Source organism: Mycobacterium sp. ENV421, from assembly GCF_002887815.1.
Taxonomy (GTDB): Bacteria; Actinomycetota; Actinomycetes; order Mycobacteriales; family Mycobacteriaceae; genus Mycobacterium.
In genome coordinates, this window is sequence record NZ_PDHO01000034.1 from 1 (window position 1) to 45,128 (window position 45,128).

Annotated in this window: 43 protein-coding genes and 1 riboswitch; of the genes, 20 read left to right on the forward strand and 23 right to left on the reverse strand. The window is 67.0% G+C overall.

What is annotated here, in order from left to right; genetic code table 11:
- From CRM90_RS25490 to CRM90_RS25500, 3 genes are all read right to left on the reverse strand, one after another.
- Nucleotides 1-651: amidohydrolase family protein (locus CRM90_RS25490; RefSeq protein ID WP_502693321.1), on the reverse strand; the 651-nt coding region annotated here is incomplete at its 3' end.
- Nucleotides 648-1,970: a thymidine phosphorylase gene (locus tag CRM90_RS25495; RefSeq protein WP_102809691.1), complete on the reverse strand. Its 1,323-nt coding sequence runs from the start codon at nt 1,968-1,970 to the stop codon at nt 648-650. The genes CRM90_RS25495 and CRM90_RS25490, both read right to left, overlap by 4 nt.
- Nucleotides 1,967-2,380, reverse strand: a complete 414-nt coding sequence (locus CRM90_RS25500) for a cytidine deaminase (protein ID WP_199190054.1) — start codon at nt 2,378-2,380, stop codon at nt 1,967-1,969. The genes CRM90_RS25495 and CRM90_RS25500 overlap by 4 nt, the downstream gene beginning before the upstream one ends.
- A 173-nt stretch (nt 2,381-2,553) precedes the next feature.
- Between CRM90_RS25500 and sdhC the strand changes: the two genes are divergently transcribed.
- From sdhC to CRM90_RS25525, 5 genes are all read left to right on the forward strand, one after another.
- On the forward strand, nt 2,554-2,976 hold the full coding sequence (gene sdhC / locus CRM90_RS25505; protein ID WP_081845012.1) for a succinate dehydrogenase, cytochrome b556 subunit: 423 nt from the start codon (nt 2,554-2,556) through the stop codon (nt 2,974-2,976).
- 17 nt (nt 2,977-2,993) lie between these two features.
- The gene (locus CRM90_RS25510; protein ID WP_199190056.1) at nt 2,994-3,434 is read left to right on the forward strand and encodes a succinate dehydrogenase hydrophobic membrane anchor subunit; all 441 of its coding nucleotides are present in this window, start codon (nt 2,994-2,996) and stop codon (nt 3,432-3,434) included.
- 18 nt (nt 3,435-3,452) lie between these two features.
- On the forward strand, nt 3,453-5,207 hold the full coding sequence (sdhA, locus tag CRM90_RS25515; RefSeq protein ID WP_102809693.1) for a succinate dehydrogenase flavoprotein subunit: 1,755 nt from the start codon (nt 3,453-3,455) through the stop codon (nt 5,205-5,207).
- The gene (locus CRM90_RS25520) at nt 5,207-5,977 is read left to right on the forward strand and encodes a succinate dehydrogenase iron-sulfur subunit (protein WP_102809694.1); all 771 of its coding nucleotides are present in this window, start codon (nt 5,207-5,209) and stop codon (nt 5,975-5,977) included. Before sdhA ends, CRM90_RS25520 begins: the two co-directional genes overlap by 1 nt.
- Nucleotides 5,978-6,055: 78 nt before the next feature.
- Entirely contained in the window at nt 6,056-8,143 is a 2,088-nt protein-coding gene (locus tag CRM90_RS25525; RefSeq protein WP_102809695.1) for a cellulase family glycosylhydrolase, read from the forward strand.
- Here CRM90_RS25525 and fadD1 read toward each other — a convergent pair.
- From fadD1 to CRM90_RS25560, 7 genes are read right to left on the reverse strand one after another with little or no spacing between them, the layout of a single operon-like run.
- The gene (fadD1, locus tag CRM90_RS25530; RefSeq protein WP_102809696.1) at nt 8,140-9,714 is read right to left on the reverse strand and encodes a fatty-acid--CoA ligase FadD1; all 1,575 of its coding nucleotides are present in this window, start codon (nt 9,712-9,714) and stop codon (nt 8,140-8,142) included. The genes CRM90_RS25525 and fadD1 overlap by 4 nt on opposite strands.
- The gene (locus CRM90_RS25535; RefSeq protein ID WP_102809697.1) at nt 9,711-10,124 is read right to left on the reverse strand and encodes a Zn-ribbon domain-containing OB-fold protein; all 414 of its coding nucleotides are present in this window, start codon (nt 10,122-10,124) and stop codon (nt 9,711-9,713) included. Before CRM90_RS25535 ends, fadD1 begins: the two co-directional genes overlap by 4 nt.
- Nucleotides 10,124-11,323 (reverse strand): thiolase family protein, encoded by a 1,200-nt coding sequence (locus CRM90_RS25540; RefSeq protein WP_102809698.1) that lies wholly within the window; start codon nt 11,321-11,323, stop codon nt 10,124-10,126. Before CRM90_RS25540 ends, CRM90_RS25535 begins: the two co-directional genes overlap by 1 nt.
- Nucleotides 11,323-11,760: a hotdog family protein gene (locus CRM90_RS25545; protein WP_102809699.1), complete on the reverse strand. Its 438-nt coding sequence runs from the start codon at nt 11,758-11,760 to the stop codon at nt 11,323-11,325. The genes CRM90_RS25540 and CRM90_RS25545 overlap by 1 nt, the downstream gene beginning before the upstream one ends.
- Nucleotides 11,757-12,254 carry a MaoC family dehydratase gene (locus CRM90_RS25550; protein WP_102809700.1) on the reverse strand — a complete coding sequence of 166 codons (498 nt, stop codon included), beginning with the start codon at nt 12,252-12,254 and terminating at the stop codon, nt 11,757-11,759. Before CRM90_RS25550 ends, CRM90_RS25545 begins: the two co-directional genes overlap by 4 nt.
- The gene (locus CRM90_RS25555; RefSeq protein ID WP_102809701.1) at nt 12,251-13,357 is read right to left on the reverse strand and encodes an acyl-CoA dehydrogenase family protein; all 1,107 of its coding nucleotides are present in this window, start codon (nt 13,355-13,357) and stop codon (nt 12,251-12,253) included. Before CRM90_RS25555 ends, CRM90_RS25550 begins: the two co-directional genes overlap by 4 nt.
- A 1-nt stretch (nt 13,358) precedes the next feature.
- Nucleotides 13,359-14,537, reverse strand: a complete 1,179-nt coding sequence (locus CRM90_RS25560) for an acyl-CoA dehydrogenase family protein (protein WP_102809702.1) — start codon at nt 14,535-14,537, stop codon at nt 13,359-13,361.
- A 93-nt stretch (nt 14,538-14,630) separates the two neighbouring features.
- Between CRM90_RS25560 and CRM90_RS25565 the strand changes: the two genes are divergently transcribed.
- Together CRM90_RS25565 and CRM90_RS25570 are read left to right on the forward strand one after the other, a co-directional pair.
- A complete protein-coding gene (locus CRM90_RS25565; RefSeq protein WP_102809703.1) occupies nt 14,631-15,206 on the forward strand; it encodes a carboxymuconolactone decarboxylase family protein in 576 nt (191 codons plus the stop codon).
- Nucleotides 15,207-15,331: 125 nt separating this feature from the next.
- Nucleotides 15,332-17,071, forward strand: coding sequence for an APC family permease (locus CRM90_RS25570; protein ID WP_102809704.1), 1,740 nt, complete (start codon nt 15,332-15,334; stop codon nt 17,069-17,071).
- On the opposite strand, the gene CRM90_RS25575 is transcribed toward CRM90_RS25570, so the two are convergent.
- The 7 genes from CRM90_RS25575 to CRM90_RS25605 form a co-directional block, all read right to left on the reverse strand.
- Nucleotides 17,068-17,748 carry a YoaK family protein gene (locus CRM90_RS25575; protein ID WP_233209501.1) on the reverse strand — a complete coding sequence of 227 codons (681 nt, stop codon included), beginning with the start codon at nt 17,746-17,748 and terminating at the stop codon, nt 17,068-17,070. The genes CRM90_RS25570 and CRM90_RS25575 overlap by 4 nt on opposite strands.
- Nucleotides 17,745-19,277 (reverse strand): gamma-glutamyltransferase family protein, encoded by a 1,533-nt coding sequence (locus CRM90_RS25580; RefSeq protein WP_102809705.1) that lies wholly within the window; start codon nt 19,275-19,277, stop codon nt 17,745-17,747. The genes CRM90_RS25575 and CRM90_RS25580 overlap by 4 nt, the downstream gene beginning before the upstream one ends.
- Nucleotides 19,278-19,322: 45 nt before the next feature.
- Nucleotides 19,323-20,099, reverse strand: a complete 777-nt coding sequence (locus CRM90_RS25585) for an amino acid ABC transporter ATP-binding protein (protein ID WP_102809706.1) — start codon at nt 20,097-20,099, stop codon at nt 19,323-19,325.
- Nucleotides 20,100-20,106: 7 nt separating this feature from the next.
- Nucleotides 20,107-20,889 (reverse strand): amino acid ABC transporter permease, encoded by a 783-nt coding sequence (locus CRM90_RS25590; RefSeq protein WP_102809707.1) that lies wholly within the window; start codon nt 20,887-20,889, stop codon nt 20,107-20,109.
- Nucleotides 20,890-20,904: 15 nt separating this feature from the next.
- On the reverse strand, nt 20,905-21,768 hold the full coding sequence (locus tag CRM90_RS25595) for an ABC transporter substrate-binding protein (protein ID WP_233209502.1): 864 nt from the start codon (nt 21,766-21,768) through the stop codon (nt 20,905-20,907).
- Between the two features lie 132 nt (nt 21,769-21,900).
- Complete coding sequence (locus CRM90_RS25600) at nt 21,901-22,575, reverse strand: TetR/AcrR family transcriptional regulator (protein WP_102809708.1); 675 nt, start codon at nt 22,573-22,575, stop codon at nt 21,901-21,903.
- Between the two features lie 44 nt (nt 22,576-22,619).
- Nucleotides 22,620-24,122: a gamma-aminobutyraldehyde dehydrogenase gene (locus tag CRM90_RS25605; protein ID WP_102809709.1), complete on the reverse strand. Its 1,503-nt coding sequence runs from the start codon at nt 24,120-24,122 to the stop codon at nt 22,620-22,622.
- 167 nt (nt 24,123-24,289) lie between these two features.
- Between CRM90_RS25605 and CRM90_RS25610 the strand changes: the two genes are divergently transcribed.
- From CRM90_RS25610 to CRM90_RS25625, 4 genes are all read left to right on the forward strand, one after another.
- A complete protein-coding gene (locus CRM90_RS25610; protein ID WP_502693322.1) occupies nt 24,290-24,760 on the forward strand; it encodes an Lrp/AsnC family transcriptional regulator in 471 nt (156 codons plus the stop codon).
- Nucleotides 24,757-26,136: an aspartate aminotransferase family protein gene (locus tag CRM90_RS25615; protein WP_102809710.1), complete on the forward strand. Its 1,380-nt coding sequence runs from the start codon at nt 24,757-24,759 to the stop codon at nt 26,134-26,136. The genes CRM90_RS25610 and CRM90_RS25615 overlap by 4 nt, the downstream gene beginning before the upstream one ends.
- Entirely contained in the window at nt 26,133-27,125 is a 993-nt protein-coding gene (locus tag CRM90_RS25620) for an SMP-30/gluconolactonase/LRE family protein (RefSeq protein ID WP_102809711.1), read from the forward strand. Before CRM90_RS25615 ends, CRM90_RS25620 begins: the two co-directional genes overlap by 4 nt.
- A 67-nt stretch (nt 27,126-27,192) precedes the next feature.
- Nucleotides 27,193-28,428, forward strand: a complete 1,236-nt coding sequence (locus CRM90_RS25625) for a D-alanyl-D-alanine carboxypeptidase family protein (protein WP_102809712.1) — start codon at nt 27,193-27,195, stop codon at nt 28,426-28,428.
- 92 nt (nt 28,429-28,520) lie between these two features.
- Here the strand turns inward: CRM90_RS25625 and yhjD are convergent, their stop codons facing one another.
- Both yhjD and trpS read right to left on the reverse strand, forming a co-directional pair.
- A complete protein-coding gene (gene yhjD / locus CRM90_RS25630; RefSeq protein WP_102809713.1) occupies nt 28,521-29,561 on the reverse strand; it encodes an inner membrane protein YhjD in 1,041 nt (346 codons plus the stop codon).
- Nucleotides 29,562-29,579: 18 nt separating this feature from the next.
- The gene (trpS, locus tag CRM90_RS25635) at nt 29,580-30,596 is read right to left on the reverse strand and encodes a tryptophan--tRNA ligase (RefSeq protein WP_102809714.1); all 1,017 of its coding nucleotides are present in this window, start codon (nt 30,594-30,596) and stop codon (nt 29,580-29,582) included.
- Between the two features lie 62 nt (nt 30,597-30,658).
- Between trpS and CRM90_RS25640 the strand changes: the two genes are divergently transcribed.
- From CRM90_RS25640 to CRM90_RS25650, 3 genes are all read left to right on the forward strand, one after another.
- Entirely contained in the window at nt 30,659-31,720 is a 1,062-nt protein-coding gene (locus tag CRM90_RS25640) for an alpha/beta hydrolase (RefSeq protein ID WP_353616995.1), read from the forward strand.
- Entirely contained in the window at nt 31,720-32,745 is a 1,026-nt protein-coding gene (locus CRM90_RS25645) for an esterase/lipase family protein (protein WP_102809715.1), read from the forward strand. The genes CRM90_RS25640 and CRM90_RS25645 overlap by 1 nt, the downstream gene beginning before the upstream one ends.
- An 86-nt stretch (nt 32,746-32,831) precedes the next feature.
- Nucleotides 32,832-33,062: a hypothetical protein gene (locus tag CRM90_RS25650; protein WP_102809716.1), complete on the forward strand. Its 231-nt coding sequence runs from the start codon at nt 32,832-32,834 to the stop codon at nt 33,060-33,062.
- A 62-nt stretch (nt 33,063-33,124) separates the two neighbouring features.
- Here CRM90_RS25650 and CRM90_RS25655 read toward each other — a convergent pair whose 3' ends face one another.
- Nucleotides 33,125-34,372, reverse strand: a complete 1,248-nt coding sequence (locus CRM90_RS25655; protein ID WP_102809717.1) for a metal-dependent hydrolase family protein — start codon at nt 34,370-34,372, stop codon at nt 33,125-33,127.
- A complete protein-coding gene (locus CRM90_RS25660; RefSeq protein ID WP_102809718.1) occupies nt 34,369-35,175 on the reverse strand; it encodes an exodeoxyribonuclease III in 807 nt (268 codons plus the stop codon). The genes CRM90_RS25655 and CRM90_RS25660 overlap by 4 nt, the downstream gene beginning before the upstream one ends.
- Nucleotides 35,176-35,226: 51 nt before the next feature.
- On the opposite strand from CRM90_RS25660, the gene ephH reads away from it, so the two are divergent.
- A complete protein-coding gene (gene ephH, locus CRM90_RS25665; protein ID WP_102809730.1) occupies nt 35,227-36,066 on the forward strand; it encodes an epoxide hydrolase EphH in 840 nt (279 codons plus the stop codon).
- A 6-nt stretch (nt 36,067-36,072) separates the two neighbouring features.
- On the opposite strand, the gene CRM90_RS25670 is transcribed toward ephH, so the two are convergent.
- Nucleotides 36,073-38,298 carry an NADP-dependent isocitrate dehydrogenase gene (locus tag CRM90_RS25670; RefSeq protein WP_102809719.1) on the reverse strand — a complete coding sequence of 742 codons (2,226 nt, stop codon included), beginning with the start codon at nt 38,296-38,298 and terminating at the stop codon, nt 36,073-36,075.
- Between the two features lie 176 nt (nt 38,299-38,474).
- Nucleotides 38,475-38,594: riboswitch (SAM riboswitch) on the forward strand.
- A gap of 44 nt (nt 38,595-38,638) precedes the next feature.
- Between CRM90_RS25670 and CRM90_RS25675 the strand changes: the two genes are divergently transcribed.
- From CRM90_RS25675 to CRM90_RS25695, 5 genes are all read left to right on the forward strand, one after another.
- Nucleotides 38,639-40,003, forward strand: coding sequence for a bifunctional o-acetylhomoserine/o-acetylserine sulfhydrylase (locus tag CRM90_RS25675; RefSeq protein WP_102809720.1), 1,365 nt, complete (start codon nt 38,639-38,641; stop codon nt 40,001-40,003).
- An 11-nt stretch (nt 40,004-40,014) separates the two neighbouring features.
- The gene (gene metX, locus CRM90_RS25680; protein WP_102809721.1) at nt 40,015-41,154 is read left to right on the forward strand and encodes a homoserine O-acetyltransferase MetX; all 1,140 of its coding nucleotides are present in this window, start codon (nt 40,015-40,017) and stop codon (nt 41,152-41,154) included.
- Entirely contained in the window at nt 41,151-41,885 is a 735-nt protein-coding gene (locus CRM90_RS25685) for a class I SAM-dependent methyltransferase (RefSeq protein ID WP_102809722.1), read from the forward strand. The genes metX and CRM90_RS25685 overlap by 4 nt, the downstream gene beginning before the upstream one ends.
- Nucleotides 41,886-42,219: 334 nt before the next feature.
- Nucleotides 42,220-43,077: a sensor domain-containing diguanylate cyclase gene (locus CRM90_RS25690; protein WP_233209503.1), complete on the forward strand. Its 858-nt coding sequence runs from the start codon at nt 42,220-42,222 to the stop codon at nt 43,075-43,077.
- A gap of 9 nt (nt 43,078-43,086) precedes the next feature.
- The gene (locus CRM90_RS25695) at nt 43,087-44,262 is read left to right on the forward strand and encodes a GGDEF domain-containing protein (RefSeq protein ID WP_102809724.1); all 1,176 of its coding nucleotides are present in this window, start codon (nt 43,087-43,089) and stop codon (nt 44,260-44,262) included.
- Here the strand turns inward: CRM90_RS25695 and CRM90_RS25700 are convergent.
- Nucleotides 44,226-45,128, reverse strand: a 903-nt coding sequence (locus CRM90_RS25700) for an FAD-dependent monooxygenase (protein WP_199190055.1), incomplete at its 5' end; no start/stop codon positions are given. The genes CRM90_RS25695 and CRM90_RS25700 overlap by 37 nt on opposite strands.

A 45,128-nucleotide genomic window follows, 5' to 3' on the forward strand; every position in this document is an offset into this window, starting at 1 on the left:
CAACCTCCCCGCTGAAAACGACACCGACCGACTCCACGCAGCTTGACAACGCCCGCGCATGTACTCGAATGCGTCGAGGTGGCGGGTGGGTGGATAGCCGGCCTCCGCACCGGCGATGTCGAACCCGACCACCCCCTTGTCACGGAACCGGATCGCCAGTGCGGCGATCTCCCGCGATCGCGCGGCATGGCGCATCGCGGTCACGAGGCAGCGCACCACGATCGGCCGGCCGTCGGCTGCGGCGGCCTTCTCCCCGTCGGCGAAGCCGGCCAGCACCGCGTCGACCACCGCGTCGAGGGACAACCCGCCGTCGATGTGCAGTTCCGGGGCGAACCGCACCTCGGCGTACACCACGTTGTCGGCGGCCAGATCCGCCACGCATTCGAACGCCACCCGGTGTAGGGACTCGGGGGTTTGCATGACGGCGACGGTGTGGGCGAAGGGTTCGAGGTAGCGCACCAGCGACCCGCTGTGCGCGGCGGTGCGGAAGAACTCGGCCAGTCCGGCCTCGTCGGTCGCCGGCAGCCCGTCGTACCCGATCTGACCGGCGATGTCGAGGACGGTGGCCGGGCGCAGACCCCCGTCGAGGTGGTCGTGCAGCAGCGCCTTGGGTGCTCGGCCGATCATCTCCGGCGTCAGCGGTGTGGTCATCGGGCGATCCGATCGATGATGAGCGGGCGTGGGTTCGGCGGGCAGGAGCGCAGCGACCCGGGAAGAGATTTCGGGGGAACATCGACGACGGAGAAGGCGCCGTCCAGTTCGCCCATCGCGGCGGGGATCCGCTCCGGGGTGTCGGTATAGAGGGTGAACAGCGGCTCGCCTGCGCTCACCGGCTCCCCGGGTCTGCGGTGGATGCGTATGCCGGCGCCGAATTGCACAGGCTGACCCGGGGCGGCCCGGCCCGCGCCGAGTCGCCAGACGGCAAGCCCCATCGCCATAGCGTCGATGTCCCCCATTGTGCCGCCTCGCGGTGCCGGCACGGTCTCGGAATGGGCACCGATCGGAAGCTGTGCGTGAACGTCGCCGCCCTGTGCGGTGACCAGAGCGCGGAAATGATCCATCGCGGTTCCGTCGTGCAGGGTCTGCGCCGGATCGCGACCGTCGATCCCGGCCAGAGCCAGCATCTCCCGTGCCAGCCGGACCGTCAGCTCCACGACGTCGTCGGGGCCGCCGCCGGCCAGCACCTCGAGTGACTCCGCGACCTCCAGGGCGTTACCGACCGTGCGGCCGAGGGGGACGTCCATATCGGTCAGGACGGCAACGGTCGGCACGCCGTGGGCCAGACCCAGCTCGACCATGGTGGCGGCCAGTTCCCTCGACTCGTCTTCCGTTTTCAAGAACGCACCGCGGCCGACCTTCACGTCGAGCACCAGCGCGTCGGCGCCCTCGGCCAGCTTCTTGCTCATCACCGAGCTGGCGATCAACGGCAGCGACTCCACCGAGCCGGTCACATCCCGCAGTGCGTAGATCTTCCGGTCCGCGGGCGCCAACTCTCCGGCGGCGAAGATCGCCGCACCGATCTCGGACAGCTGCTGGCGCACTTGCGCTTTGGAGATCTCGGCGGTGAACCCCGGGATCGACTCCAGCTTGTCCAGGGTGCCACCGGTGTGCCCGAGTCCCCGGCCTGCGGCCTGCGGAACCGCCGCACCGCAGGCGGCGACGACGGGCACCAGCGGAATGGTGATCTTGTCGCCCACACCGCCGGTGGAATGTTTGTCCACCGTCGGACGGCCGAGATCGCTGAAGTCCAGACGCTCGCCCGAGGCGATCATCGCGGACGTCCAGCGGGAGATCTCGCCGCGGTCCATCCCGCGCAGGAAGATCGCCATCAGCAGCGCCGACATCTGTTCGTCGGCGACCCTGCCATGGGTGTAGGCGTCGATCACCCAATCGATGGCCTCGTCGCTCAACCGGCCACCGTCACGTTTGACCCGGATGACCGTCGGCGCATCGAATGTGAACTGCGTCACGGCTTTTCCCGTTCCACCCGGGCCAGGTCATCGGGGCCGAACGCGTCGGGCAGCAGCTCGGCCAGCCGGCGCGGACCCTCGGCGTGATCGACGAGCAACTCCGGCCCGCCGTGCTCGAGCAGAAGTTGACGACACCGCCCGCAGGGCATCAGGGCGGCCCCGGTGGCGTCGACGACCGCCACGGCCCGCAGTCGTCCGCCGCCGCCGGAAACCAGTGCGCAGACCACCGCGCATTCGGCACAGAGACCTAGGCCATATGAGACATTCTCCACATTGGCGCCGGTGACCACGCGACCGTCATCGACCAGCGCCGCAGCCCCGACCGGGAACCCGGAATACGGCGCGTAGGCGCGAGCGGATACGTCAATTGCCTTGTCACGCAAGGCCATCCAGTCGATTTGTGACGCCATGACTAGCTCAACCCACCCCTACTGAATGCATTCACCAACCGCCTCGCCGCATTTGTCACCCACCGGCCGAATGGGCCGAGAGCCGCATCTTGTCCCTGCACCGTAATTCTTTCGACCGTACAAACGGAGTTAGAGTCCAATCCATAACGCAACGATGGTGTTGGAGGCGCTGAATGAGTACAGCGGCACCGGTCGTGCCGGCCCCGCGCGACAAGTCGACGAGGCGACGGCGCACCCTTTACCGCGGTGACCCGGGAATGTGGTCGTGGGTGCTGCATCGCATCACCGGCACCACGATCTTCTTCTTCCTCTTCGTCCACGTCCTGGACACCGCGCTGGTACGGGTCAGCCCGCAGGCCTACAACGAAGTCGTCGAGACCTACAAGACGCCGATCATCGGCCTGATGGAGATCGGCCTGGTGGCCGCGCTGCTGTATCACGCACTCAACGGCGTGCGGATCATCCTGATCGACTTCTGGTGGAAAGGCCCCCGCTATCAGCGGCAGATGCTGTGGGGTGTGGCCGCGGTCTGGCTGCTGGTGATGGTGCCTTCCCTGGTGATCATCGGCATGCACATGGCGGAGCGGTTCCTGTGACCGCGCCCGAGAGCCGGCTGGGACCGCCCGCTCCGATTCTGGAACGCAATCACGACCGCCCGGCCGGGCTGGACAACCCACGCACCCCGCGCCGGCGGTCCGGCATGCCGAACTTCGAGAAGTACGCATGGCTGTTCATGCGGTTCTCCGGCGTCGTCCTGATCTTCCTGGCGCTGGGTCACCTGTTCATCGGGCTGATGTGGGACGGCGGCGTCTACCGGATCGACTTCAACTACGTCGCCCAGCGCTGGGCCTCGCCGTTCTGGCAGACCTGGGACCTGCTGCTGCTGTGGCTGGCGCAGCTGCACGGCGGCAACGGGATCCGCATGATCATCGGCGACTATGCCCGCAAGGACTCCACCAAGTTCTGGCTGAATTCCCTGCTGGTGATCTCGATGCTCATCACGTTGGTGGTGGGCACCTACGTCCTTCTCACCTTCGATCCCAACATCTCCTAGAAGCACTTCGAGGCGAAAATGATTACCGAACACCGCTACGACGTGGTCATCGTCGGGGCAGGCGGGGCCGGCATGCGCGCCGCAGTCGAGGCCGGCCCCCGGGCGCGGACCGCGGTGCTGACCAAGCTGTATCCCACCCGATCGCACACCGGCGCCGCCCAGGGCGGCATGTGCGCGGCGCTGGCCAATGTCGAAGAGGACAACTGGGAGTGGCACACCTTCGACACGGTCAAGGGCGGTGACTACCTCGCCGACCAGGACGCCGTTGAGATCATGTGCAAGGAAGCCATCGACGCGGTGCTCGATCTCGAGAAAATGGGCATGCCGTTCAACCGCACCCCGGAAGGCCGCATCGACCAGCGCCGGTTCGGCGGGCACACCCGCGATCACGGCAAGGCTCCGGTTCGCCGGGCGTGCTACGCCGCCGACCGCACCGGCCACATGATCCTGCAGACGCTGTACCAAAACTGCGTCAAGCATGACGTGGAGTTCTTCAACGAGTTCTATGCCCTCGACCTGGTGTTGACCGAGACCCCCAGCGGCCCGGTGGCCAGCGGCGTGGTGGCATACGAATTGGCGACAGGCAATATTCACGTCTTCCACGCCAAGGCCATCGTGTTCGCCACTGGCGGCTCCGGCCGGATGTACAAGACCACCTCCAACGCCCACACGCTGACCGGCGACGGCCTGGGCATCATCTTCCGCAAGGGACTTCCCTTGGAGGACATGGAGTTTCACCAGTTCCACCCGACAGGCCTGGCCGGCCTGGGGATCCTCATCTCCGAAGCCGTCCGAGGCGAGGGCGGCCGGTTGCTCAATGGCGAAGGCGAACGCTTCATGGAGCGCTACGCCCCCACCATCGTCGACCTGGCGCCCCGCGACATCGTCGCCCGCTCGATGGTTCTCGAAGTGCTGGAGGGCCGCGGCGCCGGACCGCACAAGGACTACGTCTACATCGACGTCCGCCACCTCGGCGCGGATGTGCTGGAAGCCAAGCTGCCTGACATCACCGAGTTCGCCCGTACCTACCTCGGCGTGGACCCGGTCAAGGAACTGGTGCCGGTCTACCCCACCTGCCACTACGTGATGGGCGGCATCCCGACCACGATCACCGGACAGGTGTTGCGGGACAACAACACCACGGTGCCCGGCCTCTACGCCGCGGGCGAATGCGCATGCGTGTCGGTGCACGGCGCGAACCGCCTGGGCACCAACTCGCTGCTGGACATCAACGTCTTCGGCCGTCGCGCCGGGATCTCGGCCGCGAACTACGCCCTCGGCCACGACTTCGTCGACATGCCCGAGCAGCCGGCCGGCATGGTCGTGACCTGGGTCTCCGACATCCTCAGCGAACACGGCAACGAGCGGGTGGCCGACATCCGCAGTGCCCTGCAGCAGTCGATGGACAACAACGCCGCGGTGTTCCGCACCGAGGAGACCCTCAAGCAGGCACTCACCGACATCCACGCCCTCAAGGAGCGCTACGCCCGAATCAGCGTGCACGACAAGGGAAAGCGGTACAACAGCGACCTGCTCGACGCCATCGAGCTGGGCTTCCTGCTGGAACTGGCCGAGGTCACCGTCGTCGGCGCGCTGAACCGCAAGGAGTCCCGCGGCGGCCACGCCCGCGAGGATTACCCCAACCGCGACGACACCAACTACATGCGGCACACGATGGCCTACAAGGAAGGCACCGAGCTGCTGTCTGACATCCGGCTGGACTACAAGCCCGTCGTGCAGACCCGTTACGAGCCGATGGAGCGCAAGTATTAATGACGATCGCACCTGACGTTAAAGAGCCCGCCCTGCCGCCGATTCCGAACGGGGCGGTGATGGTGACGCTCAAGATCGCGCGGTTCAACCCGGAGGATCCCGACAGCGCCGGCTACCAGAGTTTCCGGGTGCCGTGTCTGCCCAGTGACCGCCTGCTGAACCTGCTGATCTATGTGAAGAGCTACCTGGACGGCACGCTGACCTTCCGCCGTTCCTGCGCCCACGGGGTGTGCGGGTCGGATGCGATGCGGATCAACGGCGTCAACCGGCTGGCGTGCAAGGTCCTGATGCGCGACCTGCTGCCGAAGAAGGACAAGCCGCTCACCATCACCATCGAGCCCATCCGCGGCCTGGCCGTGGAGAAGGACCTGGTGGTCAACATGGAGCCGTTCTTCGACGCCTACCGCGCGGTCAAGCCGTACCTGATCACGTCGGGCAACGCACCCACCCGGGAACGCATTCAGAGCCCGACCGACCGGGCCCGCTACGACGACACCACCAAGTGCATCCTGTGCGCGTGCTGCACCACCAGCTGCCCGGTGTACTGGAGCGAAGGGTCGTACTTCGGGCCCGCCGCGATCGTGAACGCGCACCGGTTCATCTTCGACAGCCGCGACGAGGGCGCCGCCGAACGCCTCGACATCCTCAACGACGTCGACGGCGTCTGGCGCTGCCGCACCACGTTCAACTGCACAGACGCCTGCCCCCGCGGCATCGAGGTCACGAAGGCCATCCAGGAGGTCAAGCGCGCACTGATGTTCGCGCGCTGACCCCGAGTCGGCCAAAACCCTACCCGTAGGCCCGATTCGAGAGCACAATGGCAGTTCGCTCCGAGTCGGGGGGGACTCATGCCATCGGCGATCGGGTGGTGCCGCACCGGCGGCTTGGCAGTTGCCGTGGGCGCCTGCGTGGCGCTGAGCTGCCCCGCTGTCGCGGCCGCCGATTCGCACGACTCCAGCAGCTCGTCGCACAGCGTCGGCCACGCGAAACCCAAAAACGGTATCACCTCGCCGGCCCGCAATCGCATATCCACCAAGGCGCCTAGTGCCGCCAGGCCCCGGCCCGCAATCGCCGCGCGGCTGCCGCACCCCGTCGAATCGGTGTTCTCGGCGGTCCTGGGCGCGCTGACCTTCGCGCGCCGCGAGTTCGAGCACACGCTGTTCAACAAGGTGCCGACGATCGGCTACGACCCGACCAAGAACAGCCTCACCGCCGGCAATGCCATCACCGGCAACGTCGGCGCGACAGATCCCGAGAACGATCCCCTCGGCTACAAAGTCACGCAGCAGCCGACGTCGGGGACGGTGACCATCGACGCCCACGGCACCTTCGTCTACACGCCCGGTGCGCCGATGCAGGCCGGGGACACCGCCCAATTCGTCGTCGCCGTCATCGACCGCGGAATGGGGCTGCACGGAATCCGCTCGCTGCTCTCACCACAGACCGCCGGCACCACCACCGCCACCATCACGGTGGCGGCCATCGTGGCCGCGCCACCGCAGCTGACCGTCTCCGATGCCACCGCGACCGAGCCCGGGCCGCGGGTCGGCGCCGGCTACTGGCACACCAGCGGCAATCAAATCCTCGACGCCGCAGGCAATCCGGTGCAGATTGCCGGCGTCAACTGGTACGGCTTCGAAGGCTACAACGGCGTCCCCGACGGGCTGTGGACACGCAATTACAAAGACATGATGGACCAAATCCTCGGGGAGGGCTTCAACACGATCCGGCTCCCTTACTCGCAGGACGTCCTGCACGGCCAGGTCCCGGGCGACAGCATCGACTTCACCATCAATCCCGACCTGCAAGGCCTGACGTCGATCCAGGTGATGGACACCATCATCGACTACGCGGGCGAGATCGGCCTCAAAGTCATTCTCGACCACCACCGTAACGACGCAGGCATCAGCACCACGGCCAACGGCCTCTGGTACGACGACAAGTACAGCGAGACGGACTGGGTCAACGACTGGGTATCGCTCGTTGCGCGCTACGCCGGGAACCCGACCGTGATCGGCATCGACCTGCACAACGAACCGTACAACTGCACCTGGGGCGGCGGCGGCGCCGACGACTGGGCCCGCGCCGCCGAACGTGCAGGCAACGCGATCCTCGCCGTCAACCCCAACCTGTTGATCATGGTCGAGGGCATCGGCGTTTACGACAACCAATTCTATTGGTGGGGCGGCAATCTGATGGGCGTCAAGGATCGCCCGATCCTGCTGAACGTGCCCGACCGAGTGGTCTACTCGCCGCACGACTATCCGAACTCGCTGTTCCCCCAGGCGTGGTTCACCGGCGACAACTTCGGAGCCGGGCTGCCGGATGTCTTCACCAACGCCTGGGGCTACATCTACAAAGACAACATCGCCCCGATCTATCTCGGCGAGTTCGGCACCAGCCTCACCGACCAGAAGGACATCATCTGGTTCGAGGCCCTCACCTCATACCTGTCCGGCGATTTCGACAACAACGGAACCATCGACATCCCCGCCGGCGACGAGCCCATCAGCTGGACGTACTGGGCGTGGAATGCCAGCTTCGTCGACAACGGCGGCATCCTGACCGACGACTGGACCACGGTCGACCCGAACAAGTTGTCCTACCTCACGCCCATCCAGTTCGACTTCAACGACCGCAGTCCCGCGTCGACGGCCACGTTCACCGTGTCACTGACAGCTGCCTCAGACCAGACCGTCACCGTGCACTACGCCACCTCGGGCGGCACTGCCACCGAGGGTAGCGACTTCGTCGGCGCCGCGGGCACGGTGACCTTCCTCCCCGGCGAGACGAGCAAAACCGTTGCGGTGACGGTGCTCGGCGATTCCGCGGCGGAGAACACCGAGACATTCACCGTTGCGCTGTCCGGTCCGGCCAACGCCACGTTGGCCGATGCCACCGGCGTCGGCACGATCGTGGATCACACCACCCTCTAGCCGACCACCCGGTAGCCGGTCTCGCGCGGTTCGCGCTCCCACAGCACGCCGCCGCCTGCGCTCACGCCCGTAGCGCTCAGTTCCCGCTTGAGGATCTTGTTGGTGGCGGTCTGCGGCAGGTCGTCGTTGATGCGGACGAATCTCGGCCACGCCTTCGGCGAGAGATCGGGCTGGGCGGCCAGGAACTCCTCGAATTCCGCGGGCGTCAGTGAGTCACCCTGGCGCAGAACAAGTGCCGCCATCACCTGATCGCCCACCCGCTCGTCGGGCACGGCGTAGACGGCGACCTGGTTGAGTTGCGGGAGCCGCAGCATGATCCGCTCGATCGGCGCGGCGGCCATGTTCTCCCCGTCGACCCGCATCCAATCCGACGTCCGGCCTGCCAGATAGATCCAGCCGTCGGCGTCGCGGTAGGCGAGGTCACCGGTCCAGTACATACCGTGCCGCAGCCGCTCGGAGGTGGCCGCCGGATCATTGTAGTAGCCGGTGAACGGTCCGGAGCCCGTCGTGTTGACCAACTCCCCGACCGCGTCGTCGGCGTTGATCAGGGCGCCATTGTCATCGAAAACCGCTGTGGCACATTCGGTCACGGTGCCGGGATCATAGATCGAGACCCCACCCCAGCCCTTGCCGATCGAGCCGGGCGGGGTGCCGTCCTCGCGGACCACGACGACGGCGAACTCGCTGGAGCCGAAGCCGTCGATGATGCGGCAGCCGAAACGCCGTGAGAATTCCGCGATATCGCGTTCGGTGGCCTCGTTGCCGTACATGATGCGCAGCGGGTTGTCGGCGTCGTCGGGCTGTTCGGGGGTGGCCAGCACCAGCGCCAGCGGCTTACCGACGTAGTTCATGAACGTCACGCCGTAGCGGCGCAGGTCAGGCAGCAACCGCGACACCGAGAACTTCACCGGCACCATCGCCGCTCCGGCGGTGACCGCCACCGAGAAGCCGACAGCCACCCCGTTGGAATGGAACAGCGGCATCGCGAGGTAGCACACGTCCTCGGCGGTGATGTCCATCTGAGCCACCAGGCTCAAGCCGCACATCACGCTCATCGTGTGGACGAACGGCACCGCCTTGGGGTTGCCGCTGGTGCCGGAGGTGAAGATCATCATAAACGGATCGGTACCGGAGACTTCATGCGGTACAATCGGTTTCGCGGTCTCGACGGCTTCGGTGTAGCGCGGTCCCGCCACGTTGAGCACGGTGACGTCCGAGAGGTTCAGTCCGTCGATCAGCGCCGCGTGGTCGTCGTCGACCAGCAGCAGCTGACAGTCCGAGCGCGTGATGTCCGACATCAGGCCCTCGCCGCGGCGGGTGGTGTTGATACCGCACAGCACATAGCCACCGAGCGCGGCGGCCGCCATCGCCCGGACGTAGGCCGGTGAATTCGTCATCAATGCGCCGACGTGTCTCGGCCGCCCCGGATCCAGCAGAGCCAGCAGTGCGGAGGCCTCCGCCGCGGCGTCGGCCAGGTACTCGCGCCACGTCCAGGTGCGTTCCGGCGAGATCACCGCGACGGACTCATCGTCCACCCGGGTGCGCAACAGCTTCTGGACGGTGTCGATCATGCGTCGGCCGGGCGGTAGCGCAGCACGGTCATCGCCGTGCCGGGCAGGTCACAGAACACCGGGGTGACCCGCATTCCGATCCGGATGTTCTCCGGGTCGACATCCACCAACTCGGTGGAGAACCGCGGCCCGACGTCCCACTGCACGACGGCGGGAAGCTGCGGCAGTGCGTCGGCCCACGGCGGACCGGTCGGCCGGCGCGCCACGGTATAGGTGTACAGCGTTGCGGCGCCGTCGATCTCGCGCCACTCCAGGTCGTCGGCCAGGGTGCCCGGCGCAAGCGTCCGGGGATAGAACACGTAGCGGCCGGCCGACGGCGAATACTGCACCAGGATCCGGTGCTCGGCCAACGCATCCCAGAACGGCTGCGACACCGGCGTGGGTTCGGGAACGGGCATCGGCTCGGCCATCAGTCGCCCCCCAACACCAAGGCCACCTGCTCGCTCATGATCCCGCCGGTCCCGGCGACGAACGCGGTGTTGGCGTCGGGCACCTGCGCCGCCGCCGAGCGACCCATCAACTGGCGGGCGGCGTCGACCACGTGGTGCATGCCCCCGGACATCCCGGCCTGCCCGTAGGAGAGCTGGCCGCCCGCGGTGTTGAGTGGAAAGTCGCCGCGGAAGGTGAGGTCGCGGTCCTTGATCCAGCTCATGCCATGGCCCTTCGGGCAGAATCCGGCGTCCTCCAGGGTCATCAGCACCGTGATCGTGTAACAGTCGTAGACGGAGGCGATGTCGACGTCGGCCGGTGTGAGCCCGGCCATCGCGAACGCGCGACCGGCCGAGCGGGCGATCGGGGTGACCATCGGATCCTGGGCGTACGTCGTGGTCTTGAAGGCGATGTGCTCACCGAAACCCTTGATCCACACCGGACGATGACGACTCCTGCGGGCCACATCGGCATTGGCGATCAGCACTCCGGTGCCCCCGTGAACGGGCATGACGATCTCCAGCATGCGGATCGGGTCGGCGATCATCGGGCTGGCGAGCACGTCCGCTTCGGTGATGGGCTTGCCGTGAAACACCGCGCCGGGATGCGCGCAGGCGTTGGTGCGTTGATCCACCACGATCTTGGCCAATGCCGACGGGTCATAGCCGTACTGCGCGCCGTAGCGCTGGGCGATCTGGGCGAAGGGGGCGTTCTGTCCGACGTTGCCGTAGGGGATCTCGTATTCGGCCTGCGGCGATCCATAGTTGTTGCTCGACGCCCCAAACCAACTCGGCACCACCGGCTCCCGCCGAGCCGATCGCGGCAGGGCGCGGGAGCCGGGCAGCACGGCCAGCACCGCGTCGCACAACCCGAGCTCGACGGCGACGGCGGCGCGCCACACCATGGCGGCCGATGTCGCACCGCCCAGGTCCACTCGCTCACCGAAATCGATGGGCAGCCCCAGGTATTCGCTCAAGGTGGCGGGCACGAACATGTCCGATTCGGCCAGGCCGTGCGAGATCAGCCCGTTGACCACGCTTGCGTCCAGCCCGGCGTCGTCGAGCACCAGCTTGGTCAGCGCCGCGTACTGGTCGAGGGTGAACAGTCCCGGACCGGTCGGCTTGCGTTCGGCGGGCAGCTCCGCGATGCCGACGATCGCCGCCTCCCCGGCCAGCTTCATCAGGAATCCTCGCGGCGTCGAGGCAGTTCCACGGTGGCGGTGCCGGGCATCAGAACCTCGGCGTCGCGCCTGCCTGCGATCTCCAGGTCCACCACTGCGCGGCCCGCCTCGATCCGCTTGGCGATGACCGTGCCCCCGAAGGTCAGTGGCTGTCCCGGAAATGCCACCCCGCGGTTCTGCACCGAGTAATTCACCAGCTTGCCGCGGCCGCCGATCCAGTCGGTGAGCGCGCGGGCCAGCAGCGCGGCCTGCAGCGGTCCCTGAACCAGCACGTCGTCGTAACCCTCTTGGTCGCGGGCCCATTGCTTGTCGTAGTGGATCCGGTGGCCGTTGTAGGTGGCGGCGCTGAAGAAGAACATCTGCGTCTCGTCGACGGTGACGGTGAGCTCCGGTATCCGGTCGCCGGGCTCGACGTCGTCGAAGAACACCTGGCTCATGGGCGCGCGATCATCGACGTGGACGCCTCGGCGACCAGCTCGCCGTGCTGGTTGCGGTAGACGGTGTGCCAGGTGACCAGAACGAATCGTCCTGAGCGGCCGTCCTTTTCCACGACGGATTCGATGGTGCGGACCATCTCGATCTCGTCGCGATGGTAGGCGGGCAGGTGAAAGGTGGTGCTCTCGCCGCCGGCCATCCGTCGCGGCGCCTTCGGAAAGGCCAGACTTCCCGACACCGCACCCGACGACCCGTCCTGACGGAGACCGGCCAGCGGGCTGACACCCAGGATCGCGTATTGCAGGTACAGCGGCGGGCAGATCACGTCGCGGTAGCCGTTGGCGCGGGCGTGCTCGGCGTCGAACCACAGCGGGTTGTCATCGCCGACGGCGGCGGCCCAGCGTTGCCAATCCCGGCGGATCACCTCGCCGGTGGCGGTGGCCGCGACGGTGCCGACACGCGCCGCCGTCTCCGGGTCGATCAAACTGTCGGTCATCGGCCGTCCTTGCGCCGCAACCGCTCACCGACGGCGGCCCGGCTGACCTCGTCCTCGTCGAGCCAGGCTGCTGCGATGTCGGCACCGCCGCCCAGCGTCGAGAGCACCCTGGCCCGTTCCGACCACAGGTAGAGGTCGGTCTCCACGACGTATCCCATCCCGCCGTGCAACTGGTGGGCGTCGAGGGTGGCCCACTTGGCCGCCGTGGCGGACTGGATACGGGCGATCGCGGTTTCCCGGACAGCGCTGCGGCCCTGGCTGATCGCCGAGATTGCGGACTGGGCGGCCAGCCGGGCCGCCGCGAGCCCGATGTGCATGTCGGCCACGATGTGCTGGGCGGCCTGGAATGAGGCGATCGGCCTGCCGAACTGGTGGCGCACGGTGGTGTAGCGAACGGTGCGTTCGAGGACCGCCTCGCCGACGCCGACGAGATCCAGCGCCGTCAACGCCATCGCGGCGTTGGCGGTGCGACGGAGGTCCTCGCGGCCCAGCGCGGCGCCGTCGTTGAGGACATCGTCGACAGGCACATCGTCGAAGCGCAACACCGAGGCGCGGTGGCCGCCCATCAGCGCCAGCGGACGCCGCGTGACGCCGTCGTTGTGCAACCGGACGACGAAGCCGACGGTGTTGCCGGACCGGTCGAATCCGGACACCACGACGATGTCGGCGGTGTCCGCGTCGTTGACGAAATCGGCTGTGCCGGTGAGTCGCCACGTGCCGTCACGATCCTGGTCGGCGCGCATGGTGGCGGTCACATCGGCTGCGTCATTTGGATTCCACAGCGCCGTGGTGGCGGCGATCCGTCCGGCGGTCAGGTCGGGCAGCCATGTGACGCAGGACTTCTCACCGCCGAGGATGTGCAGCGCATGCGCGGCGATCGCGGTGCTGTGCACCCGCATCGGGCACAGTGCCCGGCCGGCTTCGCGGGCGAAGATCCCGAGATCCGACAGGGATCCGCCGGACCCGCCGTAGACGTCCGGCAGCCCCAGCCCCATCACTCCGGCCGTGGCGAGGTCACCCCACAGATCGGCGCGGCCGGCGGCCAGCAGACCGCGCAGGCTGGCTTCCAGGTCGCGATCGTCTTGCGAAGGAACGAGTTTCATCTCACCGTCCGTAGGAGGGCATGCTGTTGCCGCGCTGGGCGATGACGTCGCGGAGCACCTCGTTGGTGCCGCCGCCGAAGCGCATGAGGGGCGCGAACCGGTACAGCTTCTCGAACCGCCCTCCGGCCGGCGCCTCCGAATTACGATGCGCCAGTAGACCTTCTGCACCAAGCAGGTCGATACCGAGGTCGGCGATGCGCTGCCGCAACTCGCTGCTGAAGACCTTCTCGACGCTGACCTCCACGGTGGGGATCACCCCGCCTGCCAGCAACGACGACGCTTCGTAGCCCATCAGCCCGGCGACCTCGACGTCGGCCTCGGCCTGGGCCAGCCGGCGGCGGAAGCCGGGATTGTCGATCGGGACGGTGCCGTCACGGCGCGGCATCCGCGCCAGCACCTGCAACTCGTCGAGTGCACGCCGCAGGTCCCCGGCGTTGGTGAGCGCACCGCGCTCCAGATCGAGGGCACCGGTGATGTAGGACCAGCCGCGGTTCTCCTCCCCGATCAGATTGGTCACCGGTACCCGCACGTCGTCGAAGAAGACCTCGTTGGTCCGGTAGCCGGACCACGCGATCAACGGACGGATCCGGACACCGGGGCTGTCCACCGGGACGACGATCACCGAGATCCCCCGGTGCCGCTGGGCCTGCGGGTCGGTGCGCACGCAGAGCCATTCGTGGGTGGATCGCTGCGCGCCGCTGTTCCAGATCTTGGATCCGTTGATCACCCATTCGTCGCCGTCGCGGACCGCCTTGGTCCGCAGCGAGGCCAGGTCGGTACCGGCATCGGGCTCGGAATACCCCAGCGCACAGGTCATCTCGCCGCGCGCGATCAGCGGGAGGAACTCACGCTTGTTTTGCTCGGTGCCGTGCCGCATGATCATCGGCGCGATCGAGGTGACAGTCAGATCCGGGCCCGGCGCACCCCAGTACTCGAACTGGGTCATCAGCAGATGCAGGTGCACGGGGCCCAGTCCGAGGCCGCCGTACTCCGCAGGCCAGTTCAGGCCGAACCAGCCCTTGGCGCCGAGCTTGCGGCGAAACGCCGCCACCTCGCCACCCGGGTGCTCCAGATTATGTTCGGCGATCTCGGCACGAAGGGCGTCAGTGACGTTCTCCCGCAGGAATTCCCGCACCTCCGCCAACCACGCGCGCTGTTCGGCGTCGAGGTCGAAATCCACAAGTCAGCACCCTAGCCGAATAGTTAGTCCGTCAACTCAATATTGCCCGGTATCGGGGTGTCACATTTCCGGTCCCGAAAGCATCTTGAGGACATGACCACAACACGACTGGAACCGCTCACCCCGGACAAGGCCCCCCTGCTGACCCGGCTGATGTACCGCTGGGCCAAGCGCCGCTTCGGCCAAGTCCCCGAACCGTTCGCCGTCTACGCCCACCACACCCGCCTGATGGTGGCCAACGCCGTCCACGAAGGGCTGCTGCAGAACGCCTCCACAACGCTGCCCGCCGACATCCGCGAACTCGCGGTGTTCTGGACGGCCCGCACCGTGGGCTGTTCGTGGTGTGTGGACTTCGGCCAGATGCTGATGCGCCTCGACGGGCTCGACCTCGAGCGGCTCTCCCACATCGACGACTACGCCACCTCAGGGCTCTACACCGACGATGAGCGGGCGGCGATCGCCTACGCCGATGCCATGACGAGGGACCCGCACACGATCACCGATGAGCAGGTCGACGATCTCCGTCGGCGGTTCGGCGCCGACGGGGTGATCGAGCTGACCTATCAGATCGGCGTCGAGAACATGCGCGCCCGGATGAACTCGGCGCTGGGCATCACCGAGCAGGGCTTCGGGTCCGGCGACAGCTGCCGGGTGCCCTGGGCCACGTAAAGAAGAATCCACCGATTCCATTGCCCTGTTACCTCCAGGAAAACAATTCCGCAGAATCTCCGCATGCTGGCGACTGAAACCGTAGTCTCGTCTCGTTTCGTCCAGGCGTTTGAGCAGGAGATGCCATGAGTAAAGGTGAGCTCACCCTCGAGCCCGGCGGCCCGGCCCCGTCGACCGTCGAGAGCAAAGGCCTCAAGGGCGGTGCGCTGGGCTTGCTGTCCAGCATCGTCGTCGGGATGGCCTCGACGGCGCCGGCATATTCCCTGGCGGCGACGCTCGGGCTGATCGTGGCCAGCGGCGGAGCGCTGCTGGCCGGCGTCAAGGCCCCGGCGATCGTGCTGATCGCGTTCATCCCGATGTACATGATCGCGGTCGCCTACCAGGAGCTGAACAAGGCCGAACCGGACTGCGGGACCACATTCACCTGGGCATCGCGGGCGTTCGGGCCGCTGATCGGCTGGCTCGGCGGCTGGGGCATCATCGCCGCCGACGTCATCGTGATGGCGAACCTCGCCCAGATCGCCGGCGCCTACTCGTTCACGTTCGTCGGCGACCTCGGCTGGCATTCGGCGGCCGATCTGGCAAACAGCACCCTGTGGTCGACGGTGGCCGGAGTCATCTGGATCATCGTGATGACCTACATCTGTTACCGCGGCATCGAGGTGTCGGCGCGAATCCAGTACGGCCTGCTCGGCATCGAGCTCGTGGTGCTGGTGGTGTTCTCCATCGTGGCGTTGGTCAAGGTGTACGCGGGCAAGGCGGAGGCCTACTCACTGCACCCGTCGCTCTCCTGGTTCTGGCCCGCCGGGCTGGACTTCGGGACCGTGATCGCCCCGGCCATCCTCACCGCGATCTTCATCTACTGGGGCTGGGACACCGCGGTGGCGTGCAACGAGGAGTCCGAGGACCCGGGCACCACGCCGGGGCGCGCCGCCGTCATCTCGACTTTCCTGCTGCTGGCGACGTACGCACTCGTCAGCGTCTCGGCCATCGCGTTCGCGGGCACCGGAACCGACGGCATCGGCCTGGGCAACCCGGACAACGCCGCGGACGCGTTCGCTGCGATCGGCCCGGACCTGTTCGGCGACAGCGTGCTCGGCCACATCGGCCTGCTGCTGCTGTCGGCGTCGATCCTGACCTCGGCGTCGGCGTCCACTCAGACGACGATCCTGCCCACCGCACGGACCACGCTGTCGATGGGTGTCTACCGGGCGTTGCCGCAGTCGTTCGCCAAGATCCACCGCACCTACCTGACCCCCACCACCTCGACCCTCGTCATGGGTGCGGTGTCCATCGGGTTCTACGTGTTGTTCACGTTGATCAGCTCGAACCTGCTCTCGGCGCTGATCGGTTCGGTCGGCCTGATGATCGCCTTCTACTACGGCCTCACCGGATTCGCCTGTGTGTGGTTCTACCGCAAGGACCTGACCGCCTCGGCGCGCGACTTCGTGATGCGCGGGGTGGTGCCATTGCTCGGGGGCCTGATCCTGCTGGTGGTGTTCGCCTATGGGCTGATCCAGTACGCCAAGCCGGACTGGCTGACCGACGCCGACGGCAACAACGTCACGATCTTCGGGTTCGGCGCGGTCGCGGTCGTGGGTATCGGCGCGCTCGTGCTGGGAGTGATCCTGATGGGAATCTGGTGGCTGATGTCGCCCGACTTCTTCCGCGGCCGCACCCTGTCCCGGCGCTCCAGCGCCGATCTGGTGCTGACGCCGGCCACCGCCGTCGAGGCGCACTTCGGCCTGCCGGACTCCGGAGACATGCCCACGGTCATCTCCCCGGACCTGTCGAACCTCCCGCCGGGCGAGACCGCCCTCAACCCGGAGACCGGCGAGGAGTTCACCCGGGGGCCGCAGGCTTAGGGCAGCTCGTTGCGCGGCCAGATCCGGTGACCGGCGACGGCCACCGCGGCGGTGACGACGGCGGCCAGGTACACCGGAAAGCCGGCGTCGAGGCGTAACAACGAGGCACCGCAGAATGCGCCGGCGATGATCACCACGACAGCCCACAACCGGCGGTGCGTCAGCCACGTCAGCCCGGGGCCGAACAGCGTCTCGCTGGCATAGGCGGTGAGCGTGGACGTGACCACCACGGTGGTGATGTCGGCGACGGCCAGCATCCGCGCCGTCGCGGCCTGGGCGCCCATCAGCGTCGCCAGGGTGGCGGCGATGCCGACGCCGACCGCCGACTCGCCGTGAACCCGAACGAGTGTCAGCACCGTGGCCGCGGCGGCGAGCACCACCGCACTGGTGGCGAACACGGCGGTGACGACCGGCAGCCAGCCGCCGGGGTGGCGTTGCAGCAGGCGGCCCACCACCGCGGCACCGACCACGTAGGCGCCCAGCGCCACCAGCGGTCCGGCGACGGGCAGTTCGTCCTCACCGGCCATGCCCATCCCGAGGATCACCACATTGCCGGTCATGTTGCCGGTGAACACCCGGTCCAGCGCGAGATACCCCACCGCGTCCAGCAGTCCGGTGACGAAGGTCAGCGCGAGCATCAGCCACAGCTGCAGATGCGTGCGGATGAGAGTGGTCACGGCTGCGGACGCGGGTAGTGCGCCACCACGGCGGCGCCGTCCGACCGCGGATCCGACGCGGCCGTCATCGAGCCGCCGGAATCGACGAAGACCACATTGGCCTGGCCGAGGGCTTCGGTGCGCGGCGGCACCTCGGTCGCGGTGAAGCCCGCCGCACGGATCGACGCCTGCGCGGCCGGATCGAGGTCGGCCTCGACGGTCACGCTGTCCGGGCCGCCGCCGCACTGGGTGCCGACGATGGCGCGGGGCGCGGCAACCGCGTCGACCGCCGTGGCGCCGCCCACTGCCCGCAGCAGGATCTGGCCGAGGATCTGCGGCTGACCCTGCCCGCCCATGGTCGACAACACCTGTGCGATCCGGCCCTGCCGCATCGTCATCGCCGGCATCAGCGTGTGCGCCGGGCGCTTTCGCGGCGCGATCACGTTCGGCGATGCCGGGTCCAGGCTGAATCCGCAGCCACGATTGTGGAACAGCACACCGGTGACCGGGTCGATCAGTCCGGACCCGAACGCGTGATAGACGCTCTGGATCAGTGACACCGCGTATCCCTCGCCGTCGGCGACGGCGATACCCACGGTGTCCCCGCGGGGCACGCCCGGCGGCCGACTCACCGGCCCGGTGCCGCCCGACATCACGTCGACGTCGACGGTGGCGTGCCGCGGGTCGGCGAGTTGACTGTCGCGAATCCCGTTGCCGCGGTGGAAGGCGTGCAGCAACTGCCCCATGTCGTCGCCGACCGGGTCGGCCAGGCCGCCGGCGTGCACCATACCGAGCGCATGCAGCAGCAGGAAACCCTGGCTGTTGGGGGGGCTCGTCAGCACGGTCAGGTCACCGAACTCAGCCCGCAACGGCTCGACGACCTCAACCTGGAAGTCGGCGAAATCCGCTTCGGTCAAACAGGATTGGTGGGTGCGCAAGTAACCGACGGACCGTTGCGCGAGACCCCCGCTGTAGAACTCGTCGGGCCCGTCGGAGCGCAAGGTCGCCAACGTGTCGGCCAGGGCCGGCTGCCGGAACAGCTCACCGACCCGCATCGGCGCACCGTGCGGGCGGAACACCCGGTCGAAGTCGACGGTGCCGATCAGATCGCGGTTCTCGGGATCGTCGAGGTGGGTGGCCAACGACGCGGGTACCGGCACACCGTCGCGGGCGGCCGTCTCGGCGGCGCACAGCGTCGAACTCCACGAAACGCGGGAACCCAAGCGGCGCATCGCCTCCCACCCTCGTACCCCGCCCGGCACGGTCACCGCAGCGGCACCACGCGCGGGCAGCCAGTCCCCGTGCTCGGCGCGAAGGGCCTCGGCATCCACCGTGGTACCAGCCCACCCGGAGGCGTTGAGGCAGTTCACTGTGCCATCCGGGGTCCGGACCAGAGCGAACAGGTCGCCGCCGAGCGCGACGTTGTGGGGGTACACAACGGTCAGCACAGCGGCGGCGGCGATCGCGGCGTCGATGGCGGTGCCACCGCCACGCAGGATCGCGATCCCGGCATCGGTGGCCAGGGCGTGCGGGGTAGCCAGTGCTGCCACTACTGGCTGCCCGCCAAGGGCGGCGGACACGAGAGATTGACTCCTTCAGCGGATGGTGGAAAGAAACGCCTTGGTGCGGTCATGCTGCGGGTCGGCGAACAGACGCTCCGGTGGCGCGTCCTCGATGACCCGACCACCGTCCATGACGACGATACGGTCAGCGGCGTCCCTGGCGAACCGCATCTCGTGTGTGACGACCACCATGGTCATGTGCTCGTCGGCCAGCTCACGCATCACCGCCAGGACCTCGCCGACCATCTCGACGTCCAAAGCACTGGTGGGTTCGTCGAACAGCATGACCTTGGGCCGCATGGCCAGCGCGCGGGCGATCGCCACCCGCTGTTGCTGTCCTCCGGAAAGTTGGCTGGGACGGGCATCGGCCTTGTCCGCCAAGCCCACTCGGCTCAACACCGCGATGGCGTCGCGACGCGCCTCGTCCTTGGCCACCCCGAGCACACGTACCGGACCATTCCAGACGTTTTCGGCGGCCGTCATGTGCGGGAACAGGTTGAAGTGCTGGAAGACGAACCCGATCTCGCGCCGGCGGCGCGCCAGCTCGCTGATGCTCACCTTCTTGGTGCCGCCGGAGTCGCGATGGCCGATCGGCGTCCCGCCGATCAGGATCCGGCCGCTGTCGACGGTCTCCAGGTGATTGAGCGATCGCAGCAGGGTGGTCTTGCCCGCTCCGGAAGGGCCGATGAGGACGACGACCTCACCGCGCATGACATCCAGTGAGACGTTGTCGAGAACTCTGCGGCCACCGAGGGTTCGCGAGACGTTCTGCACCGAGACGATCGGAAGTTTTTCTGCCGCTTGGTTCACGTGGACCTCACACCTGGGCTTCGGCGGGCGCGGGGCTGCGGCGGGCACCGAGGAGCCGCTGAGTGATGCGCACGTGCTGGTTGATGCCGAGCTGACGAGCCAGCCTGTTCTCGATCTCGGCTTGGATGACCGTCCATATCGTGGTCAGCGCAAGGTAGTACAGCGCGGCGACGATGAAGATCTCGAAGGTGTGGAAGGTTGCCGAGCTGATGGATTGCGTCACAAGGAACATCTCACTGACACCGATCACCGACAGCACCGAGGTGGTCTTCATCATGCCGTTGAAGGAGTTGCCCATCGGCGGAACCATGACGCGCAGCGACTGCGGGACGATGATCCAGCGCATCACCTTGGCGGGCTTCATCCCCAGGGACTCCGCGGCCTCGAACTGACCCTTGGGCACCGAATCCAAGCCTGCGCGGATGATTTCGGCGATGTAGGCGCTCTCGTTGATCGTCAGTCCGACGATAGCCGCCTGGATCGCCGCCTTGACCGACATCCCGAACAGGGACGCGTCGTGAAATTGGTAGAGGCCGACCGCCGCCAGACCGGTGTAGATGATGACCAACTGCACCAGTAGCGGAGTTCCGCGGACTGCCCAGATGTACAGGCTTGCGCACCAACGCAACACCGCGAACCGGGACCGGCGCAGCAGCGCTATGACCAGGCCGACGAGGGTGGCCAGCACCATCGCCACCGCGGAGATGACGATGGTGAGAACCAGGCCGTTGAGGAAACGCTCACTGGGAGTGAACAGCGATTTCCAGAAGAACTGCCAATCGAAGTGCACGCCGCCGGTCTCCCGTCACTTCTGGATGTCGAGATCGGTCTGGCCCCAGTCGGCCAGGATCTTGGCGTACGTGCCGTTGGCATCGAGTTCGCCGAGTGCCTTGGCGATCGCATCATGCAGCGCGGCATCGCCTTTCAGCGTGGCGGCACCGATCTTGATGGTTCCGAACGGCTTTCCGGCGAGTTGGATCTGGGCACCGGTCTTGGTCGAGTAGTACCCCAGCGTCTCGGCGGTGTCGAGGTACGCGTCGACCTGACCGTTCTGAACTTGTTGCAGCGCAACGTCTGCGTGACTGTTGCGGGTGATGTCGATCTCCGGCTTGCCCGCGGCCGTGCACTTTCCGGACTGGTCGACCACCTGCTCCTCGGCGGTGGTGGCGATCGCCACGATGACCTTCTTGCCGCACAGGCTGTCATCCATGCCGGTGATCGCCGCGGGATGCTCCTTGGACACCGCAATCCCGGTGCCCGAGTACACATATGGCACGAAGTCGACGACCTTCTCGCGCTCCGGCTTGATGTAGAGCTGGGCCATGATCACGTCGCACTGCTTGGCCTGGAGCGTCGGGATCAGCGCGGTGAACGCTGATTCCACGAAGTCCGGCTTGAGGCCCAGCTGGCCGGCCAGCGCCTTGGCGAGGTCGACTTCGCTGCCGACCAGCGCACCGTTTTCGTCGTGGTAAACACTCGGCGGGGTGCCGTCATTGGCGGCGCACACCTTGAGGGTGCCGGCCTGCAGGATCGCCGGCGGTGCGACTGAGGCCGGGCGGGTCGGCCCGGCGACGTCCGTGGAATCCGACGAGCACCCGGTCAGTGCCGCGGCCAGGGCCGCGCCGAGCGCGATGGCGGCGCGAGTACGGGTCGAGAAGGGTGCAGGCACGGGAGCCTCCGAAATATCTGGTGGGACCTGACAGTTCGACCAGCCGTTGTCGATAGCCCGCCAGCAGCGGGGTCTATCGAACGATAGGGGACTATCGAATGATAGGCAACGGATAGCGAGCAGCCGTGTTGGCTAGCCCCGCCCGCGCGGAATGGCGGCCAGTCGTGCCGTGGTGGCGGCCTGCAGATCAGCAAGACCCCCGTGGTCGACCAGCAGGGCCCGCAGCACGAAGTCGGCGGCTTCAAGCGGGCGGCGCCCGCGGACCTGCCCGCCGGGTCCCCCTTGTTCGCGCAGCGTCTCGAACAGCACGCCGTTCATCGCGCGCTGGACGAACCCGGGCTCGAAGGCCACGAACTCCCCCGCCTCGCAGCCCCCGGTGACCACCCGCTCGACCAAGTCATGGAACACCGCGATACCGGCGCGCTCGTCGGCGAGCTCGGCAAGGCCCAGCACGGCGTCCTGGTAGAGCCCGCGCGAATCGAACGGTTGATCCAGCGCCTGGCGCACGTCGCAGGCGATGGTCAGGTGCAGTTTCGCCGCCCAGCTGATGTCCTCGGCCAGATACTGGCGGATCCGTGCCACCGACGGTCCGAGGTCCAGTTCCACCAGTGACTGGTAGATCGCGTGCTTGGCCTCGAAGTGGTGAAACAGCGAGGGCTGCCGGATCTGCACGGCGTCGGCGATGTCACGGGTCGACGTACCGAAGAACCCGCGCTGGGCGAACAGGCTGGCCGCGGCCAGCAGGATGCGACCTCTGGTCGACGTCCAATCCACCTCGGGAGGCTGCCAGTCGGGCCCGTACTTCACCGCCAGATTGTGTCACCACCGCCGAGGCGGCCGGAACCGGCCGCTTACCGCTTCTTGAAAATCGTCCGGTGCCAATCTTTTTCGGCGACACCGGTGATGTCACTCATCACGTGCTTGATGGTCAGGTATTCCTCGAAGGAGTAGTCGCTCATGTCCTTGCCGAACCCGGACGCGCCGACCCCGCCGTGTGGCATCTCGCTGATGATCGGGATGTGGTCGTTGATCCACACGCAGCCGGCGTTGATCTCGCGCGAGGCCCGCTGGGCGCGATACACGTCGCGGGTCCACGCCGAGGCGGCCAGCCCGTAGTCGGTGTCGTTGGCCTGGCGCAGCGCGTCGTCGTCGCCGTCGTGGGTGCGCACGGTCAGCACCGGGCCGAAGATCTCGTCGCGATAGACCTCGCAGGTTTCGGCGACGTCGGCGATCAGCGTCGGCAGGTAGAACGACCCGGGCCGGTCCGGGGCCGCACCGCCGGTGACGACGCGACCGCCCTCGCCCGGCGCCCGGGCCACCATCGCCGCGACCTTGTCGCGGTGGGTGGCCGAGATCAGCGGACCCAGGTCGGTGTCGGGATCCTGCGGATCGCCGACGACCATCTTGCCCATGAGCTCGGCCACCCCGGCCACGAAGTCGTCGTAGAGGTCGCGGGCCACGATCGCACGGGTCGCCGCTGTGCAGTCCTGCCCGGAGTTGATCAGCGAGCCGGCCACTGCGCCGTTGATCGCGGCGTCCAGATCGGCGTCGTCGAACACCACGAACGGCGCCTTGCCGCCGAGTTCCAGTTGGGTGCGGTGGCCATACGCCGCCGCGGCCGACATCACCCGCCGCCCCACCGCGGTCGAGCCGGTGAACGTCACGACGTCGACATCGCGGTGGCCGGCCAGGGCCGAGCCGACGTCCGCTCCGGCGCCGGTGATGACGTTGAGCACGCCGTCGGGCAGGCCGGCCTCGGTGGCCAGCCGGGCCAGCGTGAGAGTGGTCAGCGGGGTCAGCTCGGCGGGCTTGATGACCACCGAACAGCCGGCGGCCAACGCGGGGAGTACCTTCCACACCGCCATCTGCAGTGGGTAGTTCCACGGCGTGATCGTCGCGACCACCCCGACCGCCTCGCGCCGGATGGACGATGTGTGGTCGCCGCTGTACTCCCCGGTGGCCTTGCCTTCCAGGTGGCGGGCGGCCCCGGCGAAGAACGCGATGTTGTCGATGCTGCCTGGCACGTCGAACTCGGTGGCCAGCCGCACCGGTTTGCCGGTTTGACTGACCTCTTCGGCGGCGATCTCCGCGGAGTGGGCGTCGACGAGTTCGGCCAGCTTGGCCAATACTGTGGCACGCTCGACGGGGGTGGCCCGCGACCAGCCGCCGAGAGCGGCGCGGGCGGCGGCCACCGCGGTGTCGACGTCGGCGGGCTGGGCCAGCGCCAGCTCCGCGACGACGCTGCCGTCGGCCGGGTTGATGACCTGGTGGAGGCTGCCGCCGGTCACCAGCGGGGCACCATCGATCCAGCTACCGGGCACAATTCGGGTCTTGTCAGAGGTGAGTGCGGTCACCGCCCCACGGTAACCGACCCGCTCAGCAACTGCTACGCATTCCCACAGTACGGGTGGGCTATCGCCACCAATTTCATCGATCTTGTTGCCTTAAACAACTGATTCCGTGCACAATCATGAGCATGCGTGACTCGGGTGTACCGGCCACTCGGTTTCCCGTCCGGGCCATCGGGGCGGGTGGAAACGGGCCCGTCCAGTTGGACGAGATGTCCAAGGCCATTATCGAGAAACTGCAGCAGGACGGCCGGCGTTCCTACGCCGCGATAGGCAAGTCCGTCGGGCTGTCGGAGGCGGCGGTGCGCCAGCGAGTGCAGCGCCTGGTGGACTCCGGGGTGATGCAGATCGTGGCGGTGACCGATCCTCTCCAGCTGGGATTCAGCAGGCAGGCGATGATCGGCATCCGCTGCACAGGAGATACCACCAAGGTCGCCGAGAAGCTCGCACAGATCGACGCCGTCGATTACGTCGTGCTCACCGCGGGCACCTTCGACGCGATCGCCGAGGTCGTGTGCGAGGACGACGCCGAGCTGCTGGAGCTGCTCAACACCGAGATCCGCGCCGTGCCCGGGGTGACCTCGACCGAAACCTTGGTTTATCTCAAACTCGTTAAACAACAATACAATTGGGGAACACGATGAGTACCACCACGCTCGATCTCACGGCGGAGCTGTCGGCCAAGGCCGACCGCCACCTGTGGGGCCACTTCGCCCGGCACGGTGCGGGGCTGACGCCGCCGATCATCAGCCGCGGCGAAGGCGTGTACATCTACGACAGCCACGGCAAGCGCTACTTCGACGGCCTCTCAGGTCTTTTCGTCGTCCAGGCCGGGCACGGCCGCAAGGAGCTTGCCGAGGCCGCCGCCAAGCAGGCCGAGACGCTCGAGTTCTTCCCGCTGTGGTCCTACGCCACCCCGCCGGCGATCGAATTGGCCGACCGGCTGGCGAATTACGCTCCCGGTGACCTGAATCGGGTGTTCTTCACCACCGGCGGCGGTGAAGCGGTCGAGAGCGCCTGGAAACTGGCCAAGCAGTACTTCAAGCTGACCGGCAAGCCCGGCAAGTACAAGGTGATCTCGCGGGCCATCGCCTACCACGGCACCCCGCAGGGTGCGCTGGCCATCACCGGCCTGCCCGACTTCAAGAAGCCGTTCGAACCGCTGACGCCCGGCGGTTTCCGGGTGCCCAACACCAACTTCTACCGGGCGCCCGCCCCCTACGACACCGACATCAAGGCGTGGGGGCAGTACTGCGCCGACCGCATCGCCGAGGCCATCGAGTTCGAGGGTCCCGAAACGGTGTGTGCGGTCTTCCTGGAGCCGGTGCAGAATGCCGGCGGTTGCTTCCCCCCGCCGCCGGGATACTTCGAACGGGTCCGCGAGATCTGCGACGAGTACGACGTGCTGCTGGTCTCCGACGAGGTGATCTGCGCGTTCGGCCGGATCGGTTCGATGTTCGCCTGCGAGGACATCGGCTACCAGCCCGACATGATCACCTGCGCCAAGGGCATGACCTCGGGTTACTCGCCGATCGGCGCGATGATCGCCAGCGACCGGCTGTTCGAACCGTTCAGCGACGGCAAGACGGTGTTCGGCCACGGCTACACCTTCGGCGGGCACCCGGTGTCCTCGGCGGTCGCGCTGGCCAACCTCGACATCTTCGAGCGCGAGGGCATCAATGATCACGTCAAGACCAACGCACCGATCTTCCGGGCCACGTTGGAGAAGCTGCTCGAACTGCCGATCGTCGGCGACGTGCGCGGTGAAGGATTCTTCTACGGCATCGAGCTGGTGAAGGACAAGACCACCCGGGAGACCTTCAACGACGACGAGAGCGAGCGGCTGCTGCGCGGCTTCCTGTCCTCGGCGCTGTTCGAGGCCGGCCTGTACTGCCGCGCCGACGACCGTGGCGACCCAGTCGTGCAGCTGGCGCCGCCGCTGATCAGCGGGCCCAAGGAATTCGAAGAGATCTACGACATCTTGCACCGGGTGCTCAGCGAGGCCAGCCGCCTGCTGTGACCGGGGCCGCCAAACCCCCGATCGATCCCGTGCGGTGGCAGCCGCCTCCCCAACGGCTGCTGCCACCGCCGGATCTGTCCGGTTCGCTGCGGGTGATCGGCGTTCCAGGGCATGCTCCCGAGGACGTCGTGGTCGACGCCGACGGCACGCTCTGGACCGGAACCGACAACGGTGCGATCGTCCGGATCCGGACAGGCCACGCCCCCGAGGTGGTGGCCAACACCGGCGGCCGACCACTCGGGCTCGCGGTGGCCCGAGACGGTCGGCTGCTGATCTGCGACAGCCACCGTGGATTGCTGCGCCTCGATCCGGCCACCGGCTCATTCGAGACCCTGGTGAGCGAGGTGGCCGGACGGCCGTTGACGTTCTGCAGCAACGCCGTCGAATCATCAGACGGCACAATCTATTTCACCGAGTCGACGTCACGCTTCCACTACGAGTACTACAAGGGCGCCGTGCTCGAGGCCCGGCCCAGCGGGTCACTGTTCCGCCGGGACGTCGACGGCACCGTGACGACCCTGGCCGTTGGGCTGCGCTTCGCCAACGGGGTGACGCTGACCGCCGACGAGTCGGCCCTGGTGGTCGCCGAGACGACGGCCTGCCGGGTGTCGACCTATCCGCTGACGGGTTCGGGTATCGGCGAGCCGGTGCCGTTGATCGAGCACCTGCCCGGCTATCCGGACAACATCTCGACCGCGCCCGACGGACGCATCTGGGTGGCGCTGGTCAGCGAACGCAACGCGGTCGGCGAATGGCTGGCTCCGCGCGCCCCTATGGTGCGCCGACTGATGTGGCGACTGCCCTACGGCTGGCTGCCCAGCCCCAAGCCGGTGGTGTGGGCGATATCCGTCGATCTGGACGGCACGGTGCAGTCGCAGTTGCGGATGGCCGATCCGCGGTTCGCGCTGGCCACCGGGCTGGTCGAGCATGACGGCACGCTGTGGCTGGGCTGCATCGGGTCGTCGGCCGTCGCATGTCTCGATTTGTAACACCAACCACTCCTGTCACAGCGCGGCTCCCCGATTTCGGGGCCCCGATCCCCTACTCTGCGACTCGATGGCGAGCTCGAGAATCTTCACGCGGGGTGCTGCCGCGGTGGCCGCGGCGCTGTGCGTCGTCGGCACCTCGGCGACCGCGTGGGCCGACCCGGACCCCAACACCTGCCCCTACCGGGTGACCACCCCGCCGGCCGTCGACTCCTCGGAGGTGCCGCAGGCGGGCGACCCGCCGCAGCCATTGCCCGTTCCGGCCAAGCCGGTGGGCGGTGACGCGCTGGCGGGCTGCGGCGTGATCGTCGCGGCGGGCACACCGCCGGTCCCCGACGACATCTCGGCCGAATCGTGGGTGGTGGCCGACCTCGACACCGGCGACATCATCGCCGCGCGCGATCCCCATGCCCGGCACCGGCCCGCCAGCATCATCAAGGTGCTGATCGCGATGCAGTCCATGAACGAACTGCCGCTGAACAAGATGGTCGAGGGCACCCAGGACGACGCCAACGCCGAGGGCACCCGGGTCGGCGTGGACGAGGGCGGCAAGTACACCGTCAACGATCTGCTGCACGGCCTGCTGATGCACTCGGGCAACGACGCCGCGCACGCGCTGGCCATGCAGGTCGGCGGCTGGGACACCGCGCTGCAGAAGATCAACACCTTGGCCCGCAAGCTCGGCGGTCAGGACACCCGCGCGGCGACGCCGTCCGGTCTGGACGGGCCGGGCATGAGCACGTCGGCGTACGACATCGGGCTGTTCTACCGCTACGCCTGGGCGAACCCGACGTTCGCGAACATCGTCGCCACCGAGAAATACAACTTCCCCGGCCATCCCGCCAAGCCGGGTGAGGACGGCGATCATCCGGGCTATGAGCTGGAGAACGACAACCAGCTGCTCTACAACTACCCGGGCGCGCTCGGCGGCAAGACGGGCTACACCGACGACGCCGGCCAGACGTTCGTGGGCGCCGCCAACCGCGACGGCCGCCGGCTGGTGGCGGTGCTGATGCGCGGCACCCGCCAGCCGATCCCGCCGTGGCAGCAGGCCGCGCACCTGCTCGACTACGGCTTCGCCACCCCGCCCGGAACCCGGATCGGGAACCTGATCGACCCGGATCCGTCGCTGCTGCCGCCCAAGCCGGATGAGGCCACGGCAGTGAAAGCCAGTGGTACCCAGCTGCTTCCCGAGGCCGACGCGGTGCCGGTGCGGGTGGGCGTCGGGGTGGTCGGCACGCTGGTGGTGTTCTCACTGATCATGATGGCGCGCGCCATCAACCGCAGGCCCGTGCGCGGCCGGTAGAGCCTCCAACTCACCGAGATTGACGCCAGCGAGGTGCTTACTCGCACTGTCGCGCGCTCACGTCGATCTCGGTGAGGTACGAACACGTGGGTTCAGTCTCGCGATGACTGCCGGCCTTTACCGAACAGCCGCGAAACACCCAGTGCACCAACCGCACCCACCGCGACCGCGGCGACCGTCTGCCGGGTGCTCAGACCTTCGTCCGGGCCCACCCGCGGCGAGATGACGGCCGGCCCGGGTGCCGGCACCGGGTCGGGGCGCAGGTTGTCCTTCGACGTCGCCGCCCACGCGGTGGCGAACAGCACCAGCCGCGCGGTGATGTAGGCGAACACCATCAAGCCCAGCACCGGCCCGAACGTCGCACCGGCCGGACCGTGCACCACCGACCGCAGGTAGATCGAACCGACCAGTTTGAAGATCTCGAATGCGACCGCGGCCATCAGGCCGGCGCGCAGGCTGCTGCGGAAGCTCACCGACTCGCGCGGCAACCGGGCGATCATCCAGCTGAACAGCATCCACGACACCGCCCACGACATCACCAGCGAGACGACACGCAGCACGCCGCCGAGGCCGGCCAGATGCGGGACACCGATCCACTCCAGCACGTTCGTCATCAGCGACGGATCCGTCAGCGCGGTCAACGCGACGGTCACGACGATCGCGACGAAGACCGACAGCAGGACCGTCAGATCGGACAGCTTCGTGCGCAGGAAGTTCTGTTTCTCGATCCGCTGATCCCACATCTGGCTCAGCGCCTCACGCAGATTCCCGATCCAGCCCAGCCCCGCCCACGCCGCGGTGGCCAGGCCGATCACCCCCACCGACGTACGGGACTGGATCGCCGAATCGACCAGCCCGATCAGCTGCTGACCAAAATCACCGGAAACTGTTGTCCTGATCCGGTTTTCGATGTCGGCCAGCAGATGCGGCCGGCTGGCCAACACGAAGCCGCCCGCCGCGAATCCGACCATCAGCAGCGGGAACAGCGCGAAGATCGTGAAGTAGGTGATGCCCGCGGCGTAGAAGTCGCCTTTGACCTTCTGATAGCGCGTCCCCGCACGGATCGTGTGGTCGATCCAGTGATAGCGGGCCCGCAGCCGGTCGAGGCGACCCGGTTCGGCCGGTTCTGACATGCCCAGCCCCTCGTATGTCTACGAACTCGTCGGCAGAAACCCTAACCGGTCGTATACCCGTCCGATGGTCTTCGCAGACACCTCGCGGGCCCGGTCGGCTCCCTTGGCCAGGATCGCCTGCAGTTCGGCCGGATCGGCGAGGAGTTCGTGGACGCGCTGCTGCAGCGGGGTGACATAGGAGACGACGGCGTCGGCGGTGTCCTTTTTCAGGTCGCCGTAGCCGCGACCTTCGTATCCGGCCACCAACGTGTCGATGTCGGTGCCGGTGACCGCCGACTGGATCGACAGCAGGTTGGACACGCCGGGCTTGGCCTCGACGTCGTAGCGGATCTCCCGCTCGCTGTCGGTCACGGCCGAGCGGATCTTCTTCGCCGTCACCTTCGGGTCGTCGAGCAGGCTGATCAGGCCGGCCTCGGTGGCCGCGGACTTGCTCATCTTGGCGGTCGGTTCTTGCAGGTCGTAGATCTTGGCGGTGGCCTTGGCGATCATCGGTTCCGGGATGACGAAGGTGTCGGGGAAGCGCACGTTGAACCGCTGGGCGACGTCACGGGCCAGCTCCAGGTGCTGGCGCTGATCCTCACCGACCGGCACCAGATCGGTGTCGTAGAGCAACACGTCGGCGGCCATCAGCACCGGATAGGTGAACAGACCCACCGTCGTCGCCTCCGCGCCCTGCTTCTGCGACTTGTCCTTGAACTGCGTCATCCGCGAGGCCTGGCCGAACCCGGTGAAGCAGCCCAGCGCCCAGGCCAGCTCGGTATGGGCGGGCACGTGACTCTGGACGAAGATCGTCGCGCGATCCGGGTCGATTCCGAGCGCCAGGTATTGGGCGGCGGTCACCAACGTGCGATGGCGCAGCGTGGCGGGATCCTGCGGCACGGTGATCGCATGCAGGTCCACCACGCAGAAGAACGCGTCGTAATCGTCCTGCAGCCCGACCCATTGCCTGATCGCTCCAAGGGCATTGCCCAGGTGCAGCGAGTCTGACGTCGGCTGGACGCCGGAGAAAACGACACGACGAGATGAGCTGTTCATGGTGCGTCAATCCTGTCACGAGGCCCCGCCCCGACGACCGAGTGGCATTAGCATCCTGCTTCGTGGGAGGAAGACTGGCGCTGGCCGCCATCGTGACGATGATCTGTGCGCTGGCCGGGTGCGGCAGCGACGCGGGTGACGAGAAGCGCCCGGCGTCGACGGCGGTGGTGATCGTGTCGGGCGGAGATGCGACGACGCCGTTCACCGGCCCGGAGCAGGCCTGCAAGACCGGGCTGGCCGCCGGCAACACCGACACCGCGCTGCGGGAGTACCTGCTCGGCAAGGGGTACACCGTGTACACCTCCCCCGCGATGGCGGGCCGCGGCCAGGTGGTCGACCAGACCGGGTTCGGTCCATTCGGGGTCTGCCCGGTCACCTTGCCGGAGAACATGACCGTCGACTCGACGGGCAGCATCGACACCGCAGGCGAACACCTGGCCCGATTCCTCAACTGGTTGCACACCGACAAGGGCGTCAACGAGGTCGACTTCGTCGGTCATTCGATGGGCGGGCTGTACTCGCGCGCCGCCATCCGGGTGTTGGCGTCGACGAACTCACCGCTGAAGGTGCGGTCGCTGACCACCATCGGCACGCCGTGGCAGGGCTCCTATCTGTCGGATTTCGCCAACGGGCTTGTCCCGCTCAGTGATTGCAAGGCCGACACATTCTGCGAGACCTCGATGAAGGGCATGTCCGACGAGGTGAAGCGGCTGATGGCCGGCTCGGGCCGCGAAGTCAACCAGGCGTTCCTGATGGGTAAGAACGGCTGGAACGAATACCAATCCGGGGTGCTGGACAAGATCCCGGTGGTGCTGATCGGCGGCAAGAAGTTCACCGCCCCAAAAACCAGCAGCGCCGGCCCGGTCAATCCGGCGGTGTGGCCCAATGACGGCATCGTGGCGCTGCAGAGTGCGCTGGCAAAAGACATCGGCGACCCGGTACTGCCGCACCGCCAGTGTTCGACCTTCGACGACACCCACAGCATTTTCGTCTCCAATCTTGCTGGGCTGGAACAGAAGACGGCGCTGACGTGGGACCCGCAGGTACTCGAGGTCGTGCGCAAGGCCATCGACGACGCACCCGAGGCGCTTGCTCGCCCCAACCGCGAAGGCTGCCCGACCTAGTGCGCCGCATCCTGGCGCTGGCGGCGGCGGTGCTGCTGGCGGGTTGCTCGCACGGCGACACCGGTACCCGCCCGCCGGCTCAGGCGGTGGTCCTGGTCTCCGGCCTGGCCGGCACCGCCCCCTACACCGCGCCGGACGCCGCGTGTGCGATCGGCCTGCCGGCCGGCACCGACCACACGTCGTTGCGCGAACACCTTCTGGGGAAGGGATATTCGGTGTTCACCGCGCCGGCGATGGCCGGCGCCGGCCAGGTGCACGACACGACCGGATACGGGGCATTCGCCTCCTGCCCGGCGCCGCTGCCCGCGTCGATGACCCTCGACAGCACCGGCAGCATCGACCTCGCCGGCGAGCACCTGGCCCGCTTCATCGACTGGCTGCACACCGACAAGCACATCGACGAGGTGGATCTGGTGGGCCATTCGATGGGTGGACTGTTCGCCAGGGCGGCGATCCGCACCCTGACCACCGAGCAGTCAGCGGTGAGGGTGCGATCGTTGACGACGATCGGAACACCCTGGGAGGGTTCCTACCTGGCGAACTCTGTCGAGGGATCCGTCAAGATCAGCGACTGCCTCGGCGACCAGTTCTGCGAGAGCCAGATGAAGGGCTATGCCAGAGATATTGCGGCCGTTCACGTTTCCGGGTCAGCGCGCGAACTCGGGCAGTCATATCTGACGGGCCCCAAGGGCTGGAACAGCTTTCAAGCGGGCGTCCTGGACGCGGTGCCCGTCACATTGATCGGCGGCAATCGGTTCGACCACGCCGGCGGCACCCCGGCGGTATGGCCGAATGACGGGGTGGTGGAGTTGCGTAGCGCTCTGGCCCGCGACATCGACGCCGCCGTGTTGCCGCACCGGCGGTGCCGCGTCGTCGACGACACCCACAGCGACTATGTGTCGATGATCGCCCGACTGCCCCGCGAGACCGCGCTGACCTGGGACCCGCGCGTGCTCGACGCGGTGGCCGAGGCGATCGCCGGCGCGGCAACGGCACTCGACGGCCCCGATCGACAAGGCTGCTGACGCCGGACGTGTCCCCCGATCGGTGGACACGAAAACGGGCTGGTCAGCGGATCGACTGAGATGTGGCGAGCGCGAATGATTGAGTCATGACCACGAACCGCTTCAAGACCCTGATCGCAGCCCCCGCCCTCGCCGCCGCCGTCATCGGTGGTGCCGCCCTCACATTCGCCGGCCCGGCCAGCGCGTCGACCAGCTTGAACAGCTACTCGCCGTACGCCGATGACTCGACCACCGGCAACTTCTACGCCCCGACCACCTATGCCACCCCGGCCACGACGTACGTCCCGTGGGGCGCCTGGATCAACGGAAGCTACTAGACCCAGCAGGACCATGGGCCGGTTGCCTCATCCCCCCCGAGGTAACCGGCCCATTTTCTGTTTCAGGTGTTCTTGACGACAACGCCGTCTTTGACGATGACGGCGATTCCGGTGTCGGGGTCGGCGAGCACGCCGAGGTCGGCCGTGGGGTCACTGTTGACCAGCAGCACGTCGGCCCAGGCGCCGACGGTGATCTCGCCGAGACGAGCCGACTTGTAGGGATCTCGATCGCCAGACAGCCGGAGCAGAGCGGCATTTCCCGACGTCACCATCTTGAGCGCGTCGACATTGCTGACGTATTCGCCCAGACGAACCATCATTTCACTTTGCCGCCCAACGTGATCGGGTTCGAAGAGGAGATCGGTGCCCCAGGCGAGCTTGACTCCGTGCTTCGTCGCCCACTCGTAGACGTGCGGTGTGCCGCTACAGATCTCCCGGTTCTTCTCAGCGCTGTCGGGGTTGAGAAAGCTGTGGTCGTGTTCGGCGAAAGGTTGGGTGGACAGCCACACGTCGCGCTCGGCGAGCATCGCGATGGTGGGCTCGTCGGCCAGATGACCGTGCTCGATGGATTTCACCCCGGCCGCCACCGCGCGGTGGATGCCGGCGACGTTGTAGACATGGGTGGCGACGTACGTGCCGTAGTCGGTCGCCGCTTGCACCGCTGCTGCCAGCTCCGATGGGGTGAACTGGACCGTGTAGAGCGGGTCGTACATCGATGCCGCACCACCGCCGACCATCAGCTTGATCTGCGACGCACCGAGTTTGAGTTGTTCACGCACTGCCGCCAACACCCGGTCCACGCCATCGGCAACCCGCATGAAACCGATGGTCTCGGCACGAGACTCGGTGCCACCCAGCGCTGTCGGAGGTTCGTAGACGAAGCCGAAGTCGCCGTGTCCCGCGGTCTGCGATATCGCCGCCTGGCTGGGGTAGATCCGCGGCCCAAGCGCGGGTTCGCCGTCGATCACCTTCTTGATGCCTGCGGTGTCACCGGCCATGTCACGCACGGTGGTGAACCCGCGCAGCAGTGTGCCCTTAGCCCGGGCCAGCGTGGTGGCGGCCAGCTGAGTCTGGGAGGCCATCGCAAGGTCGAGCAGCGTGTTGGCCATACCGACCAGATGGGCGTGGGCGTCGATCATGCCCGGCATCAACACCCGGTCGGCACCGTCGATGACGGTGACGCCGGCGGACTCGGCAATCGGCGAGGTGTCGATCGCGGCGATCGTGGCCCCGTCGATCAGGACGTGCCCGGGCACCAAGTGCCCTGAGAGGCCGTCGAAGACCCGGACGTTTTTGATCAGGAGACTCATGCGTCGAACTCCACGGTCACCGGGGCGTGATCGGACCAGCGCAGCGCGTAGGCGGCGGGCTTTTCGACCCGCGCCGACACCGTGCGCGCCGCAAGACTCGCACTGGCCAGGTGGTAGTCGATGCGCCAGCCGGCGTCGTTGTCGAACGCCTTACCGCGCCACGACCACCAGCTGTACGGTCCGGCGACATCGGGGTTGAGCCGCCGCATCACGTCGACCCAGCCGGAGTCCATCAGGTCGGTGAGCCATTGCCGCTCGCCGGGCAGAAAGCCGGCCTTCTTGACGTTGGCCTTCCAGGCCTTGATGTCGTTCTCGGTGTGGGCGATGTTCCAGTCGCCGCAGATCACCGCGTCGCGCCCGTCGGCGGTCAGCTCCGCCATCCGCTTGGCCAGCGCGGCCATGAACCGTTCCTTCTCCAGCTGGCGGTCCGTGCCGGCCTCGCCGGTGTGCACGTACACGCTGGCGACTGTCTCGCCGCCGGCCAGATCCGCCTCGACGTAGCGGCCGTGTAGCTCGAATTCGGTTGCCGCCAAGCCGATCCGGACCGCCGCGAACGGGGTGCGGGACAGGATCGCCACCCCGCTGCGACCCTTGAGATGCGGGCTGGCCGAGGCCAGATGCCAGCCGTCGGCCACCGCCTGTGCCAGCGCCTCGGCGATCTGCTCGTCGTCGGAGCGGGTCTCCTGCAGGCACACCACGTCGGACGCGGTCTGCGACAGCCAAGCCAGCAGGCCGAGGTTCTCGGCCGAACGCTGGCGGACAGCGGCGCGGACGCCGTTGACATTGATGGTGGTCACGATCACGAGAGAAAACCTATCTTGCGGTACCGGCGGTATCACCTTTACGGTCTGGTTGTGGCGACCCGCGAATCAATCCACCTAGGTGCCGGCGAACCGATCCTGCTTCTGCACCCGTTCATGATGTCCTCCTACGTCTGGTCCGACGTCGCGCCCCGGCTGGCCGGCACCGGCCGCTTCGAGGTGTTCGCACCGTCGATGGCCGGCCACAACGGTGGCCCGCGCAGCCGATCGCTGATCCTGGATTCCGCGACCCTGGCCGACCACGTCGAGCGCCAGCTCGACGAGATGGGTTGGGACACCGCGCACGTCGTCGGCAACTCGCTGGGCGGCTGGGTGGCATTCGAACTCGAGCGACGCGGCCGGGCCAGGACGCTGACCGGGATCGCCCCGGCCGGCGGCTGGCACCGCTGGTCACCGGTGAAGTACGAGATCGTCGGCAAGTTCGTCGCCGGCCTGCCGGTGTGGCTGACCGCCCGGCTACTCGGCGAGCGCGCGCTGCGCCTACCCGGCGTCAAAGCCGCCGCCACGGTGCCGATCAGCGCCACCCCGCGGGGTGTCACCGAGGTGCAGCTGCAGGAGATACTCGATGACGTCACCCACTGTCCGGCCTACTACCAGCTGCTGATCAAGGCGTTGCTGATGCCGGGACTGATGGAGCTGACCGAACTGTCGGTCCCGACGCACCTGGTGGTGTGCGAGCGTGACCGGGTGCTGCCCCATCCCCGGTTCACCAAGCACTTCCACAAGAACATCCCGGAGATCACGAAGGTGACCCACCTCGACGGCGTCGGGCACATCCCGATGTTCGAGGCGCCGGATCGCGTCACGAACCTGATCACCGAGTGGGTCGACGCCCACGTTCCGCCGGTGCGGCAGCCTGGCTCCGCCAGTTAGCCGGGGCTAGCTGAGCGCGGAGTTGAAGGTCTTGGAAGGCCGCATCACCGAGGCGGTCTTCTCGCGGTCGGGGTAGTAGTAGCCGCCGATATCGACGGCCTGCCCCTGCACCTCGGCCAGTTCAGCGATGATGGCGTCCTCGTTCTCGGCGAGGGTCTTGGCGAGCGGCGCGAAATGCTCGGCCAGTTCCTTGTCCTCGGTCTGCTCGGCAAGTGCCTGCGCCCAGTACAGCGCGAGGTAGAACTGGCTACCGCGGTTGTCCAGCTCGCCTGCCTTGCGCGACGGATTCTTGTTGGCGTCCAACAACTCTCCGACCGCGGTGTCCAGCGTGGTCGCCAGCACCTTGGCCTTGGCGTTGCCGAACTTGTTGCCCAGATCCTCGAGGCTGGCGCCGATCGCCAGGAACTCGCCGAGCGAATCCCAGCGCAGGTGGTTCTCCTCCACCAGCTGGCTGACGTGCTTGGGAGCCGACCCACCGGCACCGGTCTCGTACAGCCCGCCGCCGGCCATCAACGGCACGATCGACAGCATCTTGGCGCTGGTGCCCAGCTCCAGGATCGGGAACAGGTCGGTGAGGTAGTCACGCAGGATGTTGCCCGTCGCGGCGATGGTGTCCTGCCCGCGGATCACCCGCTCGAGGGTGTACCGCATGGCCCACACCTGCGGCAGGATCGTGATGTCGAGGCCCTCGGTGTCCTCTTCGGCGAGATAGGCCTTCACCTTCTTGCGCAGCTCGTTCTCGTGCGGACGCTCGTCATCGAGCCAGAACACCGTGGTCATGCCGGACAGCCTGGCCCGGTTGACGGCCAGCTTGACCCAGTCGCGGATGGGCGCGTCCTTGACGATCGGCATCCGCCAGATGTCGCCCTCTTCGACATCCCACGACAGCAGCACCTCGCCGGTGTCGACGTCGACGATGTCGGCGACGCCGTCGACCGGGATCTCGAAGGTCTTGTCGTGGCTGCCGTACTCCTCGGCCTTCTGCGCCATCAGACCGACGTTGGGAACGGTGCCCATCGTGGTCGGATCGAACTGGCCGTGGGTCTTACAGAAGTTGATCATCTCCTGGTACATCCGGGAGAACGTCGACTCCGGGTTGACGGCCTTGGTGTCCTTGGTGCGGCCGTCGGCGCCGTACATCTTGCCGCCGAGCCGGATCATCGCGGGCATCGAGGCGTCGACGATCACGTCGGACGGCGAGTGGAAGTTCGAGATGCCCTTGGCCGAGTCGACCATCGCCAGCTCCGGGCGGTGCTCGTGGCACTTGTGCAGGTCTTCGATGATCTCCTCGCGCTGCGAGGCGGGCAGCGATTCGATCTTGTCGTAGAGGTCGGAGAGCCCGTTGTTGACGTTGACGCCGAGCTCGTCGAACAGCTTGCCGTGCTTGGCGAAAGCGTCCTTGTAGAAGACCTTCACCGCGTGGCCGAACACGATCGGGTGCGAAACCTTCATCATGGTGGCCTTGACGTGCAGCGAGAACATCACGCCCGTCTTGTAGGCGTCCTCGATCTCCTTCTCGTAGAACTCGATCAGCGCCTTCTTGCTCATGAACATGCTGTCGATGACGTCGCCGTTGTCGAGCTTGACCTCGGGCTTGAGCACGATCGGGTCACCGGTCTTGGGCGTCAACACCATCTTCACGGTGCGGTCTTTGTCCAGCGTCATCGACTTCTCACCGTGGTAGAAGTCACCGGTCTTCATGGTCGCCACGTGGGTGCGGGACGCCTGCGACCACTGGCCCATGCTGTGCGGGTGCTTCTTGGCGTATTCCTTGACCGCCTTGGGTGCACGACGGTCTGAGTTACCTTCGCGCAGAACCGGATTCACCGCGCTGCCGAGGATCTTGCCGTAGCGCTGGCGGATCTCTTTTTCCTCGTCGGTCTTCGGATCGCCCGGAAAGTCGGGAAGGTCGTAGCCCTTGGACTTGAGTTCCTTGATGGCGGCGATCAGCTGCGGTACCGAGGCGCTGATGTTGGGCAGCTTGATGATGTTGGCGCTCGGGTCCTGGGTCAGCTCGCCGAGTTCGGCGAGGTTGTCGGGCACCTTCTGCTCGTCGGTCAGCCGATCGCTGAACTCGGCGAGGATGCGCGCGGCCACCGAGATGTCGCTGGTCTTGACGTCGATGCCGGCTGCCTCGACGAACGTGCGCAACACCGGCAGGAACGCATACGTCGCCAGCAGCGGCGCCTCATCAGTCAGCGTGTAGATGATGGTCGGGTTCTCGGCGCTCATTGCTGTTGTCTCCCGGGCGGTCAGTCAGGTGCGTTGGCGGCTATCAGTATCGCGTCGCTTCTGAACCTACGTGACCGCCGTCGTCGTATCTGTTGAGAGGTCTGCGTCACAGTCGTACCCGACGGCGCCGATATCCCGCTGGCCTCACGTTACGAAGGTCCGCTATGCTTTGACTCGGTCATGAGCGCCAGCGTCAAGCCCCGGCTCGCTGGCCGGCAACCCTCCAACCGCGGTGGGGTGCTCCGGGTGAAGACCAGGTTGAGCAGCTGCAGGTAGCTGCACGGCAAGCGCGGGTCCGCTCAGAACGGGCCCCCAGAACAGATGGAGGTTCGTTTTTCATATGAGCACGTCAGATACCGAGGATCCGACCGCGTCGTGGTCCTTCGAGACCAAGCAGATCCACGTCGGCCAAACCCCCGACGCCGTGACGCACGCCCGGGCACTGCCGATCTACGCCACCACGTCGTACACCTTCGACAACACCGACCACGCCGCCGCGCTGTTCGGGCTGGCCGAGCCGGGCAACATCTACACCCGGATCATGAATCCGACCCAGGACACCGTCGAGCAGCGCATCGCCGCCCTCGAAGGTGGCGTGGCCGCGCTGTTCCTGTCCTCCGGGCAGGCGGCGGAGACGTTCGCGATCCTGAACATCGCCGAAGCCGGCGATCACATCGTGTCCAGCCCGCGGTTGTACGGCGGCACGTACAACCTGCTGCACTACACGCTGCCGAAGTTGGGCATCGAAACCACGTTCGTGACCGACCCCGACGACCCGGAGTCGTGGCAGGCGGCGGTCCGGCCGAACACCAAGGCCTTCTTCGGCGAGACGATCTCCAACCCACAAATCGATGTGCTCGACATTCCGGCGGTGTCGAAGGTGGCGCACGACAACGGGGTTCCGCTGATCGTCGACAACACCATCGCCACGCCCTACCTCATTCAGCCGATCGCCCACGGCGCCGACATCGTCGTGCACTCGGCGACCAAGTACCTCGGCGGCCACGGCACGGCCATCGCCGGGGTGATCGTCGACAGCGGCAAGTTCGACTGGCGCGTTGAAGAATCTGGGCAAGCCAAGTTCCCCGGCTTCACCACTCCGGATCCCAGCTATCACGGCGTGGTGTTCGCCGAACTCGGCCCGCCCGCCTACGCACTCAAGGCGCGCGTTCAGCTGCTGCGTGACCTCGGCTCGGCGGGGTCACCGTTCAACGCCTTCCTGATCGCGCAGGGCCTGGAGACGCTCAGCCTGCGGATCGAACGCCACGTGTCCAACGCACTGAAGGTGGCCGAATACCTGGCCGGGCACTCCGACGTGGTGTCGGTCAACTACGCCGGCCTGCCGACCTCACCGTGGTACGAGCGCGCAAAGAAGTTGGCGCCCAAGGGGACCGGCGCGGTGCTGGCCTTCGAGCTGGCCGGCGGCGTCGAGGCCGGAAAGGCGTTCGTCAACGCACTCACGCTGCACAGCCACGTCGCCAACATCGGCGATGTGCGTTCCCTGGTGATCCACCCGGCGTCGACCACTCACCAGCAGCTGTCCGCCGAGGAGCAGTTGGCCACCGGCGTCACCCCGGGTCTGGTCCGACTTGCCGTCGGCCTCGAGGGCATCGACGACATCCTGGCCGACCTGGAGCGCGGCTTCGCCGCCGCCAAGTCCGTGTCGGCGGATGCCTCGGACCCGCGGGCCGTGGCGGCCCATTGAGTGAGCCTGACATGACCATCAGCGACGAGCGCATCGTGACCCTGCCGGCCGAAGGCGAGATCGGCGTCGTCGACATCGGCCCGCTGACGCTGGAAAGCGGCGAGGTGCTCGACCATGTGTCGATCGCCGTGCAGCGCTGGGGCGAGCTTTCCCCCGACCGTGACAACGTCGTCGTCGCGCTGCATGCGCTGACCGGCGACTCGCACCTGACCGGGCCTGCCGGTCCGGGACACCCCACGCCCGGCTGGTGGGACGGTGTCGCGGACCCCGGCGCCCCGATCGACACCACCCGCTGGTGCGCGGTGGCCACCAATGTGCTGGGCGGCTGCCGCGGCTCGACGGGCCCAAGCTCGCTGGCCCGTGACGGCAAACCCTGGGGTTCGCGATTCCCGATCATCACCGTGCGGGACCAGGTCAATGCCGACGTGGCGGCGCTGGAAGCGCTCGGCATCACCGAAGTCGCGGCTCTGGTGGGCGGCTCGATGGGCGGTGCCAGGGCGCTGGAATGGATGGTCGGCTATCCCGACCGGGTGCGGGCGGCGCTCGTGCTGGCCGTCGGGGCCCGGGCGACCGCCGACCAGATCGGCACGCAGAGCACGCAGATCGCGGCGATCAAGGCCGATCCGAACTGGCAGGGCGGCGACTATCACGACACCGGCCGCCACCCCGACGTCGGGCTGCAGCTGGCCCGCCGGTTCGCCCACCTCACCTACCGCGGTGAGGTGGAGCTGGACAACCGGTTCGGCAATGCCGCCCAAGACGACGAGGACACCCTGACCGGCGGCCGGTACGCCGTGCAGAGCTACCTGGAATACCAGGGCGCGAAGCTGGTCAACCGGTTCGACGCGGGCAGCTACGTCACGCTGACCGAGACGCTGTCCAACCACGACGTCGGGCGCGGACGCGGCGGTGTGGCCGCGGCACTGGGCTCGTGCCCGGTGCCGACCGTGGTCGGCGGGATCACCTCGGACCGGCTCTACCCGCTGCGGCTGCAGCAGGAGCTGGCAGGACTGCTGCCGAACTGTGCGGGGCTCAACGTCGTCGAGTCGATCTACGGGCACGACGGCTTCCTCGTCGAGACCGACGCGGTGGGCGAACTCATCCGCCAGACCCTCGACCTGGCCGACGGCAGAAGCCGCCGCACGCCGTGACGGGGTCGCAGCGCGAACGCTCCCTGTCCTTCGGGTCCGAGGCCGCCGCCTACGAGCGCGGCCGCCCGTCGTATCCGCCGGAGGCCATCGACTGGTTGCTGCCGGCCGGTGCGCGCGATGTGCTGGACCTGGGTGCCGGTACCGGCAAGCTGACCACCCGCCTCGTCGAGCGCGGCCTGGATGTGGTGGCCGTCGATCCGTTGGCCGAGATGCTGGAGCTGCTCAGCTCGGCGCTGCCCGACACCCCCGCGTTGCTGGGCACTGCCGAGCAGATCCCGTTGCCGGACAACAGTGTTGATGCGGTACTGGTTGCACAGGCCTGGCATTGGTTCGACCCGGAGCAGGCCGTCGCCGAAGTGGCCCGGGTGCTGCGGCCGGGCGGGCGGCTCGGGTTGGTGTGGAACGCCCGAGACGAACGCCTGGGCTGGGTCAAGGACCTCGGGCGCATCATCGGCCACGAGAACGCCCAAGTCAACGAGACCACCACCGTGCCCGAGCCGTTCGTCGGCGTCGAGCATCATCGCGTCGAGTGGACGAGTTACCTGACGCCGCAGGCACTGATCGACCTGGTGGCGTCACGCAGCTACTGCATCACGTCACCGGCGGACGTCCGCACCCAGACCCTCGACGAGGTTCGCGAGTTGCTGACAACGCATCCGGCACTGGCGAACTCGACCGGCCTGGCGCTGCCCTACATCACCGTGGGCATGCGGGCGACGCTGTCGGCCTGAACGTTTAGAGTTCGACAGCATGGAGTCGGCGAGGGAGTGGCTTTCCCTGCTGGCGACTGCCGGCGTGCCCGCATTCCATGTTCGCCGGACACCGGACGGCTTGTCGATCGTCAGGCGCACACCGGAATTCGTGGGTGTCATGCAGGTCCTCAGTGGGCGACTGGACGAACCAAGCCTGCTCGCGCGGTTGCACAGTGCCTGGCCGGCGGTCGTCGGCGACGCACCGTTTGTGATCTCAGAGCAGCAATCCCCGGGATGGCGATGTGTCGTCCGAGCCGTCGATGACGGCCCCTGCGACTACCTGGTGATTCTGCGCTGGCCCGAGGAAATCCAGTTGGTCAACAACGCCTTCTTCACCCTCGTCGAGAACTTGCCGGACGTGGTGACCCGGTACAGCCGCGACTTCCGCTGCCTGTACGCCAATCCGGCGATCGGTCGCGTTACGGGTATTCCCGCCGAAACACGCTTTGGCAAGACCTACGCCGATACCGGTGCACCACGCGAGGTCACCCGAGAGTTCGTAGGCGCCTATCAGCAGGTGCTCGACACCGGCCAGCCAGTGGAGATCGAGTTCGACTACGACGGTCCCGAAGGCCTCCGTCATTACCTGGGCCGTGCAGCACCCGAGTTCGACAACAGCGGACGGGTCAACTCGATCCTGTCGGTGGTGCGCGACATCACCCAGGTCAAACGTCTCCAGCACGAACTGGAGCAGCTGGCGCATACCGATCCACTAACCTCTCTGCTGAATCGGCGGAGTTTCGCCGAGCAACTCACGGAGGCATTGGAGCGGGTTCGTGGTGGGCGGCAGGAACTCGCGGTCCTCATGCTCGACCTGGACAATTTCAAGTCGATCAACGATCAGTTCGGCCACTCGGCCGGTGACCGCGTGCTTGAAGCCGTCGGCCGGATCCTGGTCGAGGAAACCCGAGCAACCGACTTGGTGGCGCGGTTGGGTGGCGACGAGTTCTGTGCCGCACTCATCGACACTGGCTTGGGTCCCGCGCAGGCCGTCGCGGAACGGATCGGCCGGCGGGTCAGCGAGATTTCGCTCGACTCCGTCGGCAAGCTCGCGGTGAACGCAAGTGTCGGGGTGGCGGCGGCCGAGGAGCAGGATGCGAACGTGCTTGATCTGCTCGCTCGCGTAGACAGCGTGATGTATCGGGTCAAGTTTGGCGGCGAGCGCCGTTAAAGTGGTGCGGTGGAGGTTGCCAACGAATGGTTGGGCACCCTCGCCTTGGCGGGGGTGCCCGCATTCGTGTGCCGACTGGATCAGGGCAGTGCCGAGATCCAGTCGCGCACACCGAAACTCATTGCCATTCGGGATGCACTGAACCTCGACGAGAATGTGGTGCTCGACAGACTCGGCGCAGCGTGCTCCGCTGCGGCCGGGCCGGATCCGGTCATCGTGGATGGAGAGAGCGATCCCGCGTGGCAGTGCGTCGTGACAAGTGTGAACGGGAACCCGAATCTATGCCTGGCGATCCTGCGGGTGACAAGCCGACTGCAGCGGTATAACGAGACGTTCTTCTCCATCGTGGAGAAGTTGCCCGACATCGTCTCGCGATATGACCGCAACTTCCGTCATCTGTATGTCAATCCGGCCATTGAGTCAGTTACACCACTGATCGGGGTGCAGGACTACATCGGCAAAGACCATCACGAGCTCGGCATGCCACCGCACTTGATTGAACTCTGGCAGTCCGCGTATCGCAGGGCATTCGAGGCCGGGGAGACCGTAGAGCAGGAATTCACCTTTCTCGGGCCGCACGGGACACGCCATTTTCTGTTCCGGACAGTCCCGGAATACGGCCCGGACGGCAAGATCCACACGGTCCTCAACACCGCACGCGACATCACCGAACTCAAATCGCTCCAGCACCAGTTGGAAGTTCTGGCACAGACCGATCCGTTGACCTCACTACTGAATCGGCGTGGGTTCATCAACCGCCTGGAAGCCGAACTGCGCCGCGCACGAGACGGCGGCGCAGTATTGAGTCTGCTCATGCTCGACATCAACAACTTCAAATCGGTGAACGACACATTCGGGCATCCCGCCGGGGACGACGTCCTCACGGCGATCGGCGATATCATCCAGACGGCAGTTCAGCCTGACGACTTCCCTGCGCGACTCGGTGGCGACGAATTCTGTATCGGCCTGGTGGACACGAGTTCAACGCAAGCGCGCGCTGCAGCCGAAAGAATTCGCATGCGTATCGGCGAACTTGGCGCGCTCGACGGGTGTCCCTGCCGCATCACGGTGAGCATTGGACTGGTGACGTCCGACGAACCTCGCGACACTGCGTCAGATCTACTCTCGCGATGTGACCGATCCATGTATCAAGAGAAGTTGCGCAGCTCGTCGGGCCGGCCGTGACCCCCGAACCAGCGGGACAGCGCGGACTGCAGATTCTGCGCGTCGACCTCCTCGAAATCGTCTGCGGCCCAAGCCACGTAGCCGTCCGGGCGAATGAGTAGCGCGGCGGGGCCGCCTGCGAGTCGCGCGACGACGGTGTCCAGGCGATCCGTCCACCCCTGCGCGGCCGCGGCGGCGGCACCACCGCACAGATCCAGCAGCACCGGCCTGGCGTTGTGCAGCAGGCCCGCCACCGGCCGCCCGTCGTCGAGCGTCAGGTCCGGCACGAGGTAGCCGGACAGCGGATGGTCGTCACCGACGTCGTAGCGCACGTCCGAGCCCGCGAGCAGTCGGCCCAGGTGCTGGGTGACCTCGGGGATGGCGATCAGCTCGGTGAAAAGCGCACGCAGTTCGGCCACTTCGGGTCCCGACGCCATCAATGCGCTCTGGGCCATCGAATGCATCATGACCCGGCGACCCACCGGATGGCGCTCGGTTTCATAGGTGTCGAGCAGTCCGGCCGGTGCCCAGCCGTTGACGTCGGCGGCCAGTTTCCAGCCGAGGTTCACCGCGTCCTGCAGGCCGAGGTTCAGCCCGGGACCACCCATCGCCGAGTGCACGTGGGCGGCATCGCCGAGCAGCAATACCCGTCCGGCCCGGTAATGCTCGGCCTGCCTGGTGTTCTGGCCGTCGATCCGGCGCTTCGCGTGCGGGCCGGGACCGCGTGGCTCCTCCAGCGGCACATCGACGCCCAGGATCCGCTGAAGACTGGCGCGCAGTTCGCCGAGTGTCAGCGGACCGTCCTCGTCGGCGCGGCCTTCCTCCCGGGTTCGGGTCTGCTGCACGAATAGGTGACATCTGAGTTGGCTTGCCCCGGGTGGGTGGGC

Coding starts and splice junctions, on each gene's coding strand:
- trpS (WP_102809714.1), bottom strand. CDS start 30,596: ATGAACAGCTCATCTCGTCGTGTCGTTTTCTCCGGCGTCCAGCCGACG.
- CRM90_RS25540 (WP_102809698.1), bottom strand. CDS start 11,323: ATGAAGCTGGCCGGGGAGGCGGCGATCGTCGGCATCGCGGAGCTGCCC.
- yhjD (WP_102809713.1), bottom strand. CDS start 29,561: ATGTCAGAACCGGCCGAACCGGGTCGCCTCGACCGGCTGCGGGCCCGC.
- CRM90_RS25615 (WP_102809710.1), top strand. CDS start 24,757: ATGAGTACCACCACGCTCGATCTCACGGCGGAGCTGTCGGCCAAGGCC.
- CRM90_RS25565 (WP_102809703.1), top strand. CDS start 14,631: ATGACCACAACACGACTGGAACCGCTCACCCCGGACAAGGCCCCCCTG.
- CRM90_RS25650 (WP_102809716.1), top strand. CDS start 32,832: ATGACCACGAACCGCTTCAAGACCCTGATCGCAGCCCCCGCCCTCGCC.
- CRM90_RS25500 (WP_199190054.1), bottom strand. CDS start 2,380: ATGGCGTCACAAATCGACTGGATGGCCTTGCGTGACAAGGCAATTGAC.
- sdhC (WP_081845012.1), top strand. CDS start 2,554: ATGAGTACAGCGGCACCGGTCGTGCCGGCCCCGCGCGACAAGTCGACG.
- CRM90_RS25525 (WP_102809695.1), top strand. CDS start 6,056: ATGCCATCGGCGATCGGGTGGTGCCGCACCGGCGGCTTGGCAGTTGCC.
- CRM90_RS25555 (WP_102809701.1), bottom strand. CDS start 13,357: ATGAAACTCGTTCCTTCGCAAGACGATCGCGACCTGGAAGCCAGCCTG.
- CRM90_RS25570 (WP_102809704.1), top strand. CDS start 15,332: ATGAGTAAAGGTGAGCTCACCCTCGAGCCCGGCGGCCCGGCCCCGTCG.
- CRM90_RS25535 (WP_102809697.1), bottom strand. CDS start 10,124: ATGGCCGAGCCGATGCCCGTTCCCGAACCCACGCCGGTGTCGCAGCCG.
- CRM90_RS25655 (WP_102809717.1), bottom strand. CDS start 34,372: ATGAGTCTCCTGATCAAAAACGTCCGGGTCTTCGACGGCCTCTCAGGG.
- CRM90_RS25670 (WP_102809719.1), bottom strand. CDS start 38,298: ATGAGCGCCGAGAACCCGACCATCATCTACACGCTGACTGATGAGGCG.
- CRM90_RS25520 (WP_102809694.1), top strand. CDS start 5,207: ATGACGATCGCACCTGACGTTAAAGAGCCCGCCCTGCCGCCGATTCCG.
- CRM90_RS25675 (WP_102809720.1), top strand. CDS start 38,639: ATGAGCACGTCAGATACCGAGGATCCGACCGCGTCGTGGTCCTTCGAG.
- fadD1 (WP_102809696.1), bottom strand. CDS start 9,714: ATGATCGACACCGTCCAGAAGCTGTTGCGCACCCGGGTGGACGATGAG.
- CRM90_RS25545 (WP_102809699.1), bottom strand. CDS start 11,760: ATGAGCCAGGTGTTCTTCGACGACGTCGAGCCCGGCGACCGGATACCG.
- sdhA (WP_102809693.1), top strand. CDS start 3,453: ATGATTACCGAACACCGCTACGACGTGGTCATCGTCGGGGCAGGCGGG.
- CRM90_RS25550 (WP_102809700.1), bottom strand. CDS start 12,254: ATGACCGACAGTTTGATCGACCCGGAGACGGCGGCGCGTGTCGGCACC.
- metX (WP_102809721.1), top strand. CDS start 40,015: ATGACCATCAGCGACGAGCGCATCGTGACCCTGCCGGCCGAAGGCGAG.
- CRM90_RS25625 (WP_102809712.1), top strand. CDS start 27,193: ATGGCGAGCTCGAGAATCTTCACGCGGGGTGCTGCCGCGGTGGCCGCG.